This is a genomic window from Streptomyces sp. NPDC031340, from assembly GCF_055569945.1.
The window spans coordinates 1-55678 of sequence record NZ_JBVIIE010000039.1; the positions used below are offsets into that span (position 1 = coordinate 1).

General features: G+C 72.1%; 53 protein-coding genes (1 of these 53 cut by a window edge). 25 read left to right on the plus strand and 28 right to left on the minus strand.

Annotated elements, in window-relative coordinates; genetic code table 11:
• Window positions 1-140: 140 nt before the first annotated feature.
• On the minus strand, window positions 141-998 hold the full coding sequence (gene map / locus ACZ5GT_RS27150) for a type I methionyl aminopeptidase (protein ID WP_469031527.1): 858 nt from the start codon (window positions 996-998) through the stop codon (window positions 141-143).
• Between the two features lie 58 nt (window positions 999-1056).
• Between map and ACZ5GT_RS27155 the strand changes: the two genes are divergently transcribed.
• A complete protein-coding gene (locus tag ACZ5GT_RS27155; protein ID WP_469031528.1) occupies window positions 1057-1290 on the plus strand; it encodes a hypothetical protein in 234 nt (77 codons plus the stop codon).
• Window positions 1291-1298: 8 nt separating this feature from the next.
• Here the strand turns inward: ACZ5GT_RS27155 and ACZ5GT_RS27160 are convergent, their stop codons facing one another.
• From ACZ5GT_RS27160 to ACZ5GT_RS27175, 4 genes are all read right to left on the minus strand, one after another.
• Complete coding sequence (locus ACZ5GT_RS27160) at window positions 1299-2627, minus strand: MFS transporter (RefSeq protein ID WP_469031529.1); 1329 nt, start codon at window positions 2625-2627, stop codon at window positions 1299-1301.
• A gap of 200 nt (window positions 2628-2827) precedes the next feature.
• Window positions 2828-4012 carry an ABC transporter permease gene (locus tag ACZ5GT_RS27165; RefSeq protein ID WP_469031530.1) on the minus strand — a complete coding sequence of 395 codons (1185 nt, stop codon included), beginning with the start codon at window positions 4010-4012 and terminating at the stop codon, window positions 2828-2830.
• Window positions 4013-4095: 83 nt separating this feature from the next.
• Window positions 4096-4824 carry an ABC transporter ATP-binding protein gene (locus ACZ5GT_RS27170; RefSeq protein WP_469031531.1) on the minus strand — a complete coding sequence of 243 codons (729 nt, stop codon included), beginning with the start codon at window positions 4822-4824 and terminating at the stop codon, window positions 4096-4098.
• Entirely contained in the window at window positions 4821-6251 is a 1431-nt protein-coding gene (locus ACZ5GT_RS27175; RefSeq protein ID WP_469031532.1) for a peptidoglycan-binding protein, read from the minus strand. The genes ACZ5GT_RS27170 and ACZ5GT_RS27175 overlap by 4 nt, the downstream gene beginning before the upstream one ends.
• Before the next feature lie 187 nt (window positions 6252-6438).
• Between ACZ5GT_RS27175 and ACZ5GT_RS27180 the strand changes: the two genes are divergently transcribed.
• The 3 genes from ACZ5GT_RS27180 to ACZ5GT_RS27190 are packed head-to-tail and all read left to right on the plus strand — an operon-like array spanning window position 6439 to window position 8272.
• A complete protein-coding gene (locus ACZ5GT_RS27180; RefSeq protein WP_469031533.1) occupies window positions 6439-6861 on the plus strand; it encodes a peptidase inhibitor family I36 protein in 423 nt (140 codons plus the stop codon).
• A 26-nt stretch (window positions 6862-6887) separates the two neighbouring features.
• Window positions 6888-7304 (plus strand): peptidase inhibitor family I36 protein, encoded by a 417-nt coding sequence (locus tag ACZ5GT_RS27185; RefSeq protein WP_469031534.1) that lies wholly within the window; start codon window positions 6888-6890, stop codon window positions 7302-7304.
• Window positions 7301-8272 (plus strand): hypothetical protein, encoded by a 972-nt coding sequence (locus ACZ5GT_RS27190; RefSeq protein WP_469031535.1) that lies wholly within the window; start codon window positions 7301-7303, stop codon window positions 8270-8272. The genes ACZ5GT_RS27185 and ACZ5GT_RS27190 overlap by 4 nt, the downstream gene beginning before the upstream one ends.
• Before the next feature lie 243 nt (window positions 8273-8515).
• Here the strand turns inward: ACZ5GT_RS27190 and ACZ5GT_RS27195 are convergent, their stop codons facing one another.
• Entirely contained in the window at window positions 8516-9118 is a 603-nt protein-coding gene (locus ACZ5GT_RS27195) for a hypothetical protein (protein WP_469031536.1), read from the minus strand.
• 79 nt (window positions 9119-9197) lie between these two features.
• Here ACZ5GT_RS27195 and ACZ5GT_RS27200 point away from each other — a divergent pair, with 79 nt between their 5' ends.
• From ACZ5GT_RS27200 to ACZ5GT_RS27210, 3 genes are read left to right on the plus strand one after another with little or no spacing between them, the layout of a single operon-like run.
• The gene (locus tag ACZ5GT_RS27200; RefSeq protein ID WP_469031537.1) at window positions 9198-9332 is read left to right on the plus strand and encodes a hypothetical protein; all 135 of its coding nucleotides are present in this window, start codon (window positions 9198-9200) and stop codon (window positions 9330-9332) included.
• Window positions 9333-9369: 37 nt separating this feature from the next.
• Entirely contained in the window at window positions 9370-10086 is a 717-nt protein-coding gene (gene npdG / locus ACZ5GT_RS27205; protein ID WP_469031538.1) for an NADPH-dependent F420 reductase, read from the plus strand.
• Window positions 10087-10089: 3 nt separating this feature from the next.
• On the plus strand, window positions 10090-10356 hold the full coding sequence (locus ACZ5GT_RS27210; protein ID WP_469031539.1) for a hypothetical protein: 267 nt from the start codon (window positions 10090-10092) through the stop codon (window positions 10354-10356).
• A 31-nt stretch (window positions 10357-10387) separates the two neighbouring features.
• On the opposite strand, the gene ACZ5GT_RS27215 is transcribed toward ACZ5GT_RS27210, so the two are convergent.
• Window positions 10388-11158, minus strand: coding sequence for a site-2 protease family protein (locus ACZ5GT_RS27215; RefSeq protein WP_469031540.1), 771 nt, complete (start codon window positions 11156-11158; stop codon window positions 10388-10390).
• A 243-nt stretch (window positions 11159-11401) separates the two neighbouring features.
• On the opposite strand from ACZ5GT_RS27215, the gene ACZ5GT_RS27220 reads away from it, so the two are divergent.
• Window positions 11402-15103: an AfsR/SARP family transcriptional regulator gene (locus ACZ5GT_RS27220; protein WP_469031541.1), complete on the plus strand. Its 3702-nt coding sequence runs from the start codon at window positions 11402-11404 to the stop codon at window positions 15101-15103.
• A gap of 35 nt (window positions 15104-15138) precedes the next feature.
• On the opposite strand, the gene ACZ5GT_RS27225 is transcribed toward ACZ5GT_RS27220, so the two are convergent.
• From ACZ5GT_RS27225 to ACZ5GT_RS27235, 3 genes are all read right to left on the minus strand, one after another.
• Window positions 15139-15966 (minus strand): ABC transporter permease, encoded by an 828-nt coding sequence (locus ACZ5GT_RS27225; protein WP_469031542.1) that lies wholly within the window; start codon window positions 15964-15966, stop codon window positions 15139-15141.
• Window positions 15963-16988 carry an ATP-binding cassette domain-containing protein gene (locus ACZ5GT_RS27230; protein ID WP_469031543.1) on the minus strand — a complete coding sequence of 342 codons (1026 nt, stop codon included), beginning with the start codon at window positions 16986-16988 and terminating at the stop codon, window positions 15963-15965. Before ACZ5GT_RS27230 ends, ACZ5GT_RS27225 begins: the two co-directional genes overlap by 4 nt.
• 103 nt (window positions 16989-17091) lie before the next feature.
• Complete coding sequence (locus ACZ5GT_RS27235) at window positions 17092-17727, minus strand: class I SAM-dependent methyltransferase (RefSeq protein ID WP_469031544.1); 636 nt, start codon at window positions 17725-17727, stop codon at window positions 17092-17094.
• 116 nt (window positions 17728-17843) lie between these two features.
• On the opposite strand from ACZ5GT_RS27235, the gene ACZ5GT_RS27240 reads away from it, so the two are divergent.
• The gene (locus tag ACZ5GT_RS27240) at window positions 17844-18446 is read left to right on the plus strand and encodes a helix-turn-helix domain-containing protein (protein WP_469031545.1); all 603 of its coding nucleotides are present in this window, start codon (window positions 17844-17846) and stop codon (window positions 18444-18446) included.
• A 245-nt stretch (window positions 18447-18691) separates the two neighbouring features.
• Here the strand turns inward: ACZ5GT_RS27240 and panB are convergent, their stop codons facing one another.
• The gene (gene panB, locus ACZ5GT_RS27245; protein ID WP_469031546.1) at window positions 18692-19567 is read right to left on the minus strand and encodes a 3-methyl-2-oxobutanoate hydroxymethyltransferase; all 876 of its coding nucleotides are present in this window, start codon (window positions 19565-19567) and stop codon (window positions 18692-18694) included.
• A gap of 181 nt (window positions 19568-19748) precedes the next feature.
• Here panB and ACZ5GT_RS27250 point away from each other — a divergent pair, with 181 nt between their 5' ends.
• The 7 genes from ACZ5GT_RS27250 to ACZ5GT_RS27280 all read left to right on the plus strand — a co-directional run bounded on the left by ACZ5GT_RS27250 (window position 19749) and on the right by ACZ5GT_RS27280 (window position 26453).
• A complete protein-coding gene (locus tag ACZ5GT_RS27250) occupies window positions 19749-21338 on the plus strand; it encodes an MFS transporter (RefSeq protein WP_469031547.1) in 1590 nt (529 codons plus the stop codon).
• Between the two features lie 113 nt (window positions 21339-21451).
• Window positions 21452-22081, plus strand: coding sequence for a TetR/AcrR family transcriptional regulator (locus tag ACZ5GT_RS27255; protein WP_469031548.1), 630 nt, complete (start codon window positions 21452-21454; stop codon window positions 22079-22081).
• A 185-nt stretch (window positions 22082-22266) separates the two neighbouring features.
• The gene (locus ACZ5GT_RS27260; RefSeq protein ID WP_469031549.1) at window positions 22267-23316 is read left to right on the plus strand and encodes an endonuclease/exonuclease/phosphatase family protein; all 1050 of its coding nucleotides are present in this window, start codon (window positions 22267-22269) and stop codon (window positions 23314-23316) included.
• Between the two features lie 94 nt (window positions 23317-23410).
• Window positions 23411-24625: an MFS transporter gene (locus tag ACZ5GT_RS27265; RefSeq protein ID WP_469031550.1), complete on the plus strand. Its 1215-nt coding sequence runs from the start codon at window positions 23411-23413 to the stop codon at window positions 24623-24625.
• A 51-nt stretch (window positions 24626-24676) separates the two neighbouring features.
• Window positions 24677-25084 (plus strand): DUF3592 domain-containing protein, encoded by a 408-nt coding sequence (locus tag ACZ5GT_RS27270; protein WP_469031551.1) that lies wholly within the window; start codon window positions 24677-24679, stop codon window positions 25082-25084.
• Between the two features lie 204 nt (window positions 25085-25288).
• Window positions 25289-25987, plus strand: a complete 699-nt coding sequence (locus ACZ5GT_RS27275; RefSeq protein WP_469031552.1) for a DUF4232 domain-containing protein — start codon at window positions 25289-25291, stop codon at window positions 25985-25987.
• A 28-nt stretch (window positions 25988-26015) separates the two neighbouring features.
• Window positions 26016-26453, plus strand: a complete 438-nt coding sequence (locus tag ACZ5GT_RS27280) for a glutaredoxin domain-containing protein (protein WP_469031553.1) — start codon at window positions 26016-26018, stop codon at window positions 26451-26453.
• A 30-nt stretch (window positions 26454-26483) separates the two neighbouring features.
• On the opposite strand, the gene ACZ5GT_RS27285 is transcribed toward ACZ5GT_RS27280, so the two are convergent.
• The 3 genes from ACZ5GT_RS27285 to ACZ5GT_RS27295 all read right to left on the minus strand — a co-directional run bounded on the left by ACZ5GT_RS27285 (window position 26484) and on the right by ACZ5GT_RS27295 (window position 27857).
• Entirely contained in the window at window positions 26484-26816 is a 333-nt protein-coding gene (locus ACZ5GT_RS27285; RefSeq protein ID WP_469031554.1) for a hypothetical protein, read from the minus strand.
• Window positions 26813-27382: an IPT/TIG domain-containing protein gene (locus ACZ5GT_RS27290; RefSeq protein ID WP_469031555.1), complete on the minus strand. Its 570-nt coding sequence runs from the start codon at window positions 27380-27382 to the stop codon at window positions 26813-26815. Before ACZ5GT_RS27290 ends, ACZ5GT_RS27285 begins: the two co-directional genes overlap by 4 nt.
• Before the next feature lie 97 nt (window positions 27383-27479).
• Entirely contained in the window at window positions 27480-27857 is a 378-nt protein-coding gene (locus tag ACZ5GT_RS27295) for an ATP-binding protein (protein WP_469031556.1), read from the minus strand.
• Between the two features lie 131 nt (window positions 27858-27988).
• On the opposite strand from ACZ5GT_RS27295, the gene ACZ5GT_RS27300 reads away from it, so the two are divergent.
• Window positions 27989-28852, plus strand: coding sequence for a helix-turn-helix domain-containing protein (locus ACZ5GT_RS27300; protein ID WP_469031557.1), 864 nt, complete (start codon window positions 27989-27991; stop codon window positions 28850-28852).
• Window positions 28824-29033, plus strand: coding sequence for a DUF397 domain-containing protein (locus ACZ5GT_RS27305; RefSeq protein WP_469031558.1), 210 nt, complete (start codon window positions 28824-28826; stop codon window positions 29031-29033). Before ACZ5GT_RS27300 ends, ACZ5GT_RS27305 begins: the two co-directional genes overlap by 29 nt.
• Window positions 29034-29415: 382 nt before the next feature.
• Here the strand turns inward: ACZ5GT_RS27305 and ACZ5GT_RS27310 are convergent, their stop codons facing one another.
• Complete coding sequence (locus ACZ5GT_RS27310) at window positions 29416-29820, minus strand: hypothetical protein (protein ID WP_469031559.1); 405 nt, start codon at window positions 29818-29820, stop codon at window positions 29416-29418.
• Between ACZ5GT_RS27310 and ACZ5GT_RS27315 the strand changes: the two genes are divergently transcribed.
• Window positions 29819-30466, plus strand: coding sequence for an MmyB family transcriptional regulator (locus tag ACZ5GT_RS27315; RefSeq protein ID WP_469031560.1), 648 nt, complete (start codon window positions 29819-29821; stop codon window positions 30464-30466). The genes ACZ5GT_RS27310 and ACZ5GT_RS27315 overlap by 2 nt on opposite strands.
• 68 nt (window positions 30467-30534) lie before the next feature.
• On the opposite strand, the gene ACZ5GT_RS27320 is transcribed toward ACZ5GT_RS27315, so the two are convergent.
• Window positions 30535-31164 (minus strand): hypothetical protein, encoded by a 630-nt coding sequence (locus ACZ5GT_RS27320; protein WP_469031561.1) that lies wholly within the window; start codon window positions 31162-31164, stop codon window positions 30535-30537.
• Between the two features lie 295 nt (window positions 31165-31459).
• On the opposite strand from ACZ5GT_RS27320, the gene ACZ5GT_RS27325 reads away from it, so the two are divergent.
• On the plus strand, window positions 31460-35401 hold the full coding sequence (locus ACZ5GT_RS27325; protein ID WP_469031562.1) for an nSTAND1 domain-containing NTPase: 3942 nt from the start codon (window positions 31460-31462) through the stop codon (window positions 35399-35401).
• Between the two features lie 75 nt (window positions 35402-35476).
• On the opposite strand, the gene ACZ5GT_RS27330 is transcribed toward ACZ5GT_RS27325, so the two are convergent.
• From ACZ5GT_RS27330 to ACZ5GT_RS27345, 4 genes are all read right to left on the minus strand, one after another.
• Window positions 35477-37516: an NAD(+) synthase gene (locus ACZ5GT_RS27330; protein WP_469031601.1), complete on the minus strand. Its 2040-nt coding sequence runs from the start codon at window positions 37514-37516 to the stop codon at window positions 35477-35479.
• 70 nt (window positions 37517-37586) lie between these two features.
• Complete coding sequence (locus tag ACZ5GT_RS27335) at window positions 37587-38171, minus strand: putative immunity protein (RefSeq protein ID WP_469031563.1); 585 nt, start codon at window positions 38169-38171, stop codon at window positions 37587-37589.
• A 161-nt stretch (window positions 38172-38332) separates the two neighbouring features.
• Window positions 38333-40273 (minus strand): S53 family peptidase, encoded by a 1941-nt coding sequence (locus tag ACZ5GT_RS27340; RefSeq protein WP_469031564.1) that lies wholly within the window; start codon window positions 40271-40273, stop codon window positions 38333-38335.
• A gap of 224 nt (window positions 40274-40497) precedes the next feature.
• Complete coding sequence (locus ACZ5GT_RS27345; RefSeq protein WP_469031565.1) at window positions 40498-42063, minus strand: MFS transporter; 1566 nt, start codon at window positions 42061-42063, stop codon at window positions 40498-40500.
• Between the two features lie 96 nt (window positions 42064-42159).
• Between ACZ5GT_RS27345 and ACZ5GT_RS27350 the strand changes: the two genes are divergently transcribed.
• On the plus strand, window positions 42160-42885 hold the full coding sequence (locus ACZ5GT_RS27350; protein WP_469031566.1) for a TetR/AcrR family transcriptional regulator: 726 nt from the start codon (window positions 42160-42162) through the stop codon (window positions 42883-42885).
• A gap of 61 nt (window positions 42886-42946) precedes the next feature.
• Here ACZ5GT_RS27350 and ACZ5GT_RS27355 read toward each other — a convergent pair whose 3' ends face one another.
• Window positions 42947-43591, minus strand: coding sequence for a TetR/AcrR family transcriptional regulator (locus ACZ5GT_RS27355; protein WP_469031567.1), 645 nt, complete (start codon window positions 43589-43591; stop codon window positions 42947-42949).
• 143 nt (window positions 43592-43734) lie between these two features.
• Here ACZ5GT_RS27355 and ACZ5GT_RS27360 point away from each other — a divergent pair, with 143 nt between their 5' ends.
• Window positions 43735-44430 (plus strand): CatB-related O-acetyltransferase, encoded by a 696-nt coding sequence (locus ACZ5GT_RS27360; RefSeq protein ID WP_469031568.1) that lies wholly within the window; start codon window positions 43735-43737, stop codon window positions 44428-44430.
• A 99-nt stretch (window positions 44431-44529) separates the two neighbouring features.
• Here ACZ5GT_RS27360 and ACZ5GT_RS27365 read toward each other — a convergent pair whose 3' ends face one another.
• Window positions 44530-45159: a DUF305 domain-containing protein gene (locus tag ACZ5GT_RS27365; RefSeq protein ID WP_469031569.1), complete on the minus strand. Its 630-nt coding sequence runs from the start codon at window positions 45157-45159 to the stop codon at window positions 44530-44532.
• The gene (locus ACZ5GT_RS27370; RefSeq protein ID WP_469031570.1) at window positions 45156-45830 is read right to left on the minus strand and encodes a DUF3105 domain-containing protein; all 675 of its coding nucleotides are present in this window, start codon (window positions 45828-45830) and stop codon (window positions 45156-45158) included. Before ACZ5GT_RS27370 ends, ACZ5GT_RS27365 begins: the two co-directional genes overlap by 4 nt.
• Before the next feature lie 163 nt (window positions 45831-45993).
• Here ACZ5GT_RS27370 and ACZ5GT_RS27375 point away from each other — a divergent pair, with 163 nt between their 5' ends.
• Complete coding sequence (locus ACZ5GT_RS27375) at window positions 45994-46434, plus strand: RrF2 family transcriptional regulator (protein ID WP_469031571.1); 441 nt, start codon at window positions 45994-45996, stop codon at window positions 46432-46434.
• A 17-nt stretch (window positions 46435-46451) separates the two neighbouring features.
• On the opposite strand, the gene ACZ5GT_RS27380 is transcribed toward ACZ5GT_RS27375, so the two are convergent.
• Window positions 46452-47648: a globin domain-containing protein gene (locus ACZ5GT_RS27380; protein ID WP_469031572.1), complete on the minus strand. Its 1197-nt coding sequence runs from the start codon at window positions 47646-47648 to the stop codon at window positions 46452-46454.
• A gap of 333 nt (window positions 47649-47981) precedes the next feature.
• On the opposite strand from ACZ5GT_RS27380, the gene glnA reads away from it, so the two are divergent.
• Window positions 47982-49343: a type I glutamate--ammonia ligase gene (glnA, locus tag ACZ5GT_RS27385; protein WP_324784541.1), complete on the plus strand. Its 1362-nt coding sequence runs from the start codon at window positions 47982-47984 to the stop codon at window positions 49341-49343.
• A gap of 132 nt (window positions 49344-49475) precedes the next feature.
• On the opposite strand, the gene ACZ5GT_RS27390 is transcribed toward glnA, so the two are convergent.
• The 4 genes from ACZ5GT_RS27390 to ACZ5GT_RS27405 all read right to left on the minus strand — a co-directional run bounded on the left by ACZ5GT_RS27390 (window position 49476) and on the right by ACZ5GT_RS27405 (window position 53240).
• The gene (locus ACZ5GT_RS27390; RefSeq protein ID WP_469031602.1) at window positions 49476-49922 is read right to left on the minus strand and encodes a DUF6228 family protein; all 447 of its coding nucleotides are present in this window, start codon (window positions 49920-49922) and stop codon (window positions 49476-49478) included.
• Between the two features lie 171 nt (window positions 49923-50093).
• Window positions 50094-51110 carry a TolB-like translocation protein gene (locus ACZ5GT_RS27395; RefSeq protein WP_469031573.1) on the minus strand — a complete coding sequence of 339 codons (1017 nt, stop codon included), beginning with the start codon at window positions 51108-51110 and terminating at the stop codon, window positions 50094-50096.
• Window positions 51107-52357, minus strand: a complete 1251-nt coding sequence (locus tag ACZ5GT_RS27400; protein ID WP_469031574.1) for an MFS transporter — start codon at window positions 52355-52357, stop codon at window positions 51107-51109. The genes ACZ5GT_RS27395 and ACZ5GT_RS27400 overlap by 4 nt, the downstream gene beginning before the upstream one ends.
• 1 nt (window position 52358) lies before the next feature.
• The gene (locus tag ACZ5GT_RS27405; protein ID WP_469031575.1) at window positions 52359-53240 is read right to left on the minus strand and encodes an alkaline phosphatase family protein; all 882 of its coding nucleotides are present in this window, start codon (window positions 53238-53240) and stop codon (window positions 52359-52361) included.
• Between the two features lie 526 nt (window positions 53241-53766).
• Here ACZ5GT_RS27405 and ACZ5GT_RS27410 point away from each other — a divergent pair.
• On the plus strand, window positions 53767-55678 hold the 5' portion of the coding sequence (locus tag ACZ5GT_RS27410) for a bifunctional [glutamine synthetase] adenylyltransferase/[glutamine synthetase]-adenylyl-L-tyrosine phosphorylase (protein WP_469031576.1). It continues 1115 nt past the right edge of the window; only the first 1912 of its 3027 coding nucleotides appear in the window; the start codon lies at window positions 53767-53769; its stop codon lies beyond the right edge, outside the window.

Consider the following 55678-nt stretch of genomic DNA (forward strand, 5'->3'; position numbering starts at 1 on the left):
GGCGCTGTATTGGGGCGTGGTCCCCTTGGGGGCTTTCTCCCCCCCCCACCAGTATCTTCGCCCCCGGGACCGGCCCCCCCCCCCCCCCCCCCCCCCCCCCCCCCCCCCTCCCCTTGGGGGGGGGGCCCCCGGCCCGTCGGCTACGGCAGGGTGAGGATCTCCGCGCCGGTCCCGGTCACCACGAGCGTGTGCTCGAACTGCGCCGTCCGCTTGAGGTCCTTGGTGACGACCGTCCACCCGTCGTCCCACATGTCGTACTCGTGCGTCCCCAGCGTCAGCATCGGCTCGATGGTGAACGTCATGCCCGGCTGCATCACCGTCGTCGCGTGCGGGCTGTCGTAGTGCGGGATGATCAGGCCCGAGTGGAACGACGAGTTGATCCCGTGCCCGGTGAAGTCCCGGACCACGCCGTAGCCGAAGCGCTTGGCGTACGACTCGATGACCCGGCCGATGATGTTGATCTGGCGGCCCGGCTTGACCGCCTTGATCGCGCGGTTCAGGGACTCGCGGGTCCGCTCCACCAGCAGCCGGCTCTCCTCGTCGACGTCGCCGACCAGGTACGTGGCGTTGTTGTCGCCGTGCACCCCGCCGATGTACGCCGTCACGTCGAGGTTGACGATGTCGCCGTCGCGCAGCACCGTCGAGTCCGGGATGCCGTGGCAGATCACCTCGTTGACGCTGGTGCACAGCGACTTGGGGAAGCCGCGGTAGCCCAGCGTCGAGGGGTAGGCGCCGTGGTCGCACATGTACTCGTGCGCCACCTTGTCCAGTTCGTCGGTGGTGACGCCCGGCGCGATCAGCTTCGCCGCCTCCGCCATCGCCCGCGCGGCGATCCGCCCCGCGACGCGCATCGCCTCGATGGTCTCCGGGGTCTGCACCTCCGGGCCGGTGTACGGCGTCGGCGCGGGCTTGCCGACGTACTCGGGGCGGCGGATGTTTCCGGGCACCTGACGGGTGGGAGAGAGCTCGCCTGGTACGAGCAGCGACTGGCCAGACATGCAAGCGAGTCTAACCAGCGGTCATCGGGGAACATGTCGGTGGCGAGAGGAGCGGGTCATGGCGTTGTTCAAGAAGCGGACGGTCGGCAAGCCGGGCGAGTGGTTCTACTGCCTGGAGCACAAGAAGGTCGAGGAGGGCCCGGAGTGCCCGGCCAAGGACCGCTTCGGTCCGTACACCTCCCGGCAGGAGGCCGAGCACGCGATGCAGACCGCGCGCGAGCGCAACCTCCAGTGGGAGAACGACCCCAAGTGGCACGACGCCCCCACCGGCGGAGGCGCGACCGAGGACTGACGGCCTGATCAGGCCTCGGCCGGTGCGGCTGCCGCGCGCCCCGCGCGCAGCCGCACCGCGTGCTCGTTCGTCCGCACGTCGTACCGCATCAGCTTCGGCAGGCACAGCGCCAGCAGCCCCACCGCGCCCGCGCACAGCAGCCCGCCCGACCACACGGACGCGCGCACGCCCCACCAGGCGGCGAAACCGCCCGATCGGACCTGCCCCACGGTCGGCCCGACCGAGTACGACAGCAGTTCGATCCCGGCGAGCCGGCCGCGCAGCTCGTCCGGGATCGTCTGGTTCCACATGGCCCCGCGGAAGATGCCGCTGACCATGTCGCAGGCGCCCGCCACCGCCAGGAACAGCAGCACCAGCCACACGTCGCCGACGACGCCGGCGGCCGCGATCGCCAGGCCCCACAGGGCGGCCGACAGGACCACCATGCGGCCGTGCCGGTGGACGCGCGAGGTCCAGCCGCTGGTCAGGCTCACCACCAGCGACCCGGCCGGGACGGCGGCGTACATCAACCCCAGCGACCACTCCGCGTCCAGCTCGTCCGCGAGGAACGGCAGCACCGCCAGCGGCATCGCCAGGAACATCGCCGCGAGGTCGACGGCGTAGGTGCCGAGCAGTTCCTTGCGGCCCCACGCGTACCGGGCGCCCTCGAGGATCGCCGTCAACGACGGCTTCGCGGCCTCACGGGAAGGGGGTGCGGCGGCGATGCGGACGATCAGCACGACGGAGACCGCGAAGGTGGCGAGGTCCGCGCCGTAGGCCCAGCCCAGGCCCGCGTACGCCACCACCACGCCGGCCAGCGCCGGGCCCGCCACCCCGCCGACCGTCCAGCGCAGGGAGTTCAGCGACACCGCGGCCGGCATGTGCTCGTGGGCGACGATCCGCGGCCACAGCGAGTCGAGCGCCGGCCGCTGCACCGACACCAGCGCGGACGACAGGGCGGCGACGACGTACAGCGGCCACACGGCCGGGTGCGGCAGCAGCGCGTCGACCAGCAGCACCGCGGACAGCAGGCCCTGGCCGGCCTCCGTCCAGATGATCAGCTTCCGCTTGTCCAGCGCGTCGGCGAGCGCACCCCCGTACAGCCCGCACACGATCAGCGGCACCAGCTCCACCGCGCCGATCGCCCCCACCGCCGCCGCGGACCCGGTGAGTTCCTTCACCTGCACCGGCAGCGCGACGAACGTCAGGAAGCTCCCGAACGTCGAGATCACCCCCGACACCCACAGCCGCCGGAAATCGGCGGAGGCCCGCCACGGTGCGAGGTCGGGCAATAGGGAGCGCAGGCCGGAAGGGGCCTCGGCGGCCTCGGCGGCGCGGCCGGGGGAGTCGTCGGTCACGAGGACCCATGCTCGACCGGTCCGGCGACCGCGAGCAAACGCTTTTCGGTCCCTGACTCCCTCATGCTCGGCTGCGCTCGCGCGGGGGGACCCCCATCGCGTCGGCTCCCTGCTCCGCCTGCATCCGCACGCACCAGACCCCGCTCGGGTCGGCCATGAGGCACCGCGCTTCACAGCCGACCTGATCCGAACGACAGGGCCTAGCGCCGCAGCGCTTCCACCGGCTGGATGCGGCTGGCCCGCCAGGCCGGATAGAGTCCGGCGACAACCCCGGTCAGCAGGCCGATGGCAGGGGCCGCCACGACGGTGGCGGGATCAATGACCGGGGTCCATTCGCGCGCTATCGCGGTGCCGATGACGGCGAAGGTGCCGAGGCTGGTGCCGACCAGTCCGCCGAGGGAGCCCAGCGCTCCCGACTCGGCCAGGAACTGGAGGGTGATGTGGCGACTGCGGGCGCCCAGTGCGCGGCGCAGGCCGATCTCTCCGGTGCGTTCGAGTACGGCCACCAGAGTGGTGTTGGCGATGCCCACCGCGCCGATCAGCAGACAGATGGCCGCAAGGAGCAGAAAGAGCTGGTCGAGGTCCGACGTGACCGCCGTCCTGAGAGCCCTGGGGTCGGGTGGCGGAACGGCCTGGAAGTAGTCGGGGTGCGCGGGATCGAGTGCGAGGGCCGCCTCGCCGGCGACCTGCTGGGCGGCGCCGAGATCCGTGGAGATCAGCATCTTGGCGCGGTTACCGCTCGCGGGCCCGCCCCAGACACGCTCGGCGGTGGCACGCGGGACCACGACGGAGAGCAGCACGTCCGACTTCCGGTCGACCTCGTCGATGATGCCGATCACCGTGAAGGCGTCTCCGCCGATGAAGATCGCGGGAGCCGTCTCCAAGGTGGTGATGCCGAGTCGGGCCGCCATACCGGAACCGACCACGGCGACCTGTTGCGCCTCCCGGTCGTGGTACGCGTCGAAGATCCTGCCCTGCTGGAGGTGGGGGCCTGCGGCGGCCAGGGCGCCGGGTGACGCCGCGACGACCTGGCTCTGGGTCTCCTCCCCGGGCTCACCGACGGGCGCGGACCGTACCCCCCGCCCCTCCGGCAGCGGCACCGACCAGTAGACGCCCGCATCGCGCACCCCGTTCAGCCGCTCGATGCGGGCGTCCGCGTCGGCCGGGAACGCGTTCTGCACGTACTCCGGCTGCTCACCGCCGGTGTCCTCGATCGTCACCTCGGTCGCGGTCAATGCATTGAAACGCTCGTCGATCTGCTGGGAGGTGGTGGATGTCAGACCCAGCACGGCGACGAAGGTGCCCACGCCCAGGACGGTACCGAGCGCGGTCAGGGCCGAGCGGCCGGGGCGTTGAAGTATCCCGGCCGTCGCCTCGGCCAGCATGTCGCGTGGGGAGAGCCGCGAAGCACGGATCGCGGATGCGCGCTTCCGGCGGAGCCCCGGAAGCGCGGAGCGGGTGGGGCGCCTCATGCCGGTATCCGTTCGTGCAACAGGCCGTCCCGGATGCTCAGGGTACGCATGCCCCGGGCGGCCACTTCGGGATCATGGGTGATGACGATCAGGGTGATGCCGTCCGCGTGGAGTTCGTCGAGCAGTCCGAGAATCTGCTGCGCGGTTGCCGTGTCGAGGTTTCCGGTCGGCTCGTCGCACAGCAGCAGTGACGGTCGGTTCACCAACGCCCGTGCGATGGCGACGCGTTGCCGCTCACCGCCGGACATCCGGGTGGGGACGGCGTCGACCCGGTGGCCGAGACCGACTCGGTGGAGTGCCTCTCGCGCCCGGGTGACACGCTCGGCTCGCGGTATGCCGTTGTACGTCATGGCCAGCATGACGTTCTCCAGCGAGGAGCGGTGGGGCAGCAGATGGAAGCTCTGGAAGACGAAGCCGATGCGACTGCCGCGCAATCCGGCGCGTTGGCTCTCCCTGAGCCGGGCGGTGTCAATGCCGTCGAGCCGGTAGGTGCCCCCGCTCGGCCGGTCGAGGAGTCCGGCGATGTTGAGGAACGTCGACTTGCCCGAGCCTGACGGCCCGACGATCGTCAGGTAGTCACCGCGGCGGATCGTGAGGTCGAAAGGGCGCAGCGCCTTGACCGGAGGCGTTCCTGGGTAGGTGAGGGTCACACCTCTGAAGTCGATGACGGGGACATCGGCGGGGGCGGGATCCGCGTCCGCGGCGTCCTTCGACGTATCGGTCATCCCTGGGCCCCCGGAACATCCGTAGCGCTGCCGGCCCCGAGGCCGCCGTCACCGGCCCCCGCACCGCCGTTCGCACCGACGCCGACGATCACCCGCTCCCGCTCGGAGAGCGTGCCGTCCACGGGCGTGACCTGCACGTATCCGTCGCCCGAGGTACCCGGACGGACCTCCACCCGGCGGCGCGTCCCGTCGTTTCGAAGGACGGTCACGGTGGTACGGGAGTCGGCACCGGCCGAGATCGCGGAGACGGGAACCACAAGCACCTTGCCGGCCGAGGTCGCCGCTTCCACGGTGAGCCGTACGTCCTGGCCCGCGAGGGTCGCCGGCAGGTCCTTGTCGGGGCGCACTTCAAGGGTGTAGCCCTGCCCCTGCGGGGTGTCGCCGGCGGGTTCCCCGTCGGACGCGGCCGTCACAGGCGCCTCGGAGACCGAGGAGACGACGCCAGTGGCCTCCTGGCCCGTGGTCTCGGAGAGGATCCGTACCTTCTGCCCGGCCCTCACCAGGCCTTTCTCGTGGGAGGCGAGAGTGCCTTTCACCACGAGTCGGCCGGCCGAGACGGTCATGGGCTTCTCACCGATGTCACCGCCGACCTTGGCGTTGACCACGTCGACCCGGGCCGGGAAGCCGGAAAGGTAGACCACCTCGGATGCGGGGACCATGGCGCCCGACACGGCTTCCGCGGCGGCCAGCTTCTTCCGTGCCTCGGCCAGGTCCTCGCGGGCGTACTTCAGCTGGTCGCCGGATGCCTCTTCCTTCCCCTTGCCCGACGTCAGCACGGCGAGCGCGCGCTCGGCGGTCTTCACCTGGCTGCGGGCCGCTTCGACCGGATCGCCTCCCTCGCCGCCCGCGCCGCTCTCGCCACCGACGAGTACGGGGTCGTAGCCGATGGAGGCGTAGAAGGCGGCCACCGCGGCCTTCGTCCCGGGCCCGTACACGCCCTTCTTGTCGCCGCCTACGCCGTGTCCGAGACCGTCCAGGGCTTTCTGCAATTGCCGTACGTCTTCCCCGTGGGCGCCAGGCTTGAGATCCCGGTACACCGGCAGCGTGCCGGTCAGCACGAACACCGGCCGGCCGGATATCTCCATGAGGACCCGGCCGGCCTTGAAGGTCTTGCCGGCCTGGACCAGAACCTTGGTGACGACCGGCTTGCCACCCTCGGCCGCGGACGCTGCGGGGGCGATGTCGACGGTCTGCGAGGCGGAGACCGTTCCCCGGGTCACCACGGTGTCGGAGAGGATCCGGCGCTCGACGGGCGCGGTCAGGACGTCGGGCTCGGGAGGCGCGGCTTCCGCCGCGGCCTGCGCCGGCGACTGCACGAACGAGGCCCCCCACAGGCCGGCCCCGGAGAGCACGAAGGCGCCCACCGCGAGAACGGCCACTGCCCTGCGCCGACGCGCGATACCGCCCCGCCCACCTTCGTCCGACACTCCGAACTCCCTGCCGTTTGACCATGGTTGTGCCGCCCGCGGACGGCATGAGCACCCATCAGTGGAACACCCCCTCCAGATGATCGTCAACGACATTTACTTCTCGCCGCGTTGACTCAAAACGGCCCTTGAACTGCTTGTTTGTCGACTGATCTACTCGGCCGTCGAACTAGGGGAGGATGAGTTCATGTCAAGACTGCGAAGCGTCGCCCTGGCCGTAACAGCCATGGGCGCGCTGCTCGTCGGCAGCGCGGGCACTGCCAGCGCGGGCAGCTACAACGGCTCTTGCGAGAGCGCCGGCGGCGAGATCTGTCTGTACCGCTACGCCAACTTCGGCGGCGGCATCTACGACACGATCTACAGCAAGACCAACTACGACGGGTCCACCTACTACGGCACCTCGGTGCTGATCGACAACACCGTCTCGTCGGTCAAGAACCGCGACTACGTCAACTCCATCGACGTCTTCACCGGCCAGAACTACACCGGCCTGCGAGTGCACGCCGACCCGGGCCTGGACCTGTGGGACATGGCGGTCTTCTGGGACGGCGCCACCGACAACGCGATCTCCTCCCACTGCTTCAGCAGCAACGCCTACTGCCCGTCCTGACCCGTCCGACCGAGAAGGAATCCACCATGAGGAACTTCAGGAAGGCCGCCGTTGTCCTGGCCGCCGCCGGTGCGCTGATCGCCGGTGCCGCCGGGACCGCCGACGCCGGCAGCTACAACGGCTCCTGCGAGACCAGCAACGGCGGCGAGATCTGTCTGTACCGCTACGCCGACTTCGGCGGCGGCATCTACGACACGCTGTACAGCAAGACCAACTACGACGGGTCCACCTACTACGGCACCTCGGTGCTGATCGACAACACGATCTCGTCGGTCAAGAACCGCGACTACGTCAACTCCATCGACGTCTACACCGGCCAGAACTACACGGGCTCCAGAACGCACGCCGACCCGGGCCTGGACCTGTGGGACATGGCGGTCTTCGGCGACGACAACGCGATCTCCTCCCACTGCTTCGAGAACAACGCCTACTGCCCCGGATGATGATCACACGCAACGGAGCGGGCGGGCTGCTGCTCGTCGCCGCTCTCGCCTGGACGGCCGTGGGGTGCTGGGCCGGCGAGAAGCCCCAGGTTCCCGCCACCGGCACGCAGCCCTACAAGCTGCAGGCGTCGAAGACCTGGGGCGGCGTCGCCATCAGCCTGCCCGTGGACTCGTACACCGTCACCGCGCAGGAGCGGGAGGCCCTCAGCCAGGCCGTCGCCACCCTGGCGGGCGACTGCATGAAGGAGTACGGCTTCGACTGGCCGGCGCCGTTGCCGCCGACCCCCCGGAACCTGAACTCCAACGCCCGCCTCTACGGGGTGACCGACCCTGAGTCGGTGGCCGTTTTCGGCTACCATCCCCCGCTTCCCAAGGGGATGACGGCCCGCCAGGCCGAGCAGGAGACCGTGAGGCAGCGCGCGCACTACGCGAACGTCTCGCCCGCCGCCATGACGCTCTACAAGGGCGAAGGCCCATCGTCGGTGAACGGCAAGAACGTCCCGCAGGGCGGATGTCTCGGTGAGACGCGTCGGAAGCTTGGCCTGGGTGATGCCGCCACCCTTGACTCCACCTTCAACAAGGTGAACCTCCAGGCCTCGCAGCAGGCCGGCAACGACCCCCGGGTCAGCAGCCTCAACCAGCGCTGGGCCGCCTGCATGAAGGAGTCGGGCTACGACTACAAGGACCCGCTGGCGGCCGCCGGCGATCCGGCGTGGACGGCCGGCGAGGGGGGCGACGGAAGCAAGGACAGCGACGCCGCGGGAACGGCGAAGCCGCAGGAGATCACCGTCGCTTCCACGGATGTGAAGTGCAAGCAGCGGGTGGACTACGTCGGTGTCCGCTCGGCGGTGGAGGCCGAGTACCAGAACAAGCTCATCGAGAAGAACGTCACGGCGCTGTCCGCGGCCCGTGACACCTGGAAGTCGGCGATCGTCAAGGCGAACGAGCTTCTGGCGAAAAGGGGTTGACGGTCCGGGGGTGAGAGCTCCACCCCCGGACAGTTCCGCTTGCCGGCCTCGGGCGAGGGGAAACGACGACCACAGCAGTCACACAGCGCTACATGTCCGTTCGCCGTAGCTGTACGAGAACAGGGCCGGTTCGGGAGGGTGCGGGCCAGGGCGCCGGCGCGCCCGCCCGCCCGGCCGGCTCCCGATGGTCCTGCCGGGGCACTGGCACCGCCCGGCCGGCCGGTCCCGGAGGGGCCCCGCCTCCTACCAGGGCGCCGGTGGGGGAGCCGTCAGCTGGTCCGCCAGTCGGGCCAGCCGGTCCCGGAAGCGTCGTCGGCCCCGCGGCGCGGGCAGGGAGTTGTCCCCGGCCGCCGCGCTCACCAGATGCTGCACGGTGTCCAGGTCCAGCTCCGAGCCCTCCGGCACGGCCAGCGACTCGTGCGCCATCGCGACGAGTTCCCCCTCGCCGGGGCCGAGGGCCAGCACTGTCGCACCGGCCCGCCGCGCGTCGTGCACCCGTTCCAGCAGCGGGGCACCGGGCCCGCCCGGCGACACCACCAGCAGCGTCTCGCCCCGCCGCACCGCGGTCAGCCGTCCCGGCCCGACCGCCAGGTGCGCCGGATCGGACGCGCGCGCGTCGTGCCGGACCAGCGTCGGCGCCAGCTCCGGCGTTCCCGACCACGCGGCCTCGTCCACCAGGTGCGCGGTCAGGTGCCACGGCTCGTACTCCGGCGTGCCCACCAGCAGCAGCCCGCCCCCGTGCGAGACCACCGACCCGCGCAGCGACCCCGCGAACCGTCTGGTGGCCCCCAGCCACTCGGTCCCGGCGAGCACTTCACGCAGCAAGGCGACACGTACGGCGTCCATGGGTCCGCATGGTGCACCAACCGCGCGCTCCTGACCCGCGGTTCACCCGCGATTCGCCCGCCTCGGTGACAGTGCCCGGATGACCGAGGCCACCGTTCCCTTCCGCGCGGGCCGCGACGGCCACGCAGGTCTCCGACTCCAGTACGAGACCGGAGACTTCGGCGCATACCAGCGCATCGTCCTGCGGCGGGTGCCCGTGACGCGGCTCACCTGACCGCCCCGGGCCGCCCGGGCCGCCGTACAGTCGGCCCATGACCTCTACCGACAGTGCTGCACAGACTCCCGCGAAGGCCCCCGCCAAGGACCCGTGGGACCTGCCCGACGTCTCCGGGCTGGTCGTCGGCGTCCTCGGCGGAACCGGGCCGCAGGGCAAGGGCCTCGCCTACCGGCTCGCCCGCGCGGGCCAGAAGGTGATCATCGGCTCGCGTGCCGCGGAACGCGCCCGGGACGCCGCCGCCGAACTCGGGCACGGCATCGAGGGCGCCGACAACGCCGAATGCGCGCGCCGCAGCGACATCGTGATCGTCGCGGTGCCCTGGGAGGGCCACGGCGCGACGCTGCAGGCCCTGCGCGAGGAGCTCGCGGGCAAGCTGGTCGTCGACTGCGTCAACCCGCTCGGCTTCGACAAGAAGGGCGCCTACGCGCTGAAGCCGGAGGAGGGCAGCGCCGCCGAACAGGCCGCCGCGCTGCTGCCCGACTCGCGGGTCGCCGCCGCCTTCCACCACCTGTCGGCGGTGCTGCTCCAGGACCCGGAGGTCGACGCGATCGACACCGACGTGATGGTGCTCGGCGAGGAGCGCGCCGACGTGGAGCTCGTCCAGGCGCTGGCCGGCCGCATCCCCGGCATGCGCGGCATCTTCGCGGGCCGGCTGCGCAACGCCCACCAGGTGGAGTCGCTGGTCGCGAACCTGATCTCCGTCAACCGCCGCTACAAGGCGCACGCGGGACTCCGGGTCACCGACGTGTGAGGCATGGGGGACACTGGTGGCACCAGCAGTGCCGCAGTGTCCCCCCTCCAGGAGCCGACCGCCATGCCCTCCCCGTCCCCCGCCGGCCAGGCCCGGCGTCTCGCCCTCTTCGCCCTCGCCGTGTGCGTCCTGGCCGTGGCCGCCGCGGTGGTGTCCTTCGTGCGCGGCAGCTGGCTGGGGATCGTGTGGATCCTGCTCGCCGGACTGTCGTCCAACATGGGCTGGTACTACCTGCGCCGGAGCAGGATGACCCACGCTCAGCAGCGGTAGCGGGGCGGTCGCCGACCGGTGCCCGGCCGGCTCACGACCAGAAGTGGTAGAGGTCCCAGCCCCGGGCGGAGTCGAAGTCGCTGACGCCGAGACCGCGCAGCACCGCGTCGACCAGATCGAAGAACACCGCGTTGACCGAGGGCACCCACAACAGCGCGAACACGAACAGCAGCCCGAACGGCGCGAAGGGCTCCACCTGCCGCTTGACCTTGTACGACAGCCAGGGCTCGATCACCCCGTACCCGTCCAGGCCCGGCACCGGCAGGAAGTTCAGGATCGCGGCGGTGACCTGGAGCAGGGCCAGGAACGCGAGCGCGAAGCGGAAGTCCTGCGGCACGCCGTCCAGCGCGCCCAGCCAGAACGGGGCCGTGCACACCGCCGCGAACAGCACGTTCGTCAGCGGCCCCGCCGCCGAGACCAGACTGTGCCGCCAGCGCCCCGGGATCCGGCCCCGCTCGATGAACACGGCGCCGCCGGGCAGCCCGATCCCGCCCATGATCAGGAACACCACCGGCAGCACGATGCTGAGCAGGGCGTGCGTGTACTTCAACGGGTTCAGCGTGAGGTAGCCCTTGGCGCCCACGGTGATGTCGCCGCCGTGCAGGGCGGTGCGCGCGTGTGCGTACTCGTGCAGGCACAGCGACACGACCCAGGCCGCCGTCACGAACAGGAACACGGCCACGCCCGGCTCCTCGGCGAACCCCGTCCAGGTGGCCCATCCGGTGACCGCGGTGACGGCCAGGATCCCGAGGAAGACGGGACTGATCCGCTGATCGCTGCGGCGGGTGGCGGCGGTGGTCATGGGGCTCCCGATCTCGTGCGCGCGCTGGGACTGCCCGACCGTACCGGGCCTGTGGGAACAACGTCTCACGGGCGGCCGCCGGTTCCGCGGGCGGCCCGGGAGAAGGGGCGCGGGTCGGCAGGGTGCGGCAACGGCCCACGAGTTGAGTACGGTTTCCGGGTACGGCGGGGAGGGCCGACCGGGCCCGTCCCCGCGCTGCGCCGGTGACCGAACCCGTGACCGGCCCCGACGGCACCGGAGATTATGGACCCCGTGCGCTACGGCATCCTCGGCACCACCCAGGCGCTCCGCCCCGACGGCACCGCCGTCCCGGTCGGCGGGACGCGGCTGCGCGCGCTGCTGACCGTGCTGGCCCTCCGGGCCGGCCGTACCGTGCCCGTGGCCGTGCTGGTCGACGAGGTGTGGGACGGCGACCCGCCCGCCGACGCGCCGGGCGCGCTGCAGGCGCTGGTGGGACGGCTGCGCCGGACCCTCGGCGCGGACGCGGTCGCCTCGGCGGACGGCGGCTACCGTCTCGCCGCCGCCCCCGACGACGTCGACCTGCACCGTTTCGAGCGGCTGACCGGCGAGGGCGTCCGGGCCCTGGGCGACGGCGACCCCGCGAAGGCGGCCGTCGTCCTCGACGACGCCCTCGCCCTGTGGCGCGGCCCCGCCGTCGCCGACCTGCCCGGCCGCACCGCCGACACGGCCCGCTGGGAGGCCCGGCGGCTGGACGCGCTGCGCGCCCGGCACACCGCCGCCCTCGCCCTCGGCCACGCGCAGCAGTCCCTGCCCGAGCTGACCGCCCTGTGCGACGACCACCCCCTGGACGAGCCCCTGCAGGCGCTGCGCCTGCGCGCCCTGCGCGACGTGGGCCGCACCGCGGAAGCACTGGCCGCCTACGAGGACGTACGACGCCTCCTGGCGGACCGCCTCGGCACCGACCCGGGCCCGGAACTGCGTTCACTGCACGCGGAGTTGCTGCGCCCGCCGGACGGGGCCGACGGCGCCGGCGTCCGCCCGCGTCCTGACGGCCGTGTGGCCGCCGGCGGTCCTGCGGCGCTTGGTAGTCCTGCGACATCCGGTGGTTTTGGGGCGCCCGGGGATGGCGTGGCCTCCGCCGACGGCGTGGCGCCTGGCGGCCATGTGGCCTCCGACGGTCCGGTGGCAGATGGCAGAGCTGCGGCTTCCCGCGGTTCTGCGGCGGCCGGCGACGGCGTGGCCCATGACGGTCCTGCGGCATATGCGTTCCAGGTGGCCCACGACGACAGTGTGGCTCCTGCCGACCGCATGGCTCCCGGCGATGGCGTGGCCCCTACCGGCGGCGTGGCCTCCGGCGGCCGTGTGGCGCCCGTCCACGGCGTGGCGTCCGCCGACGGCGTGGCGTCCGCCGACCGCGCGGCCACCGGTGTAGCGCGTCCCCCGGCGGGCACCGCGCGGGCCGCCGCCCCCGCCGCTCCGCCCCCCGGCAACCTTCGCGCCCGTCTCACCTCCTTCGTCGGCCGGGAGGCGGACATCGATGCCATCCGGGGCGACCTGTCCGCGGCCCGGCTGGTCACCCTGCTGGGCGCCGGCGGCGCCGGGAAGACGCGCCTGTCGCAGGAGGCCGCCGAGACCGTGCGGGACGCGGCCCCGGACGGGGTGTGGCTGGCCGAGCTGGCGCCCGTCGACGACCCCGACGCCGTACCGGAGACCGTGCTCACCGCCCTCGGCGCCCGTGAGACCGTGCTGTACGGCGCCGGCGCGGAGGCGATGCGCGCCGGGGCGGAGCGCCACGACGACCCCGTCGAGCGGCTCGCCGAGCACTGCGGCCGACGGCGCATGCTGATCGTCCTCGACAACTGCGAGCACGTCGTCGACGCCGCCGCCCGGCTCGTCGAGGACCTGCTGGAGCGTTGCCCGGGACTGACGGTGCTGGCCACGAGCCGGGAACCGCTCGGCGTGCCGGGCGAGTTGCTGCGGCCGGTGGAACCGCTGCCGGAACCGGTCGCGCTGCGGCTGTTCGCCGAGCGCGGGGCCGCCGCCCGGCCCGGCTTCCGCGTCGACGACGACCCGGACGCCTGCGCCGAGATCTGCCGGCGCCTCGACGGACTCCCGCTCGCCATCGAGCTCGCGGCCGCCCGGCTGCGCATGCTGACGCCACGTCAGATCGCCGACCGGCTCGACGACCGCTTCCGGCTGCTGACCTCCGGCAGCCGTACCGTGCTGCCCCGCCAGCAGACCCTGCGCGCGGTCGTCGACTGGTCCTGGGACCTGCTCGACGAGGACGAACGGGACGTGCTCGGCCGTCTGTCGGTGTTCGCGGGCGGCTGCGACCTCACCGCCGCCGAGGCCGTGTGCGGGCCGGCCGCCCTGGATGCGCTCGGCTCGCTGGTCGACAAGTCCCTCGTCGTGGCCGCCCCTTCGGGCGAGGGAGAGATGCGCTACCGGCTGCTGGAGACCGTCGCCGAGTACGCGGGCGAGCGGCTGGAGGAGTCGGGCCACCGCGCGGAGACGGAGCGCGCCCACCTGACGTACTACCGCGAACTCGCACGCCGCACCGACCCGTTGCTGCGCGGCCCCGGCCAGCTCGCCGCCATCGGCCTGCTGGAGCGTGAGTACGAGAACCTGCGCACCGCCCTGCGTCACGCCGTCACCGAGCGCGCCGAGCAGGAGGCCCTGTGCCTGGTCCTGTCGCTGGCCTGGTACTGGCAGATGCGTGACCTGCGCATCGAGGGCCGCAACTGGTCCCGCGAGGTGCAGTCCCTCGGCCCGGACCCGTTCGCCGAGCCGGTCCGCTCTGCCGCCCCTGTGTGGCAGCGCTGCACCGACGTCCCGCTGCCCTGGACCGGCGAGGTCCTCGCGGAGGCATGGCGCGGGGTGCATCTGATCCACCTCGCCTACATGGACACCGAGCTGGACGCCTGGCAGAGCCCCGAGGCCCAGGCGAAACTGCGCGCCATCGCCGCGGCCTACGAGCCCGGACTCCCGCAGACCTGCCGCGCCCCCGGCGCCCTGTGGGTGTTCGCGATCATGCTCTCCGGCGACCTGGAACGGCTGCGCGAGGTCATGGACGCCACCGTCCGCACCTGCCGTACCACGCCCGGGTTCGAGTGGGAGCTCGCCGTGAGCCTGCAGTTGCGCGCCAACCTGCGCGCCAACCGCGCCGAATCCGCGGGCGACGCGGCCCGCGACGCCGACGAGGCGCTGGAGATCTACCGCCGCATCGGCGACCTGTGGGGCGTCGCCGAGGCGCTGTCCGCGCGGGCCGAGGCCCATGAGCGCATGGGCGACTGGGCCCGTACCGCCGCCGACTACGAGGCCGCGATCGAGCAGGCCGAGCAGCTCGGCGCCCGCGCCCAGGTGGCCGTGCTGAACGCCCGCCTCGGCGGCGCCCTGCTGGACGCGGGCCAGGGCGAGCGCGGCGAGAGGCTGCTGCGCGAGGTGATCGCCCGGCAGGACGGCTCGGGCAACGAGGCGATGCCGGCCGCCCGGCTGTTCCTCGCCGGGCGGCTCGCCATGACCGGCCGCATTCCGGAGGCGCGCGAGCAACTGCGGCTGCTGCGCGAGCAGTTCAGGATCACGCACTTCGTCGCCTTCGACGCGTTCATCCTCGGCGCCGAGGCCTGGGTGGACGCCACCGACGGCCGCTACGAGGACTGTCTGGGCAAGACGCGGGCGGCGCTGCGGAAGGCCGGCGACCCACTGGCGGAAGCCATCGCCCCCACGCTCAGGTCAGCCTTCCTGACTGTCGCGGCCGCGGCCCTGGCCGGCGTCGACGACGGCGGCCGCGCCCGGGACGCCGCCCGCTGCATCGGCGCCGCCGACGCCCTGCTGCCGTCCGCCCACGTGCAGACGTTCACGGAGCGCGAGGTCCGCGCGCTGGCCGTGGCGCGCACCCGGCACGCGCTCGGCGAGGAGGCGTACGAGGCCGCGTACGCGGAGGGCGGCGGCCTCTCCGCGGAGGAGGCCGCCGCCCTGGTGTGACGGCGCACGCGTGACGCGCACCGTGCCGGTGCCGGTCAGGCCTTGGTGCGGAACTTACGGACGGCGACCGGTGCCATCACCGCCGTGATGGCCACCGACCAGCCGAGCGTCACCCACACGTCGTGCGCCACCGGGCCGCCGAGCATCAGCCCGCGCGCCGCGTCCGCGAGCGAGGACAGCGGGTTGTAGTCGGTGAAGGTCTGCAGCCAGCCCGGCATCGACGCGGTCGGCGCGAAGATCGACGAGCCGAACTGCAGCGGGAACAGCACCAGGAAGCCCATCGCCTGCACGGACTGCGCGCTCTTCATGACCACGCCCAGGGTGAGGAACACCCACATGATCGACGAGGCGAACACCGCGGACAGGCCCACGGCCGCCAGCAGGCCCGTCCAGTGGTCGATGTCGAACCCGACGGCGACGGCGACGATCAGCAGCACGGTCGTCGCGAACAGCATCCGCGCCAGCTCCACCGAGATCTTCGCGAACAGCACCGAGCCGCGCCCGATCGGCAGGGACCGGAAGCGGTCCATGACACCGCTGTTGAAGTCCTGGTTGAAGCCGGTGCCGACGCCCTGGGACAGCGTCATGCTCGTCATCGCCAGCATGCCCGGGATGACGTACTGCACGTACCCGTCCTGCCCGCCGCCGAGGGCCTGCCCGATCGAGCCGCCGAAGACGTAGACGAACAGCAGGGTGAAGACGACCGGCATCAGCAGGGCGTCGAACATCGACTCCGGGTCCTGCCGGATCCACAGCAGGTTGCGGCGGATCAGGGCGCCGGTGTGGCGCAGGTGGCCGCGCAGCGGAATGCGCGCGTCGGCCGCGCCGGTGGTGGCGGTGGCGGTCACGGTCGCGGCGCTCATGCGGCGACCTCCTCACGGGTGTCGGTGGGCACGGCGTCCTGCGGGGCACTGGCGCGGTGGCCGGTGAGCGACAGGAACACCTCGTCCAGGCTGGGCAGTTCGGTGGTGATGGAAGACAGGGTGAGGCCGCGCGCGGTGACGGCCTGGACGACGGCGGTGAGCTGCTCGTCGCTGAGGACCGGCACCAGGACGGACCCGGCCTCGGTGTCCACGGTCGTCGCCGCGAGCCCGGTGATGCCGAGGCCGTCCAGCGCGGCGGCGAGCGGCCGCAGTTGCAGCGGGTCGGCGGGCCTGATCCGCAGGGCGCGTCCGCCCACCCTGGCCTTCAGCTCGTCGATGCGGCCGCCGGCGATCACCTTGCCGCGGTCGACGACGGTCAGCTCGCCGGCGAGCTGCTCCGCCTCCTCCATGTACTGAGTGGTCAGCAGGACCGTCACGCCGTCCCCGACCATGGCCTTGACCTCGTCCCACACCTCGTTGCGGGTGCGCGGGTCGAGCCCGGTGGTCGGCTCGTCGAGGAACAGCACCTCGGGCCGCCCGATCATCGAGGCGGCGAGGTCGAGCCGCCGCCGCATGCCGCCGGAGTAGGTGTGTACCGGCCGCCGGGCGGCGTCGGTGAGCGAGAACCGCTCCAGCAGTTGGTCGGCGCGGGTCCGGGCGTCCCGGCGGGACAGGTCGAGCAGCCGCCCGATCATGTACAGGTTCTCCCAGCCGGGGATCTTCTCGTCGACGGAGGCGTACTGACCGGTGAGCCCTATCACCCGGCGCAGCTGCCGGGGCTGGCGCACGACGTCGTACCCGGCCACGGTCGCCCGGCCGGCGTCGGGGGCGAGCAGGGTGGACAGGATCCGCACGAGGGTGGTCTTGCCGGCGCCGTTCGGCCCGAGCACACCCATCACGGTGCCCTCGCGCACGTCCAGGTCGACGCCGTCCAGCGCCTTGGTCTCGCCATAGTGCTTGACCAGCCCCCGCACGGTGACGGCCAGGTCGCCGCCGCTGGTTTCCATGTCGATTCGTGTCATGCCGGAAACGCTCCCAGCCCCCACCGACACCCCACCGACACCCGCCGACAGCCCGCCGACAGACCATCGATCGACCACCGACACCGGAACGGGAATCAGCGCTTCAGCGGGTGCGCCGGGCGGTGAGGACGGTGTCGTGGACGGTCACCGGCGTGCCGTCGGGCGTGGTGGCCGCGCGCGGGCGCGCGGCCCGGGTGAGCACCTTCCACTCGTGTTCGGGGAGGTCGGCCGCGAGGTCGTCGGCGGTGTAGAAGAGGCCGGGTTCGGCCGGGCGCGGCATGGCGGTGTCGAGGTCGCCGGGGTGGTGGCCGACGATCACCAGATGCCCTGCGGGGGCGACCCGGTCGGCGAGGGCCGCGAAGACCGATTCCCGTACCGGTCGGGGGAAGTGGCTGAAGGATGCGGTGACCAGGTCGTAGCGGGGGCTTTCGCCGGGCTGCCAGTGGCGGATGTCCGCCTGCTGCCAGGTGATGCGGCCGGCCAGGTGGGCGGGAGTGTGCCCGGCGGCCCGCCGGAGGGCCTGGGAGGAGAAGTCGACGCCGGTGACCTGCCAGCCCTGCCCGGCCAGCCAGATGGCGTCCGCGCCCTCACCGCATCCCACCTCCAGCGCCGTCCCGGGCGCGAGGAGCGAGACCTCCTCGACGAGCGCCGAGTTGGGCTCACCGCTCCACACCTGACCGGTGCTGCGGTAACGCCGGTCCCAGAAGGCGGCACTGAAACGCGGGTCGTTCTCGGTCATCACGGACTCCTTCGGAGGGTGGGGCAGGGTCATGCGTGGGCGGGGCGCCTGCTCACACAGTCGGACCGCGCGGATCGACATGCAAAGATCCTTGCTGCGGTGGCAAGGTAGGTGCCATGGACGAAGAGACCGCATCGACGATGGAGGCGGTCGGGCCCCGTCTGAGAGGGCTGCGCACCCGGCGCAACCTGTCGCTGACCTTCCTCGCCCGGTCCACCGGGATCTCCCTGAGCACGCTCTCCCGCCTGGAGAGCGGTCAGCGCCGCCCCACCCTCGAACTGCTGCTCCCCCTGGCGCGTGAACTGCGCGTGGACATCGGCGAACTCATCGGGGCGCCGCAGACCGGCGATCCCCGCCTGCGGCTCGAGCCCGTCACCCGCCACGGCATGACCATGCTGCCGCTGACTCGGCGAGCAGGAAGCCTGCAAGCCTACAAACTGATCATCTCGCCCAGGATGCGCTCACCCGAGCCCGAGCAGTCCAGCCATGAGGGCTACGAGTGGATCTACGTCCTCGACGGCCGCCTGCGCCTGGTCCTGGGAGACAAGGACCTGGTCATGGGGCCCGGTGAAGCGGCCGAGTTCGACACCCGCACCCCCCACTGGTTCGGCAACGCCGACGAGAACCCCGTCGAGATCCTCAGCCTCCTGGGACACCAGGGAGAGCGCGCACACCTCCGGGCCCGGACCGGACGGCCCGCACCGGGCACTCAGGGCTGACGGACGGAGAAGGTGGCTTGAACGCGGCGGGCACCCCGACCGACCGCCCGACAGCCGTCGGCGGCCCGCCGGCCGGCACCGAGCACGGCGACAGCCCGCCGACGGGGGAAGATCGGCGGGCTGTCCTGGTGCCGCAGTGGCTCAGTGCACGGAGTGGCCCGTGCCGCAGTGGCTCAGTGCACGGAGTGGCCCGTGCCGCAGTGGCTCAGTGCACGGAGTGCCCCGTGCCGCGGTGGCTCAGCGGCTCAGTGGACGGAGTGCTCCTCCGCGGGGAAGACCCCGCCGGTGACGTCCTCGGCGAAGTGCTTCACGGCGTCGGTCATCACCGTGCGCAGGTCCGCGTACTTCTTGACGAACTTCGGCACCCGGCCGGACGTCAGCCCCAGCATGTCCGTCCAGACCAGCACCTGCGCGTCGGTCTCCGGACCGGCGCCGATGCCGACCGTCGGGATGTGCAGCACCCGGGTCACCTCGGCCGCCAGCTCCGCCGGCACCAGCTCCAGCACCACCGCGAACGCGCCCGCGTCCTGCACGGCCTTCGCGTCCCGCAGCAGCTGCTGGGCGGCCTCCTCGCCGCGGCCCTGCACCCGGTAGCCCATGGCGTTGACGGACTGCGGGGTCAGGCCGATGTGCGCCATGACCGGGATGCCCGACTCCACCAGCAGCCGGATCTGCTCGTGGGAGCGCTCGCCGCCCTCCAGCTTCACGGCGCCGACGCCCGCCTCCTTCACCATCCGGGTCGCCGAGCGCAGCGCCTGCACCGGACCCTCCTGGTAGGAGCCGAAGGGCAGGTCGCCCACGATCAGGGAGCGCCGCGTGCCGCGCACCACCGCGGCCGACAGCATGGTCATCTCGTCGAGGGTGACGGGCACGGTCGTGTCGTACCCGAGGTGACAGTTCCCCGCGGAGTCGCCCACCAGGATCACCGGGATCCCGGCCTCGTCGAAGACGGAGGCGGTCATGGCGTCGTACGCGGTGAGCATCGGCCACTTCTCGCCGCGCTCCTTGGCGAGGGCGATGTCGCGGACGGTGATGCGGCGCGTGCCCTTGCCCCCGTACAGCGCCCTGCTGCCGTCGGAGGGCCCGTTCTGCACGGTCTGGGCAGCCGAAAGCTGCGTCATTGCAACGGCTCCTTCAGTCATCTCGAGGCGCCCTGCCGGCGTCCCCGGATCCCCTCCATGGTGGCACCTCCCGCCGGAGACGACCAGAGGGGCCTCCGTCACTCGGGGACCGCGTAAGGAGTGGGCAAAACATTTACGATACGGCACGGTCTCGTATCGGAATCCGCCTAGGCTGGACGTCATGACCACTCCACCCGTTGCGGCCTCCCGCATACCGGAAGCGGTGCACCGGCGCCGCTGGGCGATCCTCGGCGTGCTGATGCTGAGCCTGCTGATCGTCGTGCTCGACAACTCGATCCTGAACGTCGCCATCAAGACGATCTCGACGCCCGCCCCCACCGGACTGGGCGCCACGCAGAGCGAGCTGGAGTGGGCGATCAACGCCTACACCCTCGTCTTCGCCGGACTGCTGTTCACCGCCGGGCTCCTCGGCGACCGGCTCGGACGCAAGAAGGTGCTGCTCGGCGGCCTCGCGGTGTTCGGCATCGGCTCCGCCCTGGCCGCCGAGTCCGGCTCGCCGGCGCAGCTGATCGTCTTCCGCGCGGTGATGGGCCTGGGCGCCGCGTTCGTCATGCCGGCCACCCTCGCCGTGCTGATGAACGTCTTCGAGCGGGACGAGCAGCCCAAGGCCATCGGCATCTGGGCCGGCGGCGTGGGCCTGGCCATCGCCATCGGCCCGATCACCGGCGGTCTGCTCCTGGACCACTTCTGGTGGGGCTCCGTCTTCCTCATCAACGTGCCGATCGTGCTGCTGGCGCTCGCGCTGATGGTGTGGCTGGTGCCCGACTCCCGCGACCCGAAACCGGGCCGCGTCGACCCGGTCGGCGTCGTGCTGTCCGTCGTCGGTCTGGTCCTGCTCGTCTACGGCATCATCAAGGGCGGCCAGCTCGCCGACTTCACCGACGCCAAGGTGCTGGCGACCATCGCCGCCGGCCTGGTCGTGCTGGCCGGTTTCGTGTGGTTCGAGAAGCGCAGCGACCACCCGTCACTCGACGTCACGTACTTCCGCAACCGGGTCTTCTCGGCCGCGATCGGCGCCATCGCGCTGGTCTTCTTCGCGCTGATGGGCGTGACCTTCTTCTCGGTCTTCTACATGCAGAGCGTGCGCGGCTACACGCCGCTGAAGTCCGGCGTGCTGATGCTGCCGCTGGCCGTCGCCCAGATGATCTTCGCGCCGCGCGCCCGGCTGCTCGTCGACCGCTTCGGCAACCGGGCCACGACCACCGCCGGCATGATCGTCATCGTGGCGACCCTGGCCGCGTTCGCCGCCCTGGAGGCGGACACCCCGATCTGGGTCCTGGAGGTCGTCTTCTTCCTCATGGGCACCGGCATGGCGCACATCATGACCCCGGTCAGCGTCGTGATCATGCAGGCCCTGCCGCGCGAGAAGGCCGGCTCCGCCTCCGCCATCAGCAACACCTTCCGCCAGGTCGGCGGCGCGCTCGGCATCGCGGTCCTGGGCTCGGTGCTGTCCGCGGCCTACCGCAACGGCATCGAGGGCAAGCTGGGCGCGCTTCCGGCCGGCCTGCGGGACACCGCCGGAGAGTCCATCGAGGCCACGCTCGGCGTCGCCGCCAAGCTCGGCCCGCAGGGCAGGGCGCTGGTCGCGCCCGCCAACGACGCGTTCCTGCACGCGATGCACGTGACCGCGCTGTGGGGAGCGGGCGTGGCGGCCGTCGGCGTGGTCGTCGTGGCGATCTTCCTGCCGGGCAGGCAGCCGGCCGGTCAGCAGGACGAGGCGGAGCAGGAGTTGGTGACGGCGGCGGAATGACACCTTCCGTCCTTCCGGGTACGACGGCAGGGCCGCCGGGCATGCTCGTCGTACCCGCGAGGACGACCGGACGGCCGGACGCCCGGTCCGGCATGACGAGAGGACGCAGTGAAGTGAGCCTGGCCGACAGCCCAGCCGTGCCCGAGGTGCCCGTGCGGGGACGCCCCCGCAGCGAGGCGGTCGAGCGCGCGATCGTCGAGGGCGTGATGAAGCTCCTGGAGGAGGGCGTGCCGCTGGCCGAACTCTCCATCGAGCGGATCGCCCGCACCGCCGGGGTCGGCAAGGCCACCATCTACCGCCGCTGGAGCGGCAAGGAGGCCCTCTTCGTCGACGTCATCCGCACCGCCGAGCCCCCGGACCCGCTGCTGCCGGGCACGTCGATGCGTGACGACCTGGTGGCGCTGCTGGAGCACTTGCGCCGGCGCGGCCTGATGACCCGGTCGTCGGCGCTGCTGCACAACGTCTACGCGCAGATGAAGTCCAGCCCGAAGCTGTGGGCCGCGTACCACGGGACGGTCGTCGAACCGCGGCGCCGGCTCCAGGTGGAGATCCTGCGCCGCGGGCAGGCCGACGGCGAACTGCGCGCGGACGTCGACATCGAGCTGCTGAGCGACCTGATCGTCGGCCCGATGCTGCTGCGCACCGTCATGCGCCCGGACGCCGACCTGCCCGAGGGCCTCTCCGAGCAGATCGTGGACACGCTCCTGGACGGGCTACGGCCCGTCAGTTCGCCCGCCGCGTAGGCCGTCTGTGCGCGTTTCGTCACAGAGCGCGCTTTCCCGCGCGGCCCGCGGAACCCTCGCGACCGGTTACGTCGTCCCAGTGCCCGTACGGCCGCCGAGGGCGGCGAGAACGGAGCCGATCATCCCCTAGGGTCTTAGGGCACGGGGGGACGTACGGTGTGCACGGCAGTCAGTGAGGCGACGGTATGGCGCAGCAGGCGTACATGACGGAAACGGACAACGGAGGCCCGGGTCCCGGGCGCCGGGGAGCCAGGTTCCGGCGCCTGATCGGCCGACTGGTCGCCGGATGGCGCGGGGACCCCAGAATCTGGCGGCGCGGCATCATCATCGCCGTGCTCGCGGTGCTGCTGGCGCTGGTGATGCTGCTGCACGCGCGGATCCCGAACGCGATCGGCAACACCGGCAGCCTCATCGAGACGTTCCTGCCCTGGCTGGGCCTGTTCGTCCCGGTGCTGCTGCTGCTCGCCCTGGTGCGCAGGTCGGCCACCGCGCTGATCGCGCTGCTGGTGCCGGCGGTCGTCTGGCTGAACGTCTTCGGCGGCCTGCTCACCGACAAGACCGGCGCCGGCGGTGACCTCACCGTCGCCACGCACAACGTCAACGCCGACAACCCGGACCCGTCGGCCACCGCCCGCGACGTGGCCGCCTCCGGCGCCGACGTGGTGGCGCTGGAGGAGCTCAGGGCCTCGGCGGTGCCGGTCTACGAGAAGGCGATGGCCTCGACGTACCCGTACCACTCGGTGCAGGGGACGGTCGGGCTGTGGAGCAAGTACCGGATCGGCGGCGTGAAGCCGGTCGACATCAAGCTGGGCTGGACCCGCGCGATGCGCGCCACGGTCACGACCCCCGAGGGGCCGGTCGCGGTGTACGTCGCCCACCTCCCGTCGGTGCGGGTGAAGGTGGAGGCCGGGTTCACCGCACGGCAGCGGGACAAGAGCGCGGACGCGCTGGGCGAGGCCATCGCCGACGAGAAGCTGTCCCGGAAGATCCTGCTCGGCGACCTCAACGGCACCATGAACGACCGTGCCCTGAAGGCCGTCACCTCCCAGATGCGCTCCACGCAGGGCGCGGCGGGCAGCGGCTTCGGGTTCAGCTGGCCGGCCACGTTCCCGATGGCGAGGATCGACCAGATCATGGTGCAGGGCGTCGAGCCGGTGACGTCGTGGACGCTGCCGAGGACCGCGAGCGACCACCTGCCGGTGGCGGCCCGGGTGAGGCTCGACACGGCCTCCTGACCGCCGGAATACCGGCCCGGGGAGACTTTGTTCCGCGACTGAACATAAACTGGTCCGGAACTTCGCTCTCCCCTGGAAAGGCACAGGCCCCTCCATGCCTCTGGCCCTGCTCGCCCTGGCCGTCGGCGCCTTCGGCATCGGCACCACCGAATTCGTGATGATGGGCCTGCTGCCCGACGTCGCCGACGACCTGCGGGTGTCCGTCCCCGGCGCCGGGCACCTGGTGTCGGCCTACGCGCTCGGCGTCGTCGTCGGCGCCCCGCTGCTCGCCGCCGGCACCGCGCGCCTGGCCCGGCGCACGGTCCTGATCGGCCTGATGGCGCTGTTCGTCGCCGGCAACGCGCTCTCGGCCCTCGCGCCCGGCTACGACTGGCTGCTGGCAGCCCGCTTCCTGAGCGGACTGCCGCACGGCGCCTTCTTCGGCGTCGGCGCGGTCGTCGCCACCACCCTGGCCGCGCCGGAGCGCAAGGCCCGCTCGGTGTCGCTGATGTTCCTCGGCCTGACGGTCGCGAACGTCGTCGGCGTGCCGGCCGCCACGCTCATGGGGCAGCAACTGGGCTGGCGGGCGACGTTCCTCGGCGTCAGCGCGATCGGCCTCGCGGCGATCACCTCGCTGGCGCTGCTGCTCCCGCGCGACCACATGCCCGCCCCGGCCGCGGGCCTGCGCGGCGAGCTGGCCGCCCTGCGCTCCCTCCCGGTCTGGCTGGCCCTCGCTACGACGGTGGCGGGCTTCGGCGCCCTGTTCGCCGCGTACAGCTACATCACCCCGATGCTCACGGACGCCGCCGGGTACGCCGACGCGAGCGTCACCGTGCTGCTGGCGCTGTTCGGCGTCGGCGCGACCGCCGGCAACCTGCTGGGCGGCCGGCTGGCGGACCGCTCGATGCGCGGCACCCTCTTCGGCGGCCTGACCTCGCTGGCCGCCGTACTGCTGCTCTTCCCGGTGCTGATGCGCGCCGAGTGGAGCGCGGCGGCCGCGGTGACCCTGCTCGGCCTGGCGGCGTTCGTCACGGGCTCCCCGCTCCAGCTGATGGTGATGGAGAAGGCGGCGGCCGGCCCCTCCCTGGCCTCCTCCGCCAACCAGGCCGCCTTCAACCTGGCCAACGCCGGCGGCGCCTGGATCGGCGGCCTCGCCCTCGCGACCGGCTCAGGACCGACCTCCCCGGCACTGGCGGGCGCGGCACTGGCCGTGCTCGGCCTGGCGGTGGCGGGCACGGCGGCCACGGTGGACCGACGCCGCGCCGTCCCCGGCCGGGAGCGGCTGATCGCCAGCCATGTGCCGGAGCGGTCGGGCGCGTTGCACGGCTGACCCGGCGTGAACGGCCGGAAGAGGACAGCAGGGGCGCTGTAGCCTGCGCGCGTGAACCTGGACCAGATCGTCATCGGGCCATTCATCCCCGCGGTGGCAGGCTGCTCGGGGTGGGCCTTCGCGAAGGCGTGGACGAACTTCCGCCTCCTGACCCGAGGGCAGTGGATCGAAGCGGAGATCGTCTACGTCAGGGAGGACACGGACGGCGACGGCGACCCTCGCTTCTATCCCGAGGTCGCCTTCACCCCTCCGGACAGCGACGAGGTCAGAGTCGAGTCCAGGGTCGGCCGACTGTATCCGATCGACTACCCGGCGCCGATACGCGTCCGGTACGACCCGGCCAAGCCCCGGCGCGCGCGTCTGCAGGGCTACGGCGAACCCGGCCTGTTCATGTGCCTGGTGGGCGGGGTCGGAGGGGCCGTCCTCGCCGTGGGGCTGTTCAGGAGTCTCTTCACCTGATCGTGCCGGGTTTCCGCGCCACCTGGCTGCCGACACGGGCCCAGTAGCAAGTGAGCGGGGGCCGCACTGTCACCATCGACCGGCAGATGCGTACTTGATCGGTAACAGAGCTGTGGCGACGGCGAGTTGCGGGCGATCCCCGGGCAGTATCGCTCTGCTGTCGCATCGACAGTGACCATGCACGCGAATCACGGGGGATACACCATGAACGCCACTGCCCACAGAAACGGCAAGAGCCGCAGCGGCTGGAGCGCCTGCGCCCTGGGTGCGGCGGCGATCGCCGCGCTGCTGACGACCACGGCATGCGAGTCCGGCGGGAGCGACACCGCGAACGAATCCAAGTCCTCGGCCCGGCCCAGCGCGACGAGTTCGGCGACGGCGACCGCGACGGCGACGCCGACCGGCGACAGCGGCGGCGAAAGCGAGGAGAGCGGGGACACCGACGCCACGAGCGCGTCCGGCTTCCCCCTCTGCACCCTGAAGGACCTGTCGATCTCGGCCACGAGCTACGACGCGAAGGGCGAGACGGTCCGTCACATTCTCCTCGTCGCCACCAACACGGGCGACAACAAGTGCGACGTCCAGAACGCCCCCGAGGTCACGCTCGGCGACGCCAAGGGCCCGGCGCCGGTCCTGGAGGGTGACACCTCCGACGGTCCCTTCAGCCTCGCTCCCGGCGAGAAGGCGTACGCCGGTCTGCTCGCCACCGGCGGCCACATGGACACCTACGACGTGAAGTCCATGACCGTCACCCTCGGCAGCCCCGGCGGCGAGACCGAGGCCGAGAAGCCGGTCGACCTGTCCATGCCCGTCGCGTCGTTCCCGGCCGACGACGGCCAGCGCGTCACGAACTGGGCGCCGACCGAGGGCCTCGCCATGCGCCCCGTCACCAGCCGGTCCTGACCAGCACCAGGCGGTAGCCTTCGTCTTCATGATGCGCGCCTGGCTCCTCCCGATCCTGCTCGTGCTGTTCGGCTCAGGCGCTGCGGCCGTGCAGGCCGTCAAGGGGAGCCCTGGCGGTGCCGTGGCACCGCTCCTGGTGATCGTGTTGCTCGCGGTCCTGAACTCGCCCCTGGTCTTCCCGAGGCCGATCGGAGCCGAGGAAGCCCAACGCCGCAGCGCGGCCGACGGTCGCCCGGTCGTCTACTGGCGGCCGGGCTGCAGGTACTGTCTGCGCCTGCGCGTCAGGCTGGGCCGCCGCGCCCGCCGGGCGTACTGGGTCGACATCTGGCGTGACCCGGCCGGAGCCGCGGTGGTGCGGGAGGTCAACAAGGGCGACGAGACCGTCCCCACCGTCGTCGTGGCAGGCCGGCCGCACGTCAACCCCGACCCCGCGTGGGTGCGCGAACAGCTCGCGCGTTCCGCGTGACCTCCGCTGGAGCTGACGCACAGCGCCGGGTCACGGCAACGGATCGGCGCCTTCGAGGATCTGCCACCCGGCGGCCCGCGTGCCCGACCTGAGATGCTCGACGCCCTTCCCGCGCAGCGTCACCCAGGCGGTGAGGCCGGTGTCGAGTGCGGCCGTGCGACGCCCATGGACGACCGTCTGCGTCAGCGTCAGGTCGATCGCCTGTGCCGAACCGCCGAGCCGGTCGAAGCGGGCACCGCGGCGGACCGGCCCCCGCAGGCAGCGCACAGTGACCGCGGCCTGTTCCAGGGAAGCCACGATGACCATGACGATCTGCAGCTCTACGCCGCTACGACCGTTGCCGGGGCTCAGGAACTCGCTCACGCGGCCGTGATGTGGAACGGAGTGTCGGCGTGCATCTGGCTGTCCAGGCCGCGGGCCTCGAACGACTGCGGCAGATCCGAGTCGACGCTGTCCTTAGGAACCTTGACCTGTGCGGCGAACCGGCCGTCGGATCCGGTCGTGACGTCGCGGAGGTCGACCGTCATGCCGTACGTCCCGTCGAACGTGATGCGCACCTGCTCTCCAGCGGTGAAGCCGGAACCCGTGATGGTGATGACGGTGCCTCCGGCGGCCGAGTCGGGACTGGCGACGATGCGGGGAGCCGTCGGAGACGGCTCCGGGGCCGATGACGTCGCAGGGAGGCTCTGCACGGGCGGTGAGGCGGCCGGAGGCGCTGCGGGTGAGGCCGCGGACGTCTGCTGCGAGGCCGTGACCGCAGCAGCGGGGGAATCCTTCGGGGTGCCACCACCCGCGAGCACTCCCGCGATCACCGCCGCCGCGACCGTGGCCGCCCCGGTGATGACTGCCGCGGTGATCGCCGTGCGGTGGTTGCGGTCGGTCCTTCCGCCCTCGCCGTCACGGGTACGGGTGTCGCCGTTGTCAGACACCGCGGATCCTCCAACTGGCCTAGTCCGGGCGGCAGTCGATCACACTACACAGAGACGCCGTCCCAAGGCCTCCGCTTTCTCGACCATGGAGCGTCGATCACGAGTGCACCACGCGGCTCAGTTCGCACCACACCGTCTTGCGGTCCGGGCCCTGGTCCACGCCCCACCGGTCGGCCAGCGCGTCGAGCAGCGCCATTCCCCGCCCGGACTCCTCCGACGCCGTGACGGACAGCAGGACGGGCAGGGCGCGAGGGTCGGGGTCGGTCACCTCGATGCGGGTGCGACCGCGCTCGCACGGGCCGGTGACGCGGACGGTCACCGGGGTGCCCTCGCCCACGTGGTCGATCACGTTCGTCAGCAACTCCGTCGCGCACAGGCGGACTTCGAAGTCGAGCGCACGGAGGTGGTGGCGCAGCTCGGGCACGGCCTTGGGCGTGGCGAGCAGGCTGAGTTCGGTGGGGGAGTGGTGGGGCATGGGGTGTCGACCTTCTGAGCGGTGTGTGACGAACACCTCACAGACTGTCGCCGGGCTCGATAGCGTGGAAGGGAATTCGCGTCCGCGAGGCGGACGGCGGAAACGGCACGGTGAGTTACGGCGGTGAGCACGTGGTCCGACGCAAGGACATCGACGGTTCGATCAGCGTCCCCGACTTCTACGGCAAGGAGTTGCGGTGGAAGAGGGAGGCGGCGGGACTGTCCTTGGAAGCGCTCCTCGAGGGCAGCTTCTACGGCAAGACCTACCTGAGCGACATCGAGCACGGCAAGCGGCGGATGCCGGTTGACCTGGCCCGCCATGCGGATCGTGTGCTGGGCACCGACGGTTTCTTCGAGCGGCGTTGCGAGGACGTGCGGCGGGCCAGGCGGGGGCCGCATGCCACCTACTTCGAGCGGATTTTGGAGGCGGAGAAGCACGCGGAGACCATTGAGGAGTGGTGTCCGAGCACCTTCCCCGGACTGCTGCAGACGGCTCCTTACGCGCGGACACTCGTCCGGTCCGCCCATCCGGCGGCCTCCGAGGAATGGGTCGAGGAGAAGGTGCGGGCCCGGATCGGCCGCGCGCGCCTCTTCGAGGACGACCATTCCGTCCCTGAGTACTGGGCGATCCTGCATCAGTCGCTGCTGACCGACGCCATCCTGTCGACGGACGAGATGGCTGCGCAGCTCGACCGAATCGTGGAGCTGACCGAGCAGTGCCGGATCACTCCGCAGATCGTTCCGCGGAGGTGCGGGGCGTACCCCTTGATGGCCGCCACCATCATGATCATGACGTTTCCGGATGCTCCGCCGTTGATCTACACCGAGGCGTCGTACAGCGGGGACACCATCGACGATCCGGCTCTCGTGAAGCAGTACCGCAAGGCATACGATCGGCTCAGGGCCGTCGCGCTGTCGCCGGACACGTCCCTCGCCATGATCAAAGCCGCCGCGGAGGATTACCGAAATGGCAAGCACCCGGATCGACTTGAGTGACGCGCTCTGGATGAAGAGCAGTTACAGCAACGGGGACGGCGGCAACTGCGTCGAAGTCGCCGACAACATCCCCGGCGTTGTCCCCGTCCGGGACTCCAAGGCCCCCGACGGCCCCGCCCTGCTCCTCACCGCCGCCGCCTGGGCCCCCTTCGTCGCCTCGCTCAAGGCGGAGGCCGCATGAGGCACCGTCCCACTCCGCTCTCAGCCACCCTGAGCGGAGCGGCGCTGGGGTGCGCGGCGGTTCGCGAGTTGATCACGGCTCGCCGGGCAGAACCGGAGCCGCAGGCAGGGCCGTTGCGCCGACGGATCCAGGACCCTTCGGCTCCCGGTTGGAACAGCCGACGCGAGGCAGGACGCGCCGACGAAGACGGTCCGCGGCGTACGCTCGCCCGTCGAGTGGGCGGAGGTCCAGCCGCGCAGACGGGGACGCCGCCACCCTACGAGCCGGGTGTGACGCCGGCCCGGGTTGGTGGCGGGATATGAACGTGTGGGCCCCGACGAGAAACGGATGAGGGGCGGCGGGCCGTCCCGAGTGCGCCGCGCCATGTCGCAGCCAGTGAAGCTCAGCGGTGGATTCTCCGCACCTCCGAGAGAGCCCACTCGGGCTCGGGGTGCACGAAGGGTCCCAGGTAGATGAGCACGAACACGCCTACTGTGCCCACTCCGGCGGCCGGCCACGCCCAGATGCGCCGCGTGTTGATCGCCGAGTCGCACGCCGCAACGCGAGCGTCCACAGCCCGCTCCGGCAGCCCGGCATGGACGGCGTCATAGGTGATGGCGTTTTCCACGCCCGTGACGGCGGTCCCACACTTCAGAGGCTCCCCTTCGCTCGCATCGGCCTTCACACCGAGCAACAACCCGCATAGGCCGATGAGGAAGAGGGCACCAGCGATGACGGACAGCACCGCGTAAACAGCGCCGTCTATGGTCCGTTCCTCGTTCCAGCCAAGTCGCCTTCTGCTTCCCATGGTTCCGTGCCTACCCCGCCGCGGGGTCCGCTACGTCGTCGGCACGGCTGCACATGGCGGGCCTTTCGGCACCGTCCGAGATCTGATCAGACCGGTACGCTGCCTGCGCAGCGTAGAGCTCGCCGGTCACGCGGCCGCGACCGACGCCGAAGAACCGGAGCCGCTCGCCGCCGAGGTGGCGGCCGTCCCGCTCCTGCTCGAGCCGCATCCGGCGTACATCATCGGCGGCAACTACGACGTGCTCAGCCGCAACCGGGCGGCGGACGAACTGTTCCCGAACCTCGGCGCGGCGGCGGACCGGCCGGCGAACTTCGCCCGCTGGGTGTTCCTGGAGCCCGCCGCCCGGACCGTCGTGGTCGACTGGGAAACCGAGGCACGCGGCCTGCTGGCCCGGCTGAGGACCCTGGCCGGCCGCCACCCGTGCGATCCCCGCTACACCCGGCTGATCGACGAGCTGAACGCGGGCAGCCCCGAAGTACGCGCCTGGTGGCCGCGGTACGACGTGCAGCCCCGGCACGGCGGACGGAAACGGCTACGGCGCCCGGGAGGCGGCGTGACCGACTTCGCCTACACCGCCTTCCACGTGGCCGAACAGCCGGAGCAGACGCTGGTCGTCTACTCCGACGGCCGGAAAACGGCCGACTGAGCGTCAGCCTGCGGAAACGCGGACGGTCCGCCGCCCCAAGGGCGGCGGACCGTCGTACGGCGGGCGGATCAGCCGTAGTTCTGCAGCCACACCTCGGTGCTGTGACTCGTGCCGTGGAGCTGGATCTTGGCGCGGTAGACGCCGTGGATCGCCGCGTTGTTGATGCGGCTGTGGATCGTTCCGCCGAGGCAGAGCCACTTCCTCGACGTGCTCACGTTGTACCAGAACCCGAACCGGTAGCGCTGGATGGTGACCTGGCCCTTGGTGCCGTCACCGCCGTTCCAGCACCGCCAGGCGACCTGGAAGACCTTCGCCCTGGACACGACCGGTGCGGTGACCCAGCGCTTCCCGTTCTTCTTGGCGTGGTAGAGGTTGAACCACCGGGCGGACGCCATCGACTCGTGGCCGGCCGACGTCCCGGTCGAGACCCCGGTCGACGTCCCGGTGACGGACAGTGCCGCCGGCGTGGCCGGCGTGGTCGTGGACGCCGTGCTGACGGTGGCGGCCCGCGCCGGTACGGGCGCCGCCGAGGCGGGCGTGCCGGCGGCGAGACCCGCGCCGAGGGCCGCGGCCGCCAGGGCGACGACGACGCTGTTGCGCATGCTCCTGACCGCGGTCCCCCTCGTGTCCGGCGCCGCCGCTCGCTCGCGGGTCTCCTCCGCGCTGGAACTCACCGGCCGCGTGACTTGGATGTTCATCGAGTCCTCCGTTCGGAACCTGTTCGCCGGCCGCGGTGTCGGGCCGACAACGACGAGTTCAGCGCTGGTCAGGGTTGTTCAGCAGGCCCCTGCCGCCACACTGAACAATCCGGTGCGGCCGGGAAGGAGATCCCCTGGAGGGGCTTGTTCGGCGGTTGTGGAAGGAGTGGCGGGGCTCCTAGCGTGGGGCGGGGCGGGAGGACGCCCGTCCGACGGGGGCACGGCGGCGAGTGCCGCGAGGGCAGAGGACAGAGGGCACGGGGGAATCGGGCCTGTGGGGCGTCAAGAGAGGCCGGTGGATCCGAACGCCGGGCCGGTGCAGCGGCTCGCGTACGAGTTACGGAAGCTGCGGCAGGAGGCGGGCGGGATCACCTACCGGGAGATGGCCCGGCAGGCCCACTACTCGGTGACCGCCCTCTCCCAGGCCGCCGCCGGTGAGCAACTGCCGTCGCTCGCGGTCACCCTGGCGTACGCGCGGGCCTGCGGCGGCGAGGCCGAGGAGTGGGAGCGGCGGTGGCGGGAGGCGGACGAGGAGTCCGCGGTACGGGAACGGGCGGACGGTGACAAGCGGTCGCCGTACCAGGGGCTGGCCCGGTTCGAGCCGGACGACCACGAACGGTTCTTCGGACGGGACGAACTGGTCGGCAGGCTGCTGCGGTTGACGGCCGACCGGCGGTTCTCGGCGGTCTTCGGGCCGTCCGGCAGCGGGAAGTCGTCGCTGCTGCGGGCCGGGCTCGTGCCGGCGCTCCGCCGGCCGGGGCGGGACGGGAGGAGGATCGCGGAGGTACGGATCCTCACCCCGGGGCGGCAGCCCACGCGGGAGTACGCGCAGGCGCTGCGGCCGGCCGACGGGGGCGCGGGCGGCGGGGACACCGTCGTCGTCGTGGACCAGTTCGAGGAGGTCTTCACCCTCTGCCAGGACCCCGCGGAGCGCACCGCGTTCATCGACGGGCTGCTCGCCGCCCGCGCCCCGGACAGCGGGCTGCGGGTCGTCATCGCCGTACGCGCCGACTTCTACGGCCGCTGCGCCGAACACCGCGTCCTCGCCGACACGTTGTCCGAGGCCGGGCTGCTGGTCGGTCCGATGAGCCCCGCCGAACTGCGCGAGGCGGTCGTGCGGCCCGCGCAGACGGCCGGGCTGATCGTCGAACGCGAACTGACCGCGCGGCTGGTGCGCGAGGTGGCCGACGAGCCGGGCGGGCTGCCGCTGCTGTCGCACGCCCTGCACGAGACCTGGCGCCGGCGCCGGGGACGGGCGCTGACCGTGCGGGCGTACGAGGCCGCCGGCGGAGTCCACGGCGCCATCGCCCAGAGCGCGGAGGACGCCTACGCCCGGCTCGGCCCCGAGGACGCCGAACTCGCCCGGCTCGTCCTGCTGCGGCTGATCACCCCCGGCGACGGCGCGGCGGACACCCGCCGGCCGGTGGACCGCGACGAACTCGACTTCGCCGGGCCGGGCGGCTCCGCGGACCTCCGCCGGGTACTGGACCACCTGGCCCGCGCCCGGCTGATCACCCTCGGCCACGACACCGTCGACCTCGCGCACGAGGCGCTGATCACCGCGTGGCCGCGGCTGTCCGGCTGGATCGACGGCGAGCGGGAACGGCTGCGCGTGCACCGGCGGTTGAGCGAGGCGGCACGCACCTGGGACGAGCTCGGCCGCGACCCGGGCGCCCTGTACCGCGGCACCCGGCTCCGCACCGCGCGGGAACAGCTCACCGAGACCTCGCTCACCTCGCTGGAGCGGGCCTTCCTGACCGCGAGCCGGGCCGCGCGGCGGGGCGAACGCCGCCGGCGGCGAGGGGTCGTCGGCAGCCTCGCGGCACTGGTCGTCCTCGCCCTGGTCGCCGGAGCGGTCGCCTGGCAGCAGAACCGGGCCGGTGACCGCCGCCGGGTGGAGGCCGAGGCCCGCCGTGTCGCGGCGGTCGCCGACAGCATGCGGTTCTCCGACCCGGTCACCGCGATGCGACTCAGCGTGGCCGGGTGGCGGCTGGCCGACACGACGGAGACCCGGTCGGCGCTGATCGGGGCCATGGCGCAGCGCGAGGAGGACGTGTTCCCGGTGCCGGGCGCCGATCTGGGCCCCGACGACGGGTCCGGCAACGATGTGCGTCGGCTGACCTCGGACGGTCGGCAGGTGGTGTCGGTCACGGCGGACCGGGTCAGGAGCTGGGACCTGCGCACCCACCGCCTCACCCGCTCCGTGCCGGGACCCGGACGCCTGATGGACGGCGGCGCCTCGGTCGCCGTCAGCCCGGACGGCCGGACCCTCGCGGTGGCGACGAGCGAAGCGGTCAAACTCTGGGACGTCCGGACCGCCCGGGTGACGGGGACCCTGGCCGCACCGGACGTGCTGGACCCGCCGACCTTCAGCCGGGACGGGCACACCCTGGTGGTGCGGACCCTCCCCTTCGAAGCGAAGCCCTCCGTCCAGGTCTGGGACCTGCGCGGCCACCGCAGGCTCCTCAGGGTCGGGGAGTACGACGACGAGACGCTCCAGTCCTTCGCGCTCGGCCCCGACGGCCGGACGCTCGCGCTGTGCACGGACCGGCGCGGCCTGGAGGTGTGGGACGTCGGACACCGGCGGAAGTCCGCCGGGTCCTGGGCGGCAAAGGTGGGCCCCGGCCACTGCGGTGAGGGGGTGCTCGCCGTCTCGCCGGACGGCCGGACCCTCGCGCTCACCGGCGATCACGGAATCCGCCGGTGGGACCTGCGCACCGGACGCGCGCTGCCCGCCCTGGGCTCCGACCCGGTGAGCGACGCGCGTTTCAGCGCGCACGGCGACTTCGTCCTGGCCATGAGCGGCAGGGCGTTGCTGCTGTGGCGGTCGGCCGGCCCCGACGCGCCCGTGCTCACGCAGCGGCTGCCGGCCGGGCAGGCCGGGGACATCGCCTTCGACGGTCCGACCGAAACGGTGCGCTACCTCAACGAGCTGGGGACCGTGGTCCGGTCGCTGAGCCTGGGCCGGTCGACGACCGGCCGGTGGGACCAGCAGAAGCCGACCCGCTGGGCGCGTCTCTCCGCCGACGGCCGGGTGCTGGCCCGCTTCCGCACGGTGCGCGGCGTGCCCCGGCTGGAGGCGGTGGACACCCGCAGCGGACGGGTCCTCCTCGCCCCGGAAACGGACATGTGCCCCGAGGAGACTCCCGAGTCGTTCTGCTCCGACCTCGCCGCGCTCAGCCCCGACGGCCGGTACGTCGCCTACGGCCGGGGCGGGGAGGCGGACGGCCGGGGCGGGGAAGCGAGCGGGCAGGGCGGGGAAGCGAGCGGGCAGGGCGGGGAAGCGAGCGGGCAGGGCGGGGAAGCGAGCGGGCCGGGCGTGGCGGCGGACGGGCCGGGCGTGGCGGCGGACGGGCCGGGCGTGGCGGCGGACGGGCCGGGCGTGGAGGCGAGCGGGCGGGACGGCGGCCCGGACGAGGCGACGGTCACCGTGTGGGACGTACGCCGCCGTCGTACGTACGCCACCGTCAGGATCCGTCCCGCGGACGGGGAGAACGCCCTCGCCGGGCTGGCGCTGGACTCCCACGCCCGCACCCTGGTGGTGTACCGGGCCACGGACCCGGTGTCCGCCGAGGTCTGGGACCTGAGGCGGCGCAAGCGGGTGCGCTCCGTGCACGGCACCCGCATGACCGGTGTCACCGAGTCCGGCTCCACCGGCGTCGACCCGGTGCTGAACTCCGCCGGTGACCGGCTGGTCACCGCGGAGGGCGTGGTGGCCGAACTGCGGGCGCGGGGACGGGTCGAGCCGCGCCTCCTCGGCGAGGGCAGCAACAAGGCCGTGGCGTTCAGCCCCGACGGCGGGTTGCTGGCCTCGGGCGACGAGTTGGGCCGCGTCACCGTCTGGAACGGCACGCTCCGCAAGCGCCTCGGGGCGCTGGACACCAACGCGTCGGAGACCGAGGCGGACACGGTCGGCCCGGTGTCCGCGCTGGCCTTCTCCCACGACGGCGGCACCCTGGCGGTCGCCGGGGAGGCCGGCACCGTACAGCTCTGGGACGTCGCCTCCCTGCGGCTCCTGGGCTCCGCGCTGCCGGCCCCGGGCGACCAGCCGCTCGCCCTCGCCTTCGGCCCCGACGACACGGCCCTGTACGCGGCCGGCGAGTACACACCGGTCCAGCGGTACGACCTGGACCCCGGGCACCTGGCCGCGGCCGTCTGCGGGCGCACGGGCTCGGGCCTCTCCGGCCCCGACTGGAAGGCCTACCTGCCGGACCTCCCCTACCGGCACACCTGTTGATCCGGCCGCCCCGGCCGCCGGCCGGGACCGGACTCGGCGGTCCCGCCGGCCGGCAGGAGGACGGGGTCGACGCGCTCAGGCCGCAGGGTCGTCGAACCGTTCCAGGTCCCGCAGCCAGGCGCGCGCGTTGCCGTCCGACGGGGCGCGCCAGTCGCCCCGCGGGGAGAGCGAGCCGCCCGCCGAGACCTTCGGCCCGTTCGGCATGGCCGAGCGCTTGAACTGGGCGAACGCGAAGAAGCGGCGGCAGAACACCTCCAGCCAGCGCCGGATCTCCGGGAGGTCGTAGGCCACCCGCTTGGCCTCGGGGAAGTTCGGCGGCCAGGCGCCGGCCTCCGGGTCGTGCCAGGCGTGCCAGGCCAGGAAGGCGATCTTCGACGGCCGGAAGCCGTAGCGCAGCACGTGGAAGAGCGTGAAGTCGTGCAGCGCGTACGGGCCGATCTTCGACTCCGTCGACTGCATCTCCTCGCCGGGGACCAGCTCCGGGCTGATCTCGGTGTCGAGGATCGCGGCGAGCGTGGCGCCGGTCTCCTCGCCGAACTGGCCGCTGCTGATGACCCACCGGATGAGGTGCTGGATCAGCGTCTTCGGCACCCCGCCGTTGACGTTGTAGTGGCTCATCTGGTCGCCCACGCCGTACGTGGACCAGCCGAGCGCCAGCTCCGACAGGTCACCGGTCCCGAGGACGATGCCGCCGCGCTGGTTGGCGAGCCGGAACAGGTAGTCGGTGCGCAGCCCGGCCTGCACGTTCTCGAAGGTGACGTCGTACACCGGCTCGCCGGAGGCGAACGGGTGGCCCATCTCCTCCAGCATCAGCCGTGCCGTCGGCGTGATGTCCAGCTCGGCCGCGGTGACGCCGAGCGAGTTCATCAGCTTGTGGGCGTTGTCCTTGGTGTGGTCGCTGGTGGCGAACCCGGGCAGGGTGAAGGCGAGGATGTCGCTGCGCGGGCGCCCCGCGCGGTCCATCGCGCGGGCGGCGACGATCAGCGCGTGCGTGGAGTCGAGGCCGCCGGACACCCCGATGACCACCTTCGGCCCGCCGATCGCGGCCAGCCGCTGCTGGAGGCCCGCGACCTGGATGTTGTACGCCTCGTAGCAGTCCAGGGCGAGACGGTCGGGGTCGGCCGGCACGAACGGGAACCGCTCCACCCGCCGCCGCAGCCCGCGGTCGGTGAGCGGCGGTTCGAGGGTGAACGTCACGGTGCGGAAGTCGCCGGTGCGCGCGGCGTGCGTGCGCCGGTTGTCGTCGAAGGTGCCCATCCGCTGCCGCTCCTGCCGCAGCAGGTCGAGGTCGACGTCGGCGACGGCGTACTGGTCGGCGAGCGGGAACCGGTCGGACTCGTCGAGCAGCACCCCGTTCTCGTAGATCATGGCCTGCCCGTCCCAGGACAGGTCGGTGGTCGACTCGCCCAGGCCGGCCGCCGCGTAGACGTACGCGGCGAGGCAGCGGGAGGACGCCGAACGGCACAGCAGCCTGCGGTCCTCGGCCCGCCCGACCGTGATGGGGCTGCCGGACAGGTTGGCCAGGACGGTCGCGCCGGCCAGCGCGGCCTCCGCGCTCGGCGGCACCGGCACCCACATGTCCTCGCACACCTCGGCGTGCAGCACCAGCCCGGGCACGTCCGCCGCCTCGAAGAGCAGGTCCACCCCGAACGGCACGGCCTCGCCGCCGACCCGGATCGTCCCGCCGCGCTCGTCGTCGCCCCCGGCGAGCTGCCGACGCTCGTAGAACTCACGGTAGTTGGGCGGGTACGACTTCGGCACGACACCGAGGATCCGCCCGCGGTGCACGACCACGGCGCAGTTGTAGATCCGGTTGCGGTGCCGCAGCGGGGCGCCGACGACCAGCACCGGCAGCAGCTCGGCCGAACCGGCCACCACGCTCGCCAGGGCCGCCTCGACGCCGTCCAGCAGCGCGTCCTGGAGCAGCAGGTCCTCGATCGAGTAGCCGCACAGCACCATCTCCGGGAAGACCGCGACGGCGACCCCCTCCTCGGCACACCGGCGCGCCTGCCGCAGCACCGCCTCGGCGTTGGCGGGCGGGTCGGCGATCACGGTGTGGCCCGTGCAGGCGGCGACCCGCGCGAAGCCGTGCTGATAGATCGACCAGAAGTTCAACGGAGACGGAGACACGCGCCCAGTGTAATCGTCAGACAGACGCGATAGCGGGGCGGCCCCGGCTCGATGGTCACTCAGCGAGGGTGAGCGAACGCAGTTCGGCGTCCAGCACGCGGATCAGCTCACCGACCCGTCCGCCGCCACTCGGCGCCGCCGGGAAGCGTCTGAGCACGTCGACGACGACCGGCGTCGCACGACGCACCGTCCGCTCGAGGCTTTCGGCACCGACGCTCCGGTCGTCGCCCGCGGCGAGTTCGGCCGCTCTGGCCGCGTAGGCGCCGGCCCCGAGAATGTGCTTGACCTGAGTGGCCTTGGCCAGTGGATGCAGGTAGGCGGCGCCCGCCGCGGACATCGCCGCCCACGCTGCCTCGCGGGCAGCCGCGGTGTCCGCTTCCTTGGCCGCTTTGAGGGCCGCCGACGCCGTGTCGCGCAGCAGTCTCCCGCGTTCACCGCCCCGCGCGAACTCCCACGCGGCACCGACAGCTTCACGAGGGCGTGAGTCGCCCGGCCGATCGGCCTCGAACAACTCCAGCACCACCTCCGCACACGCCGCGGCGAACGCGGTCACCTCACGAAGGTCCTGCTTGCTCAGAACGATCTCGATCGCGTCCCCGGTCACGGCTTCATCTTCCACGGTCGCGCCGGCCGGCCGCATCGCACCGCATCGCTCCGGATCACGGAAGGGGCGGCGACGCGCCGTCCCGGAGCCCGGAGCGAACGCACGTCGGCCTTCACGACCACAACCGGTCGTGAAGGCCGACGTCAGGTTCGGCCCCGGTATTCACCGACAGGGCCGGGAACCGCGGGGGACGGACCTCAGCGGTGTCGGTAGGACTCCACGTAGCCGTTCGCGGGGGTGCCCACGCCGGTGACGTCGTCGTAGCCCTTCACCGCGGACAGCGAGCTGTCCTTGCCGAGGCTGCGGACCGAGGTGATCAGACCGTCCGCCGCGTCGTAGCCGTTGGCGAAGTCGACGCGGGCCACCGCCAGGCCGGAGCCCGTCGGGTCGTCGGTCACGTCGTGGTACGCCTTCGTGCCGTACTTGGCGTAGATCGCCGGGTTGGCGAAGCCGATCGCCTTGCCGCCGCGGGCCTCCTGGGCGAGCGCCTGGACGGCCGCGATGACCGGAGCGGCGAGCGAGGTGCCGCCGATGCGGTACTCGCTGTACTGCTCGGTCCCGTCCGGGAAGGTCTGCGTCTGGCCGACCTTGAAGCCGGTGTTCGGGTCCGCGATCGCCGCGATGTCCGGGACGACGCGGTTGCCGTCGGCGCTGTTGGCCTTGGCGAGCGCGTCCGGCACGACGCCCTTCTGGTAGTAGGGCTCGGCGACCGTCCTGCTGGTGCCGCCGCCCGCACCCGAGGTGAACGCGCCGGGGAAGTTCACCCAGCTCGCGCCGTCGTCCGACAGCACGGCCTTCTCGGTGCCCCAGCCGGTCTCCCACAGGTACTTGTCGCCCTTGCCGACGGCCAGCGAGGTGCCGCCGACCGCCGTCACCCACGCCGAGTTGGCCGGGGTGTCGACCTGCTTCACACCGGTGTTGTCGACCTCGTCGCCGTTGTCGCCGGAGGAGAAGTAGAAGCCGATGCCCTCGACCGCGCCGAACTGGAAGACCTGGTCGTAGGCCGCGGCGAGGTCCGGCGTCTGGTTGGCCTCGATGTCGCCCCAGGAGTTGGAGACGATGTCGGCCAGGTGGTTGTCGACGATCTTGCCGAGCGAGTCGAGCAGGTCGTCGTCGTAGCAGGACGCGGCGCCCACGTAGGTGATCTGCGCGCCCGGCGCGACCGCGTGCACGGCCTCGACGTCGAGGGTCTCCTCGCCGTACCAGCCGGCCGCGCCGCACTCCTGGGTCTTGGTGTACCTCTTGGGCAGCACCTGCTTCAACTGGTCGGTGGTGTAGGCCGCGTCGCCGTGCTTCTGCGCGTAGGTGGCCGCGTCGTAGGCGATGGTCGGCGAGGCGTAGGCGTCCGTGATGGCGACGCGCACGCCCTTGCCCGTGCGGCTGCCCGCGCCGTAGGCGGCGCGCAGTTGCTTGCCCGTGTAACCCTTGACGGCGTACGGGATCTTCTGGCCGTACGCATCCGGCAGACCGGTGGCGACGTTCGAGCCGTAGTACGACGAGAACGGCCCCGAGTTCTTGAACACCGAGTCCGGCGGGGGCAGTTGGTCGTCGTGAGTGGCCTTGTGCGGGGCGTTGTCCAGGCCGGTGACCGTCAGGACGGCGCCGTTCAGGCTTTCCGGCACCGAGGCCGTCTTCGCGGGCGCGCGGTAGGTCCGGGAACCCTTGACGTAGTTGTGCAGCTGGGTGCCGAAGGCCTTCTCGGCGGCGGCGACGTCACCGGTGACGGTGACGTAGTGCCGCGTGACGCCGGTGACCTTCAGACCCGCGGACCTCAGCCACGACTTGACCGCGGCCACCTGGGCCTTGGTCGCGCCGAAGCGGGCCTGCGCCTTACGGGCGCTCAGGTAGTGGCCGTACTTCGCCGACTCGGGGTCGGAGACGGCCTTCGCGTAGGCGGCGAGGCCGGAGGCGTCCCGGCCCGCCAGATAGACCCGGGCGGTGACCTGGGCGCCGTCGGAGGCGGCGCCCTTGTCGGCCTTGGCGGTGGCCCACGCGGGCTTGGTGCCCACGAGCGCGTCCCGGCCCGGGTGGTCCGCGGCGTGAGCCGCGGGTATGCCGAGCGCCAGCGCGCCGGCGAGCATCGGCAGTGTCGCTGCCAGGCTCACTCCGGCGCGCATCTTGGCGCGGTTTGATCTCATAGAACCCCCTGCGATGCGGTTCTTCGCACGTGTGGTCGGTCGCCGTGTGATCCGCGTAGATCCGGGCCGCGGCGGAGGCGCGGAAATGGATCAAACGGTAGGGGTCACTCTCTCGATGAACCGTTCATGCCAGGGGAATGCGCAGCCCAAGAAGAGCCCAAGAGACGGCATCTATGGGCGATTTGAGGCTTACGCCCGCTGAACCGCCCGGAAGTGGCGGCCGTTCAGCCCTCTTCCTGGTGCACATGCTGCGGCGCTGTGCTGAATTTACGTTCGCCGACGGGGGCGGCGCCCCGGCTCGACACCGAGCGCAGGAGGACGGCCACGAGCACCGCCGCCGCGGCCAGGGCCACGCTGCCGCAGCGCAGCGCCAGATGAAGCCCTTCGACGAAGGCGGCGTCCACGGCTTCCTGGACGGGTGCGGGCGGCACCCGGGTCCGGTCCGCACCCGTGCCGACGACCGAGGCCGCGATGGAGCGGCGGGCTTCGGCGGGTACGCCGATCCGGTCGAGCGATCCGGTCAGCGTGGCGGCCAGCCGGCTGCTGAGGACGGCTCCCAGGACGGCGACGCCGACGACGCCGCCGATCTCGCGCAGCATGTTGAGGGTCGCGGAGGCCATGCCGGCCCGGTCGAGCGGAACGCGTTTCATGACCATGACGGACACCGGTGTGAAGGTCATCCCCATCCCGGTTCCCATGGCGAGCAACACCCACAGATACTCCGGGTAGCGGGCGTGCTCACCGTAGAGCGAGAGGCCGCCGAGCGCCGTCGCGCACAACGTCAGGCCGGTCACCAGCGGAATCCGCGGGCCGCGGCGCGTGGTGACCGTGGCGGACAGCGGCGCGGCGACGGCGATCATCGCGGTCATGGGCAGCCCCGCCAGGCCCGCGCCCGACGCCGTCCAGCCCATCACGTCCTGCATGAGCAACGGCAGGAAGAACGACGCGCCGAACATCCCGAAGCTGATCATGAATCCGGTCACGGCGGCTCCGCTGAGCACCGGGTCCCGGAAGAAGCGCAGGTCGAGCATGGGATCGGTGGTGCGGAGCTCGACCGCGACGAAGGCGAGCAGGGCCACCGCCGCCACCGCCGCGAGGGCCGGCACACGGATGTCGGTCCAGCCGCGGGCCGGCCCCTCGACGAGCGCGTAGACCAGGGCGCCGAAGCCGAGCACCGACAGCGACTGGCCGGGAAGGTCCAAGCGCCTGGCCCGGCCCGCGAACTCCGGGAGCACCCGGGCGGCGAGCAGCAGCCCGGCCGCTCCGACCGGGACGTTGATCCAGAACACGCTCGCCCAGCCGAACGCGTCCACCATCGGCCCGCCCAGCACCGGACCGATCGTCAGGCCCAGGGCGGAGACACCGGACCAGAGCCCGACAGCCCGGGCCCGCTCCCTCTCGTCGGTGAAGACGTGCCGCAGGATCGACAGGCTGCCCGGCGTGAGCAGCGCCGCGCCGAGTCCCTGCAGCATCCGGGCGGCGATCAACGGGCCGATCGCCCCGGCCAGCGCCGCCGCCGCTGATCCGGCCGTGAACAGCGCCAGTCCGGTGAGGAAGATGCGCTTGCGGCCGTAGCGGTCGCCCAGTGTGCCGCCGGTGAGCAGGAGGGCGGCGTAGACCAGGCTGTAGCCCTCGACCACCCACTGCAGCCCGCTGACACCGGCGTGCAGCTGTTGCCCGATGCGCGGCAGGGCGTTGTTGACGATGACGTTGTCGAGCATCGCCATGAACATCGTGGCGCACAGGGCGGCCAGCACCAGCCCCTTGCGCCGGGAGGTCAACTCCTCCATCACATTCCCTAACGGTGTTAGTCAGTCATTCAGCGACCGACAGCCTGCCCCTAACGGTGTTAGATTGCAAACCGGTTCATTCGACGGAGGTGACCGGTGGCGCGAGACGGCGCTGCGGCCGAGGGCGCCGCACAGCCAGGACCACAGCCAGGACTGACCCGCCACACGCTCCTCGCGGCGGCCCTGCGAGTGCTGGAACGTGATGGCGTCGGCGGGTTGTCGATGCGCAAGGTCGCCGCCGAGCTGGGAGTGAAGGCGGCCTCCCTGTACTGGCACGTCCGCAACAAGGAACAACTGCTGGACCTGCTCGCCGACGAGTTGATGGCCGATGCCGAGCCGCCGCCCAGGCAGGGCGACTGGCGGGAGCAGCTGCGCGAGTACTCGCTGCGCTACCGGCGGCACCTGCTCGGCAAACGCGACTCCGCCAAGGTCGTCGCGGGACGGCTCGCGCTGGGCCCGAACCTGCTGCGTCTCATGGAGGACCAACTGGACCGGCTGCGCGGAGCCGGGTTCTCCGACGCCGACGCCGCCCTGGCCAACTACCTCCTCGGCGCCTTCGTCCAGGGCTTCGTGCTCCAGGAGCAGTCACCCATCTCCGCGTCCGAGACCGAGGGCGCCAGCCGTTCCGAAGTCGCCCGGGCGGCGGCCGACCGGCTGCGCGGACTGCCGGAAGCGGCCTTCCCCAACCTCGTCGCCCTGGCCGGCGACCTCACCGCCCCGTCCATGGACGACCGCTTCGCCTTCGCCCTGGAACGCGTCCTCGACGGCCTGGCGGTCCTGCTCGCCGGCAACCACGCCCGTCCGACGGCTGAGCGGGAATGAGAGCCACTCGGGCTCCGTCCGTGAAGGCGACGGAGCCCCCCACGGATCGGTGAAAGCGCGCTCAGGCGTCGGCCGCTGACGGGGGTTCGGCGAAGGCGCCGGCAGCCGCGGCGAGGGTGGCGGTTCTGGCCGCACGGCCGGGAAGCCGCGGATCGGGTGTCATACGCAGGAGTACCAGCTGGTGGTACAGCGGTGCGGTGGCGGCGATGAGCAGTCGCCGGGCGTCGGTGTGCGGTGGGAGTTCGCCGCGCCGGACAGCCCGGCTGACGATGACCTCGCAGCGGGCGTACCGGTCCTCCCAGAGCCGCTGCTGGGCGTGGGCGGCCTGCTCGGAGCGGAACGAGGCGGCGATGAGCGCTGTCATGACCGGCGGCTGTGCGGTCAGGGCGGTCTGGATCTCCTGGTTCAGCGCTGCCAGGTCGCCTTCCAGTGAGCCGGTTTCCGGTGGCTGCCAGTCGTCGTCGCCCGCCGCGTCGTGGACGTCGGCGAGCAGGCCGCCGACGTCCCTCCAGCGCCGGTACACCGTTGTCCGGTGCACGCCGGCGCGGGCCGCGACGGCGTCCGTGCTGAGTCCGTCGTAGCCGTGTTCGCCGAGCTCCGCGAGGACCGCGTCGAGCACCTGCCGGCGAATGCGGGCGGTGCGGCCTCCGGGGCGGCGTCGGGTCGGCGGCCGGGGGCCTTCCGGCTCGGGATCTGTAGGAGTCATCGCTGGTAATCCGTTTGCTCGGGGGGACGCGCCGTGTCAGCATCTTAAAGCATCAGATGTCGCACTAGTGGCGTGACCGGGGGAACGGATCGGGCCGATGTCCTGGCGGATCCGCAGACGTCCCCTCAGAAAGGCAGCAGTTCATGACACCGCTCATCCCCGCCGACCCGACCGTGGTGCACCCGATGCCCGGACAGCCGCGGGTGGCTCTGCTGAAGCCGCTGATCACCTCGCCGCTGATCGAGGTCGGAGAGTTCTCCTACTACGACGATCCCGATGATCCGACCGCCTTCGAGACGCGCAACGTGCTGTACCACTACGGGCCGGAGAAGCTCGTCATCGGGAAGTACTGCGCGCTGGGCGAGGGCGTGCGCTTCATCATGAACGGCGCCAACCACCGCATGGACGGCCCTTCGACGTTCCCTTTCCCGATCATGGGCGGTTCCTGGGCCGACCACTTCGACCTCGTCACCGGCCTGCCCGGACGGGGGGACACCGTGGTGGGCCATGACGTCTGGCTCGGTTACCGGGCCACGGTGATGCCCGGCGTCCGCATCGGCCACGGAGCGATCATCGCCTCCTGCTCCGTCGTCGTCGACGACGTCCCCGACTACGGCATCGTCGGCGGCAACCCAGCCCGCCTCATCCGCCGCCGCCACAGCGACGCCGACATCGACCGCCTCCTCGCCCTGGCATGGTGGGACTGGCCGCTCGAGCACATCACCGAACACATCCGCACGATCATGTCCGGCAGCGTCGACGACCTGGAGAAAGCGGCGCCCGGGGGCCCGGGGAAGGCGCGTCAGGACCCGCCGTCCGGCAGCACGTCGGCCCGTTGAACGGACCCGGCACACGACGACCGGATCCGCCGCGTCCGGCCCGCGGCCGGCGAACACCTTCGCCGGCCGAGGGCTCCCGTCCGCGTGGGGCCCCGCCCCCTACGGCCTGGGCTCGGCGCCCCGTTCCTTGAGCATGTCCGCCATGAGGGCGATCTCCGACTCCTGCGCCTCGACCATGCCCTGGGCCAGCCGCTTCTCCACGCCGACCGTGCACTTGGCCGCGCAGCCCTCGGCCATGTGGACGCCGCCCTTGTGATGGTCCGTCATCAGCTGAAGGTAGTAGACCTCGGCCTGTTTGCCGTTGAGCGTGCCGAGCTTCTTCATCTCGGCGTCGGTCGCCATGCCCGGCATCAGCGCGCCGTCCCCGCCGGAGCCGGAGGTCATGTCGCCCATGCCCATCCACGTCATCGGCGGGTCGGCCGACACCTTCGGCAGCCCCCACAGGTCCAGCCAGCCCAGCAGCATGCCGCGCTGGTTGGCCTGCGTCTGCGCGATGTCGTAGGCGAGCCGCCGCACCTCCGTGTCCTTGGTGCGGTCGCGCACGATGTACGACATCTCCACGGCCTGCTGGTGATGGACCGCCATGTCCCGCGCGAAACCGGCGTCCGCGGAGCCGGCGGCCGGCACCCTGCTCCCGCCGTCGTCCTCCGCGACCGCGTACGTGATCGCGCCGGCCGCGACGAGCGCCGCCGCGGCGGTCCCCGCGATCCAGCCGACGTGTCGCCTCACTTCATCCTCCCGCCGGTGCACGAGGCACCCGGCTCCGGCGTCTGCTTGCCCTGCACGTAGGTGGCGAAGAACTTGTCCACCGCCGGGTCGTCGGCGCTCTTCACGGTGAGCTGGTGGCCCCACGCCGAGAGCATCAGCGGCGCCGCCTGCTTCCGGTACGGGCTCATCAGGGTGTACGGCGTCTTCTTCACCTTGGCCGCGAGCGCGGCGACGTCGCTCTTGGCCGCCTTGTCGGTGTACGTCACCCACACCGCGCCGTGCTCCAGCGAGTGCACGGCGTTCACGTCCTGCACCGGCTCGGTGTAGACGTTGCCGTTGCAGTTGAGCCACACCGGGTTGTGATTGCCGCCCACCGGCGGGTGCATCGGGTAGGCCACCGACGTGCCGACGTGCGTCCGGGAGAGCTTGCCCGACCAGGTGCGCACGCCGTCCTTGCCGGTCACGAAGTGGCCCGAGTCGCCCGAGCCCTTCCCGTCGGACGACGCTTTGTCGGAGCCGTCCGAATGCGAGCGCACGATGAAGACCCCGCCGACGACGAGACCGGCCACGGCCACCACGCCGGCCACGACGACGAGCATCCGGTTCCGGCGCTCGCGAGCCCGTTCCGCGCGCCGCATCTCCTCTATGCGCGCCTTGCGTGCCGCGCTGGTGGTCTTCTTGGCGGAGCCCATGAGGTGTGTCCTTCTGGGGAAAGGGGGCCGGTCCGGTCCGGCTGATCGTAATGGGCGCACCCGGCGGCGGGCAGACGGCGCCGGGGAAAGTCCGGATCGATACGCGGCCGAGCGGATCCCCGGAAAAGTTGTATCGCCGATGCGTATTATCTACCCTGCTGCCATGCGGCTGTTGCGATCCACCGACCTGGCTCTGCGTGTGCTCATGCAGCTGGCCGTGGCGGATGCCGCCGCGATCCCCACCACCCGGGACGTCGCGTCCGCGGTGTCGGCTCCTTACACGCACGTCGCGAAGGTCGTGGCCGAATTGCAGCACATGGGCCTGGTCGACGCCCGCCGCGGCCGGGGCGGCGGGCTCACGCTCACCGAGAAGGGCCGCACGGCGTCCGTGGGGGGTGTGATGCGCAGCTTCGAGGGCGTCACCGAGGTCGTCGAGTGCGAGGGCGCCACGCCCTGCCCGCTGAGCTCCGACTGCCGGCTGCGCGGCGCACTGCGGCGGGCCCAGGAGGCGTTCTTCGCCTCGCTGGACCCGCTCACCATCGCGGACATGGTCGCCGCCCCCGCCGGCCCGATGCTGCTGCAGATCGGCAGGGCGGCTCCCTGAACCGCCGAATGTCCCCGCTACGCCTGGCCCTCCTGCGCCAGCCACAGGTCCGGCCCGAACACCTCGTAGTGGATGTCGGCCGGCGCCACGCCCTTCTCGATCAGCTGGGTCCGCACCGCGCGCATGAAGGGCAGCGGGCCGCACAGGTACGCGCGCGTGCCGGCGGGCACGTCCACGCCCGCGAGGTCGACCAGGCCGGTGCGGCCGGCCTCGCCGGCGTCCGCCTCGTACCAGAAGTGGACCGACGCCTCCGGGAGCTTGCCCGCGTAGGCGAGGTGGTCGGCGCGCAGGGCGTGGTCGGCGGGGGAGCGGTCGCCGTGCACGACGGTGACCGGGGCGCGGTGGCCGGTCTCCGCGAGCTGGGCCAGCATCGCCACGATCGGGGTCACGCCGATACCGGCGGACGCCAGCAGCAGGGGCGCGTCGGCGGCGTCGTCCAGGACCAGGTCGCCGTAGGGGGCGGACAGCTCCAGGACGCTGCCCGCACGCGCGTGCGTGTGAAGGTGGTGGGAGACCTCGCCGTCGGGCGCCGAGCCGTCCCCGTTCACCCGCTTGACGCTGATCTGCCGCTCCGTCGAGCCGGGCGCCCCGGTGAGGCTGTACTGGCGTATCTGGTGGGCGCCGTCCGGCAGCTCGACGCGTACCGAGACGTACTGGCCGGCCCGGAAGCCGGGCACCGGACCGCCGTCCACCGGGCGCAGCCGGAGGGTGACGACGTCGGCGGTCTCGGTCGCGCGCTCGACGACCTGCCACTGCCGCCAGCCGGGGTCGCCGGCCTCCTCGTACAGCCGCTTCTCGATCGCCACGAGCGCGTTCGCCATCAGCCAGTAGACCTCGTCCCAGGCGGCGGCCACCTCGGGCGTGACGGCCTCGCCGAGGACGCCGGCGATGGCGGCGAACAGGTGCTCGTGGACGATCGCGTACTGGTCCGGCGTGACGCCGAGCGAGGCGTGCTTGTGGGCGATGCGGGACAGCATCGCGTCCGGCCGGTGGTCCGGGTGGTCCAGCAGGTGCGTCGCGAAGGCGGCGATGGAACCGGCCAGCGCCTGGCGCTGGGTGCCGGCCGCCTGGTTGCCGCGGTTGAAGAGGTCGCGCAGCAGTTCGGGCCGGGCGGCGAACATGCCGGCGTAGAAGCGCTCGGTGATCTCGTCGAGGTGCGCGCCCACGGCGGGAAGGGTGGCGCGGACGGTGGCGGCGGACTGTTCGGACAGCATGGTGGCTCCTCGGGTCTCAACTGATCGATCACGCTAGTAAAACTTGCATTTGAGATGCAAATTAAGTGGACGTGGCGTCGCTCACGCACGCCCACAACCGGCCATTACGGATGTCGGCGCGAACAGGCAAGATGGGCGGTGGGCGTCGCGGATGGGCGTCGGCCCGTCACCGCCGTACACCTGCCGGACGTGAGGCGTTCAGGCCGGGGTCGGACGGCCGATCATGGGCGGCAACGCGCATGAAATGCTGTTGTGGTGGGATGCTCAGGTGCCCGACCGCCTCCCGTGGCGGGGAGACGAACGGCCTGACCAGCAAGGATGGGGAAGCGGAAGATGGACAAGCAGCAGGAGTTCGTGCTCCGGACGTTGGAGGAGCGCGACATCCGGTTCGTACGCCTGTGGTTCACGGACGTGCTGGGCTTCCTCAAGTCCGTGGCCGTGGCCCCCGCCGAGCTGGAGCAGGCCTTCGACGAGGGCATCGGCTTCGACGGCTCGGCGATCGAGGGCTTCGCCCGGGTCTACGAGTCCGACATGATCGCCAAGCCGGACCCGTCGACCTTCCAGATCCTGCCCTGGCGCGCCGAGGCCCCCGGCACCGCCCGCATGTTCTGCGACATCCTGATGCCGGACGGCTCACCGTCCTTCGCGGACCCGCGCTACGTCCTCAAGCGCGCCCTGGCCCGCACCTCCGACCTGGGCTTCACCTTCTACACCCACCCGGAGATCGAGTTCTTCCTGCTGAAGGACAAGCCGGTGGACGGCTCCCGCCCGACCCCGGCCGACAACTCCGGCTACTTCGACCACACCCCGCAGAACATCGGCATGGACTTCCGCCGCCAGGCGATCACCATGCTGGAGTCGATGGGCATCTCGGTGGAGTTCTCCCACCACGAGGGCGCCCCCGGCCAGCAGGAGATCGACCTGCGCTACGCCGACGCGCTCTCCACGGCGGACAACCTCATGACGTTCCGCCTGGTGATGAAGCAGGTGGCGCTGGAGCAGGGCGTGCAGGCGACGTTCATGCCGAAGCCGTTCTCCGAGCACCCCGGCTCCGGCATGCACACCCACCTCTCCCTCTTCGAGGGCGACCGCAACGCCTTCTACGAGTCGGGTGCCGAGTACCAGCTCTCCAAGGTCGGCCGCTCCTTCATCGCGGGCCTGCTGCGGCACGCGGCGGAGACCTCGGCGGTCACCAACCAGTGGGTGAACTCCTACAAGCGCATCTGGGGCGGCTCCGAGCGCACCGCCGGCGCCGGCGGCGAGGCCCCCTCCTACATCTGCTGGGGCCACAACAACCGCTCCGCCCTGGTCCGCGTGCCGATGTACAAGCCCGGCAAGACCGGCTCCGCGCGCGTGGAGGTCCGCTCCCTGGACTCCGGCGCCAACCCCTACCTGGCGTACGCCGTCCTGCTCGCCGCGGGCCTGAAGGGCATCGAGGAGGGCTACGAGCTCCCGCCGGGCGCCGAGGACGACGTCTGGGCCCTCTCCGACGCCGAACGCCGCGCGATGGGCATCGAGCCCCTCCCGCAGAACCTCGGCGAGGCCCTCTCCCTCATGGAGCGCAGCGACCTGGTCGCCGAAACCCTGGGCGAACACGTCTTCGACTTCTTCCTCCGCAACAAGCGCCAGGAATGGGAGGCGTACCGCTCCGAGGTCACCGCCTTCGAACTGAAGAACCTGCTGCCGGTGCTGTAGCCGCCGCCCAGCCCCGCTTCCCGAACAGGGCCGACGGTCATGGACCGCCGGCCCTGTCGTGTTCGTGTGCCCTGGGTCAACGAGGAGTCGGACCGGCTGAAGGTCAGAAGACCGACGAGCTGTCTCCGCTCACTACAGCGGGTCCGACTCCAGGAAGGCACGCATCTCGATGGCGAGGCGGCGCATGTCTTCTCCAGGAGCATGGATGGTGGTCATTTCGAAGTGCCACTCGTTGTCGGGGGGATGGTCGTGCAGCCCCCACGTCAATCGGACGTGTGATCCTTTGTGCTCGGCAGCCAGCGTCAAGTCGTCCTCAAGAGAGCGCCAGGTCCTGGTGCCGTTCCATCCCCGAAACGCTTCTGCCAGCTCGGCAAGGAAGACGTCGAGGCCGTCACCGTCCCAGGTTCTCACCATGACCTCGATACGCGCCGACTCACCTTGAGCTGTCACGAGGAAGTCGCGCATCAGGTCACCACGCTCTTCCGGGAAGGAGCGTGTCAGCTGGTGGAAGCGCAGGCTGATCGCTCGATAGCGGTCACCTCCGACGCGGACGGCCGGGCTGGCCTCGTCTTCCTCCATCACGAGTGCAGGCTACGGGCACGAGAGGTCCCGTGACCCAGAGCTTTACCGCATAGGGCGGCACCCCAGTTCCTGGCCGAGTTGTGCCAGTTCGCCGGCTGCGTCATGGCGACGCTGGTCGTCCTCGCGCTTGTACCGCATGAGGTCCTGAATCGAAGCAGACGCAACTCGCTAGAGGTAGGCGGGCGAGACCGCCGCCGGGCTGATGCGCCGTGGCTTGCCCGTGCCGTCTGCCCGTACCTCGTACAGGTCGGCTCCGTAGTCGCCCGGGAGGGCGTAGACGAGGGTGTCGGTGTTGTGCCAGAGGGCCTGGTCGTCGACGCTGCGGGGTTCTGCCAGCGGGGTCTCGCGCATCGTGCGCAGGTCGAGGACGTACAGGCGCCACGGGGCGTCCTTCGGCAGGCCCGGCACCCGCTTCTTGAACGCGATGCGGGTGCCGTCGGGGGAGAGGGACGGGCATTCGACGTTCGCGCGCAGGGTGGTGACCGTGCGGGCGCGCAGGTCGCCGCGGACCAGGTAGGTGCGCCCCTTCGTCGCCAGCGTCGCGTAGAACGTGCGGTCGTCCGCGGCGAACGTCACGCCCCAGAAGTTCACGTCCGACGAGCGATAACGGCGCCCGTCCTTCAGGATCCGGAACGCCTCCAGGGACGGGATCAGCTTCCCCGTGCGCACGTCCACGATCGCCGCCCGCGTCGAGAAGTCCGTCCCCGCGTACGAGTCGCCGCCGACGAACGCGGTCCACGTGGCCAGGTGGCCGGTCGGCGAGACCCGGGCCCGGGAGGGGATGCCGGACACGTCGTAACGGGCCCTCACCCGCAGACGCGCGTCCAGGACGAGCGCCCGGTAGGTGTCCGAGACCGCGCCGTGCACCGCCTGCAGGCACACGCCCGTGCCCGCGGCGGCGTGCAGGCGCAGGCACTTGACGCCCGAGGCAACCCTGGGCCCCGCCGGATCCGAGGCCGCGACCGTGGTCAGCTCGTCGCGGTGCGGACCCCAGGCCATGTTGCGGAACACCAGGCGGCCCGGCGCGGTGAGACCGACCCGCCCGGAGGTCACCCGCGGCCCGCCCGGCCGTGCCTGGTCCCGGCGCTCCGCGCGCGCCGACGCGTGCAGCACGGACGCCACCGCGACCGCCGCCAGCACCACCACGGCCGACAGCAGGACGATGACGCGGTTACGAGCGGTCATGAAGCAGAGCCCTTCCTCAGCACAAGCGCGGACACGGCCGCGCACACCGCCAGCGCCGCCGTCGACGCCAGCAGCGCCGTACGGTCGCCCCACAGCGTCCAGGCCGCGCCGAAGCCCAGCGAGCACGCGAACCGGGCGAGCGCCTGCCCGGTCTGCACCACCGCCAGCCCCGACGAGCGCAGCTCCTCCGGAACCCCGTCCGACGCCGCCGCCATCAGCACACCGTCGGTCGCGGCGTAGAAACCGCCGAGCAGCGCCAGGACGGCGTACGGCATCGCGGCCCCGTGCCACGACGTGAGCAGCAGCCCGTACGCCAGCAGCAGCGCCCCGTGCCCGGCCAGGAACACCCGCCACCGCCCCGCCCGGTCCGCCAGCCGCCCCAAGGGCACCGCCAGCAGCAGGAACGCGGCGGCCGTCCCCAGCGGCAGCAGCGCGAACCACCGGTCGGCGACCCCCGTACGGCGCTGCAACAACAGATAGACGAACGAGTCGCTGACCGTCGCCAGCCCCAGCAGCACCGCGCACACCGTCAGCCGGCGCAGCTCCCGCCGCCGCAGCAGCCCCACCGCCGCCCGCAGCGTGGGCCGCTCGGACACCGGCCCCGACCGTGCCCCGCCCGGCACGAACAGCACCAGCACCAGCACGCCCACCACGGCGACGCAGAAGCTCACCGTGAAGACGGCGTCGTAGCCGTCCACCGTGGCCCGCAGGATCCAGAACGCCACCAGCGGCCCCAGCAGCGCGCCCGCCGTGTCCATGGCCCGGTGCACACCGAAGGCGCGCCCCCGTGTCTCCGGCGTGGACGACAGGGAGATCAGCGCGTCGCGCGGGGCGGTGCGCAGCCCCTTGCCGGTGCGGTCGGCGGCCAGCACCAGCCCGATCGGCGTCAGCGAATGCGCCACCAGCAACAGCGGCTTGCACACGGCCGAGACCCCGTACCCGACTCCGGCCACCCACTTGTGCCGGCCCCCGCCCCGGTCGGCCAGGTGGCCCCCGGCCAGCCGGACCAGCGCCGAGAACCCGTTGTAGACGCCGTCCAGCAGCCCGAATCCCAACGGTGACAGACCCAGCCCCGCCACCAGGTACAGCGGCAGCACCGCCGTCACCATCTCCGACGACACGTCGGTGATCAGGCTGACCGCGCCGAGCGCGAGAACCGTGGGCGCGACCGCGACGCGCCGCCCGGCCAGGGGCCGGACGGCGCCGTCCGCGGACGCCGGCGTCGCACGGCTGTCCGCTACGTACATGTCAGGACGCCCAGATGCCCGTGATGTCCTTGGCGGAGGCCGCGTTGCCCGCGTGGCTGCTCAGCCCCTGCGAGTCCTCCAGCGTCCGCAGCAGGTCGTAGTGGTTGTACGTCGTCGAGGTCGACGACCCGGCCGTCACCGGCTGCCCGTACAGCACCGTCGGGATGCGGTTGCCGCTGAGCCGGTTGTCCTCGTCGAAGGTGACGACCAGGAGGCTGTTGTGCGTCTTGGCCCACGTGGCATACGCGCCGAGGTTGTTCTTCAGCCAGGTGTCACCGGTCGACACCGAACAGTCGTGCATGTCGCTGCACAGGTTCGGGATCACGTACGACACGTCGGGCAGCGTCGAGTAGTCGGTCGGGAACTGCGCCAGCGTCTTGGCGCTCGACGTCGGCACGTTGCTGAAGCCGAACCACGGGTTGTGCTTCTGGGCGTAGTTCCCGCTGCTGCACGTGGTCGAGCCCTGGCTGGGCAGCGACTCGTTGTAACTGGCCCAGGTACCGCCCGCGGCGATCACCTCGGAGGCCAGGTTGGCGGCCGACGAGAAGCCCGGCGTGACGCAGCTGTCGTCCGTGACGCCCTGCGTCGAGCCGGAGAACATCGCGTAGTAGTTGGGCTGGCTCGGGTGGGTCTCGGCGTACGCCTGGGTGAGGTTGGCGCCGCCGGACTTCAGCGAGTTGATGTACGGGGCGCTGGAGGAGCCGATCACCTGGCTGTAGGCGTGGTTCTCGAAGACCACGACCACGACGTGGTCCGGGGCCGGCACGCCGGTCGCGGCGGACGACGAGCCGCCGAGACCGGCCCACAGACCGGCGGCCGCCGCGGTGAGACCGAAGGACGCGAGCGCGGCACGGCTGCGTCGGAACACGAAACTGCCGGACACATCTACCTCCCGGAGGGGACAGGGATGACAGTGGAAAGCATGCACACGTCAAAAGCCTCCCACTCCCCACTCACCCACCCCACCGGATGAAGTCCACGTGAACTACTGAAGCGCCCCCCGAACCACCCCGCCACCCACACCCGCCCACGCCGGTGAAGCCGTAGCGCCACCGGTGTGCCGTTGCGCGACCCGCGCCCGCGTACGGCGGTGAAGCACACCCGAGCGAGGGCGTGACCCGCGGCCGCGCACGGCGGGAAGGGGACGGGACGGGGGTGTCCGCCCGCAGCGGTTGGCGCGTCAACCCCAGTACCTCTCGAACCCCCGATTCCGCGCCGTTCCGAGGACGGACACCCCCGTCCCGGCCCCGACCCACCCGCCACCGCCCGCGCAACGCGCACCCCCCGAAACCCGCCCAGGCCGCCGCAGGCACCACGCACCACGCCCCCGCAGCCGCAGGCACAACGCACACGCCGCCGCAGGCAGTTAGGCTCGACGCGTACCGCCGTGTTCCGACAGGAGGCCGAGGATGACCGCGCCGGGGCGCAGAAGCAGCACCTTCATACGGCTCCTGCGGCACGGCTTCACCGACCCCTCGGCCGCCGAGCGCCTCCTGGACAGCCCGGAACTCACCGCCGTACGCAACGACCCGATCCTCCTCGACGCGCTGGGCGCCACCGCCGACCCCGACCTTGCCCTGCACGGCCTGGTCCGCCTCCTGGAGGCCCAGCCCGGCCCGGCCCCCACCGCCCGCCGCGAACTGCTCGACACCCTCACCGCGGCCAAGCCCTTCCGCGACCGCCTCCTCGGCGTGCTCGGCGCGTCCGCCGCCCTCGCCGACCACCTCGCCCGCCACCCCCGGGACTGGGAGGCGCTCGTCACGTACGAGCCGCACGACCTGCACCCCGGCGTGCCGGAGTTCGAGCGGGGCCTGGCCGGCGCCACCGACCCGGTCGCACTCCGCGTCGCCTACCGCCGCTGCCTGCTGTCCATCGCCGCCCGCGACGTCTGCGGCACCATCGACGTCGCCCAGACCGCCGCCGAACTCGCCGACCTCGCCACCGCCACCCTGCGCGCCGCCCTCGCCCTGGCCTGCGCCGCCGCCCCCGACGACGCCGCGCTGTGCCGGCTCGCGGTGATCGCGATGGGCAAGTGCGGCGGCCACGAACTGAACTACGTCTCCGACGTGGACGTCATCTTCGTCGGCCAGCCCGCCGACCCCGACCCCGCCGGTCCCGCCGACGCCGCCGACGAGGGCAAGGCGATCCGCGCCGCCACGAGGCTCGCCTCGCACATGATGCGGATCTGCTCGGAGACGACCGTCGAGGGCTCGATCTGGCCGGTCGACGCGAACCTCCGCCCCGAGGGCCGCAACGGCCCCCTCGTCCGCACCCTCAGCAGCCACGTCGCCTACTACCAGCGCTGGGCCAAGACCTGGGAGTTCCAGGCCCTGCTCAAGGCCCGCCCGGTCGCCGGCGACCTCGCGCTCGGCGAGGAGTACATCGCCGCGCTCCACCCCCTGGTGTGGCAGGCGGCCGAGCGCGAGAACTTCGTCGCGGACGTGCAGAAGATGCGGCGCCGGGTCGTCGAGAACATCCCCGCCACGGAGATCGACCGGGAGCTGAAGCTCGGCCCGGGCGGCCTGCGCGACGTCGAGTTCGCCGTCCAGCTCCTGCAACTGGTCCACGGACGGGCGGACGCCTCGCTGCGCAGCGGCACCACCCTGGACGCGCTGCAGGCGCTGGCGAGGGGCGGGTACGTGGGCCGCGCCGACGCGGTCCAGCTGGAGGACGCCTACCGCTTCCTGCGCTCCATGGAGCACCGTATCCAGCTGTACCGGCTGCGGCGCACGCACCTGGTGCCCGTGGAGGAGGCCGACCGGCGTCGCCTCGGCCGCTCCCTGGGCCTGCGCATCGACCCGGCCGCCGAGCTGGACCGCGAGTGGCGGCGGCACACCGGCGCGGTACGGCGCCTGCACGAGAAGCTGTTCTACCGCCCGCTGCTCGACGCGGTCGCCCAGCTCGCCCCCGGCGAGGCGCGGCTGAGTCCGGAGGCGGCCCGCGAGCGGATGGTCGCGCTCGGCTACGCGGACCCGGCGGCGGCCCTGCGCCACCTGGAGGCCCTGGCGTCCGGCGTGAGCCGCAAGGCGGCCATCCAGCGCACCCTGCTGCCCGTGCTGCTCGGCTGGTTCGCGGACTCCGCCGACCCGGACGCCGGCCTGCTGAACTTCCGCAAGGTGTCGGACGCGCTGGGCAAGACGCCGTGGTACCTGCGGCTGCTGCGCGACGAGGGCGCCGCCGCGGAGAACCTCGCGCGGGTGCTGTCGGCCGGGCGGCTCGCCCCGGACCTGCTGATGCGCGCCCCCGAGGCGGTGGCGCTGCTCGGCGACGGCGACGCCGGCGGCCTGAAGCCGCGCGGGCGGGCGCAGCTGGAGCAGGAGA

Coding starts and splice junctions, on each gene's coding strand:
- ACZ5GT_RS27240 (WP_469031545.1), top strand. CDS start 17,844: ATGGACGAAGAGACCGCATCGACGATGGAGGCGGTCGGGCCCCGTCTG.
- ACZ5GT_RS27230 (WP_469031543.1), bottom strand. CDS start 16,988: ATGACACGAATCGACATGGAAACCAGCGGCGGCGACCTGGCCGTCACC.
- ACZ5GT_RS27265 (WP_469031550.1), top strand. CDS start 23,411: ATGCCTCTGGCCCTGCTCGCCCTGGCCGTCGGCGCCTTCGGCATCGGC.
- ACZ5GT_RS27275 (WP_469031552.1), top strand. CDS start 25,289: ATGAACGCCACTGCCCACAGAAACGGCAAGAGCCGCAGCGGCTGGAGC.
- ACZ5GT_RS27400 (WP_469031574.1), bottom strand. CDS start 52,357: ATGTACGTAGCGGACAGCCGTGCGACGCCGGCGTCCGCGGACGGCGCC.
- ACZ5GT_RS27340 (WP_469031564.1), bottom strand. CDS start 40,273: ATGAGATCAAACCGCGCCAAGATGCGCGCCGGAGTGAGCCTGGCAGCG.
- ACZ5GT_RS27370 (WP_469031570.1), bottom strand. CDS start 45,830: ATGGGCTCCGCCAAGAAGACCACCAGCGCGGCACGCAAGGCGCGCATA.
- ACZ5GT_RS27380 (WP_469031572.1), bottom strand. CDS start 47,648: ATGCTGTCCGAACAGTCCGCCGCCACCGTCCGCGCCACCCTTCCCGCC.
- glnA (WP_324784541.1), top strand. CDS start 47,982: ATGGACAAGCAGCAGGAGTTCGTGCTCCGGACGTTGGAGGAGCGCGAC.
- ACZ5GT_RS27310 (WP_469031559.1), bottom strand. CDS start 29,820: ATGGGAAGCAGAAGGCGACTTGGCTGGAACGAGGAACGGACCATAGAC.
- map (WP_469031527.1), bottom strand. CDS start 998: ATGTCTGGCCAGTCGCTGCTCGTACCAGGCGAGCTCTCTCCCACCCGT.
- ACZ5GT_RS27315 (WP_469031560.1), top strand. CDS start 29,819: ATGGTTCCGTGCCTACCCCGCCGCGGGGTCCGCTACGTCGTCGGCACG.
- ACZ5GT_RS27320 (WP_469031561.1), bottom strand. CDS start 31,164: ATGAACATCCAAGTCACGCGGCCGGTGAGTTCCAGCGCGGAGGAGACC.
- ACZ5GT_RS27335 (WP_469031563.1), bottom strand. CDS start 38,171: ATGCGGCCGGCCGGCGCGACCGTGGAAGATGAAGCCGTGACCGGGGAC.
- ACZ5GT_RS27375 (WP_469031571.1), top strand. CDS start 45,994: ATGCGGCTGTTGCGATCCACCGACCTGGCTCTGCGTGTGCTCATGCAG.
- ACZ5GT_RS27190 (WP_469031535.1), top strand. CDS start 7,301: ATGATGATCACACGCAACGGAGCGGGCGGGCTGCTGCTCGTCGCCGCT.
- ACZ5GT_RS27390 (WP_469031602.1), bottom strand. CDS start 49,922: ATGGAGGAAGACGAGGCCAGCCCGGCCGTCCGCGTCGGAGGTGACCGC.
- ACZ5GT_RS27345 (WP_469031565.1), bottom strand. CDS start 42,063: ATGGAGGAGTTGACCTCCCGGCGCAAGGGGCTGGTGCTGGCCGCCCTG.
- ACZ5GT_RS27195 (WP_469031536.1), bottom strand. CDS start 9,118: ATGGACGCCGTACGTGTCGCCTTGCTGCGTGAAGTGCTCGCCGGGACC.
- ACZ5GT_RS27295 (WP_469031556.1), bottom strand. CDS start 27,857: ATGCCCCACCACTCCCCCACCGAACTCAGCCTGCTCGCCACGCCCAAG.
- ACZ5GT_RS27360 (WP_469031568.1), top strand. CDS start 43,735: ATGACACCGCTCATCCCCGCCGACCCGACCGTGGTGCACCCGATGCCC.
- ACZ5GT_RS27305 (WP_469031558.1), top strand. CDS start 28,824: ATGGCAAGCACCCGGATCGACTTGAGTGACGCGCTCTGGATGAAGAGC.
- ACZ5GT_RS27185 (WP_469031534.1), top strand. CDS start 6,888: ATGAGGAACTTCAGGAAGGCCGCCGTTGTCCTGGCCGCCGCCGGTGCG.
- ACZ5GT_RS27165 (WP_469031530.1), bottom strand. CDS start 4,012: ATGCTGGCCGAGGCGACGGCCGGGATACTTCAACGCCCCGGCCGCTCG.
- ACZ5GT_RS27220 (WP_469031541.1), top strand. CDS start 11,402: ATGGACCCCGTGCGCTACGGCATCCTCGGCACCACCCAGGCGCTCCGC.
- ACZ5GT_RS27210 (WP_469031539.1), top strand. CDS start 10,090: ATGGGGGACACTGGTGGCACCAGCAGTGCCGCAGTGTCCCCCCTCCAG.
- ACZ5GT_RS27355 (WP_469031567.1), bottom strand. CDS start 43,591: ATGACTCCTACAGATCCCGAGCCGGAAGGCCCCCGGCCGCCGACCCGA.
- ACZ5GT_RS27235 (WP_469031544.1), bottom strand. CDS start 17,727: ATGACCGAGAACGACCCGCGTTTCAGTGCCGCCTTCTGGGACCGGCGT.
- ACZ5GT_RS27280 (WP_469031553.1), top strand. CDS start 26,016: ATGATGCGCGCCTGGCTCCTCCCGATCCTGCTCGTGCTGTTCGGCTCA.
- ACZ5GT_RS27395 (WP_469031573.1), bottom strand. CDS start 51,110: ATGACCGCTCGTAACCGCGTCATCGTCCTGCTGTCGGCCGTGGTGGTG.
- npdG (WP_469031538.1), top strand. CDS start 9,370: ATGACCTCTACCGACAGTGCTGCACAGACTCCCGCGAAGGCCCCCGCC.
- ACZ5GT_RS27155 (WP_469031528.1), top strand. CDS start 1,057: ATGGCGTTGTTCAAGAAGCGGACGGTCGGCAAGCCGGGCGAGTGGTTC.
- ACZ5GT_RS27250 (WP_469031547.1), top strand. CDS start 19,749: ATGACCACTCCACCCGTTGCGGCCTCCCGCATACCGGAAGCGGTGCAC.
- panB (WP_469031546.1), bottom strand. CDS start 19,567: ATGACGCAGCTTTCGGCTGCCCAGACCGTGCAGAACGGGCCCTCCGAC.
- ACZ5GT_RS27260 (WP_469031549.1), top strand. CDS start 22,267: ATGGCGCAGCAGGCGTACATGACGGAAACGGACAACGGAGGCCCGGGT.
- ACZ5GT_RS27180 (WP_469031533.1), top strand. CDS start 6,439: ATGTCAAGACTGCGAAGCGTCGCCCTGGCCGTAACAGCCATGGGCGCG.
- ACZ5GT_RS27200 (WP_469031537.1), top strand. CDS start 9,198: ATGACCGAGGCCACCGTTCCCTTCCGCGCGGGCCGCGACGGCCACGCA.
- ACZ5GT_RS27215 (WP_469031540.1), bottom strand. CDS start 11,158: ATGACCACCGCCGCCACCCGCCGCAGCGATCAGCGGATCAGTCCCGTC.
- ACZ5GT_RS27170 (WP_469031531.1), bottom strand. CDS start 4,824: ATGACCGATACGTCGAAGGACGCCGCGGACGCGGATCCCGCCCCCGCC.
- ACZ5GT_RS27225 (WP_469031542.1), bottom strand. CDS start 15,966: ATGAGCGCCGCGACCGTGACCGCCACCGCCACCACCGGCGCGGCCGAC.